At 73.0% G+C, this 56,195-nt stretch carries 48 protein-coding genes and 3 pseudogenes (1 of these 51 only partly in view); 20 read left to right on the top strand and 31 right to left on the bottom strand.

The window, feature by feature from the left end; genetic code table 11:
* The 6 genes from ACWEKM_RS05325 to ACWEKM_RS05300 form a co-directional block, all read right to left on the bottom strand.
* Positions 1-82, bottom strand: the beginning of a protein-coding gene (locus ACWEKM_RS05325) for a Gfo/Idh/MocA family protein (protein WP_451619802.1). 1,139 nt of this gene lie to the left of the window's left edge; 82 of the gene's 1,221 nt are visible here — the first part of the coding sequence; the start codon lies at positions 80-82; its stop codon lies beyond the left edge, outside the window.
* 71 nt (positions 83-153) lie between these two features.
* Positions 154-1,203: a substrate-binding domain-containing protein gene (locus ACWEKM_RS05320; RefSeq protein ID WP_451619801.1), complete on the bottom strand. Its 1,050-nt coding sequence runs from the start codon at positions 1,201-1,203 to the stop codon at positions 154-156.
* A 35-nt stretch (positions 1,204-1,238) separates the two neighbouring features.
* Positions 1,239-2,258, bottom strand: a complete 1,020-nt coding sequence (locus ACWEKM_RS05315; protein WP_451619800.1) for an ABC transporter permease — start codon at positions 2,256-2,258, stop codon at positions 1,239-1,241.
* On the bottom strand, positions 2,255-3,772 hold the full coding sequence (locus ACWEKM_RS05310) for a sugar ABC transporter ATP-binding protein (protein ID WP_451619799.1): 1,518 nt from the start codon (positions 3,770-3,772) through the stop codon (positions 2,255-2,257). The genes ACWEKM_RS05315 and ACWEKM_RS05310 overlap by 4 nt, the downstream gene beginning before the upstream one ends.
* Positions 3,773-3,947: 175 nt before the next feature.
* A complete protein-coding gene (locus ACWEKM_RS05305; protein WP_451619798.1) occupies positions 3,948-5,129 on the bottom strand; it encodes an ROK family protein in 1,182 nt (393 codons plus the stop codon).
* A gap of 454 nt (positions 5,130-5,583) precedes the next feature.
* Positions 5,584-6,531 carry a beta-ketoacyl-ACP synthase III gene (locus ACWEKM_RS05300; RefSeq protein ID WP_451619797.1) on the bottom strand — a complete coding sequence of 316 codons (948 nt, stop codon included), beginning with the start codon at positions 6,529-6,531 and terminating at the stop codon, positions 5,584-5,586.
* Positions 6,532-6,653: 122 nt separating this feature from the next.
* Here ACWEKM_RS05300 and ACWEKM_RS05295 point away from each other — a divergent pair.
* The 4 genes and pseudogenes from ACWEKM_RS05295 to ACWEKM_RS05280 form a co-directional block, all read left to right on the top strand.
* Positions 6,654-6,806 (top strand): annotated as a pseudogene (locus ACWEKM_RS05295) (2Fe-2S iron-sulfur cluster-binding protein); the annotation flags it as partial.
* Between the two features lie 7 nt (positions 6,807-6,813).
* Positions 6,814-7,701: a formate dehydrogenase accessory sulfurtransferase FdhD gene (gene fdhD / locus ACWEKM_RS05290; RefSeq protein WP_451619796.1), complete on the top strand. Its 888-nt coding sequence runs from the start codon at positions 6,814-6,816 to the stop codon at positions 7,699-7,701.
* 166 nt (positions 7,702-7,867) lie between these two features.
* On the top strand, positions 7,868-8,683 hold the full coding sequence (locus ACWEKM_RS05285; RefSeq protein ID WP_451619795.1) for a LysR family transcriptional regulator: 816 nt from the start codon (positions 7,868-7,870) through the stop codon (positions 8,681-8,683).
* Positions 8,684-9,004: 321 nt separating this feature from the next.
* Positions 9,005-10,954 (top strand): exo-alpha-sialidase, encoded by a 1,950-nt coding sequence (locus tag ACWEKM_RS05280; RefSeq protein WP_451619815.1) that lies wholly within the window; start codon positions 9,005-9,007, stop codon positions 10,952-10,954.
* A 15-nt stretch (positions 10,955-10,969) separates the two neighbouring features.
* Here ACWEKM_RS05280 and ACWEKM_RS05275 read toward each other — a convergent pair whose 3' ends face one another.
* Complete coding sequence (locus ACWEKM_RS05275; protein ID WP_451619814.1) at positions 10,970-11,983, bottom strand: bile acid:sodium symporter family protein; 1,014 nt, start codon at positions 11,981-11,983, stop codon at positions 10,970-10,972.
* A gap of 184 nt (positions 11,984-12,167) precedes the next feature.
* Between ACWEKM_RS05275 and ACWEKM_RS05270 the strand changes: the two genes are divergently transcribed.
* The 3 genes from ACWEKM_RS05270 to ACWEKM_RS05260 all read left to right on the top strand — a co-directional run bounded on the left by ACWEKM_RS05270 (position 12,168) and on the right by ACWEKM_RS05260 (position 16,114).
* A complete protein-coding gene (locus tag ACWEKM_RS05270) occupies positions 12,168-13,037 on the top strand; it encodes a LysR substrate-binding domain-containing protein (RefSeq protein ID WP_451619794.1) in 870 nt (289 codons plus the stop codon).
* A 245-nt stretch (positions 13,038-13,282) separates the two neighbouring features.
* Complete coding sequence (locus ACWEKM_RS05265) at positions 13,283-15,109, top strand: AMP-dependent synthetase/ligase (protein ID WP_451619813.1); 1,827 nt, start codon at positions 13,283-13,285, stop codon at positions 15,107-15,109.
* Positions 15,110-15,277: 168 nt separating this feature from the next.
* A complete protein-coding gene (locus ACWEKM_RS05260; protein WP_451619793.1) occupies positions 15,278-16,114 on the top strand; it encodes an aldo/keto reductase in 837 nt (278 codons plus the stop codon).
* 118 nt (positions 16,115-16,232) lie between these two features.
* Here ACWEKM_RS05260 and ACWEKM_RS05255 read toward each other — a convergent pair whose 3' ends face one another.
* Positions 16,233-16,844 carry a hypothetical protein gene (locus tag ACWEKM_RS05255; RefSeq protein WP_451619792.1) on the bottom strand — a complete coding sequence of 204 codons (612 nt, stop codon included), beginning with the start codon at positions 16,842-16,844 and terminating at the stop codon, positions 16,233-16,235.
* 244 nt (positions 16,845-17,088) lie between these two features.
* Here ACWEKM_RS05255 and ACWEKM_RS05250 point away from each other — a divergent pair.
* Positions 17,089-17,786 (top strand): annotated as a pseudogene (locus ACWEKM_RS05250) (glycoside hydrolase family 75 protein).
* Positions 17,787-17,900: 114 nt separating this feature from the next.
* On the opposite strand, the gene ACWEKM_RS05245 reads toward ACWEKM_RS05250, so the two are convergent.
* Together ACWEKM_RS05245 and ACWEKM_RS05240 are read right to left on the bottom strand one after the other, a co-directional pair.
* A complete protein-coding gene (locus tag ACWEKM_RS05245) occupies positions 17,901-18,833 on the bottom strand; it encodes a class I SAM-dependent methyltransferase (RefSeq protein ID WP_451619791.1) in 933 nt (310 codons plus the stop codon).
* A gap of 210 nt (positions 18,834-19,043) precedes the next feature.
* Positions 19,044-19,349 (bottom strand): 4a-hydroxytetrahydrobiopterin dehydratase, encoded by a 306-nt coding sequence (locus ACWEKM_RS05240; RefSeq protein ID WP_451619790.1) that lies wholly within the window; start codon positions 19,347-19,349, stop codon positions 19,044-19,046.
* A 374-nt stretch (positions 19,350-19,723) separates the two neighbouring features.
* On the opposite strand from ACWEKM_RS05240, the gene ACWEKM_RS05235 reads away from it, so the two are divergent.
* A complete protein-coding gene (locus tag ACWEKM_RS05235; RefSeq protein ID WP_451619789.1) occupies positions 19,724-20,584 on the top strand; it encodes a helix-turn-helix domain-containing protein in 861 nt (286 codons plus the stop codon).
* Positions 20,585-20,631: 47 nt separating this feature from the next.
* Here the strand turns inward: ACWEKM_RS05235 and dnaK are convergent, their stop codons facing one another.
* The 4 genes from dnaK to ACWEKM_RS05215 form a co-directional block, all read right to left on the bottom strand.
* A complete protein-coding gene (gene dnaK, locus ACWEKM_RS05230; protein ID WP_451619788.1) occupies positions 20,632-22,494 on the bottom strand; it encodes a molecular chaperone DnaK in 1,863 nt (620 codons plus the stop codon).
* A gap of 134 nt (positions 22,495-22,628) precedes the next feature.
* Positions 22,629-23,054, bottom strand: a complete 426-nt coding sequence (locus tag ACWEKM_RS05225; RefSeq protein ID WP_451619787.1) for an OsmC family protein — start codon at positions 23,052-23,054, stop codon at positions 22,629-22,631.
* 647 nt (positions 23,055-23,701) lie between these two features.
* Positions 23,702-25,783, bottom strand: a complete 2,082-nt coding sequence (locus ACWEKM_RS05220; RefSeq protein ID WP_451619786.1) for a phage holin family protein — start codon at positions 25,781-25,783, stop codon at positions 23,702-23,704.
* A 109-nt stretch (positions 25,784-25,892) separates the two neighbouring features.
* Positions 25,893-26,294, bottom strand: coding sequence for a hypothetical protein (locus ACWEKM_RS05215; protein WP_451619785.1), 402 nt, complete (start codon positions 26,292-26,294; stop codon positions 25,893-25,895).
* A gap of 84 nt (positions 26,295-26,378) precedes the next feature.
* Between ACWEKM_RS05215 and ACWEKM_RS05210 the strand changes: the two genes are divergently transcribed.
* Both ACWEKM_RS05210 and ACWEKM_RS05205 read left to right on the top strand, forming a co-directional pair.
* The gene (locus ACWEKM_RS05210) at positions 26,379-27,152 is read left to right on the top strand and encodes an MBL fold metallo-hydrolase (RefSeq protein WP_451619784.1); all 774 of its coding nucleotides are present in this window, start codon (positions 26,379-26,381) and stop codon (positions 27,150-27,152) included.
* On the top strand, positions 27,149-27,799 hold the full coding sequence (locus ACWEKM_RS05205; RefSeq protein ID WP_451619783.1) for a DedA family protein: 651 nt from the start codon (positions 27,149-27,151) through the stop codon (positions 27,797-27,799). The genes ACWEKM_RS05210 and ACWEKM_RS05205 overlap by 4 nt, the downstream gene beginning before the upstream one ends.
* 258 nt (positions 27,800-28,057) lie before the next feature.
* On the opposite strand, the pseudogene ACWEKM_RS05200 reads toward ACWEKM_RS05205, so the two are convergent.
* The 3 genes and pseudogenes from ACWEKM_RS05200 to ACWEKM_RS05190 all read right to left on the bottom strand — a co-directional run bounded on the left by ACWEKM_RS05200 (position 28,058) and on the right by ACWEKM_RS05190 (position 31,533).
* Positions 28,058-29,136: pseudogene (locus ACWEKM_RS05200) on the bottom strand (MBL fold metallo-hydrolase).
* A complete protein-coding gene (locus tag ACWEKM_RS05195) occupies positions 29,133-30,380 on the bottom strand; it encodes an aminotransferase class I/II-fold pyridoxal phosphate-dependent enzyme (protein WP_451619782.1) in 1,248 nt (415 codons plus the stop codon). Before ACWEKM_RS05195 ends, ACWEKM_RS05200 begins: the two are co-directional and overlap by 4 nt.
* Before the next feature lie 166 nt (positions 30,381-30,546).
* Positions 30,547-31,533 (bottom strand): hypothetical protein, encoded by a 987-nt coding sequence (locus ACWEKM_RS05190; protein ID WP_451619781.1) that lies wholly within the window; start codon positions 31,531-31,533, stop codon positions 30,547-30,549.
* A 252-nt stretch (positions 31,534-31,785) separates the two neighbouring features.
* Between ACWEKM_RS05190 and ACWEKM_RS05185 the strand changes: the two genes are divergently transcribed.
* Entirely contained in the window at positions 31,786-32,169 is a 384-nt protein-coding gene (locus ACWEKM_RS05185; RefSeq protein ID WP_451619780.1) for a DUF2795 domain-containing protein, read from the top strand.
* 48 nt (positions 32,170-32,217) lie between these two features.
* On the opposite strand, the gene ACWEKM_RS05180 is transcribed toward ACWEKM_RS05185, so the two are convergent.
* The 3 genes from ACWEKM_RS05180 to ACWEKM_RS05170 all read right to left on the bottom strand — a co-directional run bounded on the left by ACWEKM_RS05180 (position 32,218) and on the right by ACWEKM_RS05170 (position 35,135).
* Positions 32,218-32,475: a DUF6158 family protein gene (locus ACWEKM_RS05180; protein ID WP_451619779.1), complete on the bottom strand. Its 258-nt coding sequence runs from the start codon at positions 32,473-32,475 to the stop codon at positions 32,218-32,220.
* A 248-nt stretch (positions 32,476-32,723) separates the two neighbouring features.
* Complete coding sequence (locus ACWEKM_RS05175; protein WP_451619778.1) at positions 32,724-34,343, bottom strand: ABC-F family ATP-binding cassette domain-containing protein; 1,620 nt, start codon at positions 34,341-34,343, stop codon at positions 32,724-32,726.
* A gap of 42 nt (positions 34,344-34,385) precedes the next feature.
* Positions 34,386-35,135 carry a histidine phosphatase family protein gene (locus tag ACWEKM_RS05170; protein WP_451619777.1) on the bottom strand — a complete coding sequence of 250 codons (750 nt, stop codon included), beginning with the start codon at positions 35,133-35,135 and terminating at the stop codon, positions 34,386-34,388.
* A gap of 408 nt (positions 35,136-35,543) precedes the next feature.
* Here ACWEKM_RS05170 and ACWEKM_RS05165 point away from each other — a divergent pair, with 408 nt between their 5' ends.
* Positions 35,544-36,374 (top strand): methyltransferase domain-containing protein, encoded by an 831-nt coding sequence (locus ACWEKM_RS05165; RefSeq protein ID WP_451619776.1) that lies wholly within the window; start codon positions 35,544-35,546, stop codon positions 36,372-36,374.
* A gap of 210 nt (positions 36,375-36,584) precedes the next feature.
* Here the strand turns inward: ACWEKM_RS05165 and ACWEKM_RS05160 are convergent, their stop codons facing one another.
* Both ACWEKM_RS05160 and ACWEKM_RS05155 read right to left on the bottom strand, forming a co-directional pair.
* Complete coding sequence (locus ACWEKM_RS05160) at positions 36,585-38,432, bottom strand: transketolase (protein ID WP_451619775.1); 1,848 nt, start codon at positions 38,430-38,432, stop codon at positions 36,585-36,587.
* On the bottom strand, positions 38,429-39,811 hold the full coding sequence (locus ACWEKM_RS05155) for an NAD(P)/FAD-dependent oxidoreductase (RefSeq protein ID WP_451619774.1): 1,383 nt from the start codon (positions 39,809-39,811) through the stop codon (positions 38,429-38,431). Before ACWEKM_RS05155 ends, ACWEKM_RS05160 begins: the two co-directional genes overlap by 4 nt.
* Positions 39,812-40,038: 227 nt before the next feature.
* Between ACWEKM_RS05155 and ACWEKM_RS05150 the strand changes: the two genes are divergently transcribed.
* Complete coding sequence (locus tag ACWEKM_RS05150) at positions 40,039-40,386, top strand: VOC family protein (protein ID WP_451619773.1); 348 nt, start codon at positions 40,039-40,041, stop codon at positions 40,384-40,386.
* Between the two features lie 331 nt (positions 40,387-40,717).
* Here ACWEKM_RS05150 and ACWEKM_RS05145 read toward each other — a convergent pair whose 3' ends face one another.
* Positions 40,718-41,617 (bottom strand): arginase family protein, encoded by a 900-nt coding sequence (locus tag ACWEKM_RS05145; RefSeq protein WP_451619772.1) that lies wholly within the window; start codon positions 41,615-41,617, stop codon positions 40,718-40,720.
* A gap of 125 nt (positions 41,618-41,742) precedes the next feature.
* Between ACWEKM_RS05145 and ACWEKM_RS05140 the strand changes: the two genes are divergently transcribed.
* Entirely contained in the window at positions 41,743-42,090 is a 348-nt protein-coding gene (locus ACWEKM_RS05140) for a DUF6204 family protein (RefSeq protein WP_451619771.1), read from the top strand.
* On the opposite strand, the gene ACWEKM_RS05135 is transcribed toward ACWEKM_RS05140, so the two are convergent.
* Genes ACWEKM_RS05135 through ACWEKM_RS05115 form a run of 5 tightly spaced genes read right to left on the bottom strand, consistent with a single transcriptional unit; the run spans position 42,062 to position 47,672 of the window.
* A complete protein-coding gene (locus tag ACWEKM_RS05135) occupies positions 42,062-42,613 on the bottom strand; it encodes a GNAT family N-acetyltransferase (protein WP_451619770.1) in 552 nt (183 codons plus the stop codon). The genes ACWEKM_RS05140 and ACWEKM_RS05135 overlap by 29 nt on opposite strands.
* 40 nt (positions 42,614-42,653) lie before the next feature.
* A complete protein-coding gene (locus ACWEKM_RS05130; protein ID WP_451619769.1) occupies positions 42,654-43,577 on the bottom strand; it encodes a S66 peptidase family protein in 924 nt (307 codons plus the stop codon).
* Positions 43,574-45,526: an LpqB family beta-propeller domain-containing protein gene (locus ACWEKM_RS05125; protein WP_451619768.1), complete on the bottom strand. Its 1,953-nt coding sequence runs from the start codon at positions 45,524-45,526 to the stop codon at positions 43,574-43,576. The genes ACWEKM_RS05130 and ACWEKM_RS05125 overlap by 4 nt, the downstream gene beginning before the upstream one ends.
* A 15-nt stretch (positions 45,527-45,541) precedes the next feature.
* Positions 45,542-46,846, bottom strand: a complete 1,305-nt coding sequence (locus ACWEKM_RS05120) for a M20/M25/M40 family metallo-hydrolase (protein WP_451619767.1) — start codon at positions 46,844-46,846, stop codon at positions 45,542-45,544.
* Positions 46,839-47,672 (bottom strand): M55 family metallopeptidase, encoded by an 834-nt coding sequence (locus ACWEKM_RS05115; RefSeq protein ID WP_451619766.1) that lies wholly within the window; start codon positions 47,670-47,672, stop codon positions 46,839-46,841. The genes ACWEKM_RS05120 and ACWEKM_RS05115 overlap by 8 nt, the downstream gene beginning before the upstream one ends.
* A gap of 176 nt (positions 47,673-47,848) precedes the next feature.
* Here ACWEKM_RS05115 and ACWEKM_RS05110 point away from each other — a divergent pair, with 176 nt between their 5' ends.
* Positions 47,849-48,097 carry a hypothetical protein gene (locus ACWEKM_RS05110; RefSeq protein WP_451619812.1) on the top strand — a complete coding sequence of 83 codons (249 nt, stop codon included), beginning with the start codon at positions 47,849-47,851 and terminating at the stop codon, positions 48,095-48,097.
* A gap of 327 nt (positions 48,098-48,424) precedes the next feature.
* Here the strand turns inward: ACWEKM_RS05110 and ACWEKM_RS05105 are convergent, their stop codons facing one another.
* Both ACWEKM_RS05105 and ACWEKM_RS05100 read right to left on the bottom strand, forming a co-directional pair.
* On the bottom strand, positions 48,425-50,830 hold the full coding sequence (locus tag ACWEKM_RS05105; protein WP_451619765.1) for an MFS transporter: 2,406 nt from the start codon (positions 50,828-50,830) through the stop codon (positions 48,425-48,427).
* 151 nt (positions 50,831-50,981) lie between these two features.
* Positions 50,982-51,425 (bottom strand): SRPBCC family protein, encoded by a 444-nt coding sequence (locus tag ACWEKM_RS05100; protein WP_451619764.1) that lies wholly within the window; start codon positions 51,423-51,425, stop codon positions 50,982-50,984.
* A 159-nt stretch (positions 51,426-51,584) separates the two neighbouring features.
* On the opposite strand from ACWEKM_RS05100, the gene ACWEKM_RS05095 reads away from it, so the two are divergent.
* From ACWEKM_RS05095 to ACWEKM_RS05080, 4 genes are all read left to right on the top strand, one after another.
* Positions 51,585-52,646 carry an Rv2578c family radical SAM protein gene (locus tag ACWEKM_RS05095; RefSeq protein ID WP_451619763.1) on the top strand — a complete coding sequence of 354 codons (1,062 nt, stop codon included), beginning with the start codon at positions 51,585-51,587 and terminating at the stop codon, positions 52,644-52,646.
* Between the two features lie 135 nt (positions 52,647-52,781).
* Entirely contained in the window at positions 52,782-54,443 is a 1,662-nt protein-coding gene (locus tag ACWEKM_RS05090; RefSeq protein ID WP_451619762.1) for an alpha/beta hydrolase, read from the top strand.
* Between the two features lie 61 nt (positions 54,444-54,504).
* Positions 54,505-54,903 carry a RidA family protein gene (locus tag ACWEKM_RS05085; RefSeq protein ID WP_451619761.1) on the top strand — a complete coding sequence of 133 codons (399 nt, stop codon included), beginning with the start codon at positions 54,505-54,507 and terminating at the stop codon, positions 54,901-54,903.
* Between the two features lie 20 nt (positions 54,904-54,923).
* Positions 54,924-55,424 carry an N-acetyltransferase family protein gene (locus ACWEKM_RS05080; protein ID WP_451619811.1) on the top strand — a complete coding sequence of 167 codons (501 nt, stop codon included), beginning with the start codon at positions 54,924-54,926 and terminating at the stop codon, positions 55,422-55,424.
* Positions 55,425-55,467: 43 nt separating this feature from the next.
* On the opposite strand, the gene ACWEKM_RS05075 is transcribed toward ACWEKM_RS05080, so the two are convergent.
* Positions 55,468-56,043, bottom strand: coding sequence for an adenylosuccinate lyase (locus ACWEKM_RS05075; protein WP_451619760.1), 576 nt, complete (start codon positions 56,041-56,043; stop codon positions 55,468-55,470).
* Positions 56,044-56,195 lie beyond the last annotated feature (152 nt).

Below are 56,195 nucleotides of genomic sequence, written 5' to 3'. Positions count from 1 at the left end.
CCATGAAGGCGTATCCGACCATGCCGACGCGGATCGGTGGCTTTTCTGCCTCCGGGCCGTCCGGCTGCTGCGGCTGTCCCATAAGGAAGTTCTCCTCGTCGTCCTCGTCGTGTCGGCGCCGCGGCGGCGCCGTGGGGAGTGCGGCGGAACCGGTCAGCGGAAGCCCGTGGGCATGTACTGGTCGATGTTGTCCTTGTCGACGACGGCCGAGTACAGCGTGATGGACGACGGGATCTCGTACTCGGCGAGTCCGCCGATGCCCTTGCTCTGCCCGAGGGCGCGCGCCAGGTCGATCGCCGAGGCGGCCATGGTCGGCGGGTAGAGCACGGTCGCCTTCAGTACGCCGTTGTCCTGTTTGATCGCCTGGAAGGCGGAGAGCGCCCCGGCCCCGCCGACCATCAGGAACTCGTCGCGTCCGGCCTGCTCGATGGCGCGCAGCGCGCCCACGCCCTGGTCGTCGTCGTGGTTCCAGACGGCGTCGATCTTCGACTGGGCCTGGAGCAGCTGGGACATCTTGGCCTGTCCCGACTCGACGGTGAATTCGGCCGCCTGGCGGGCGACCTTCTCGATGTTCGGGTAGTTCTTGAGCGCGTCGTCGAAGCCCTGGGTGCGCTGCTTGGTCAGCTCCAGGTTGTCGATGCCGGCCAGTTCGACGACGCGGGCGCCCGACTTGCCCTTGAGTTTCTCGCCGATGTAGCTGCCGGCGTTGAAGCCCATGCCGTAGTTGTCGCCGCCGATCCAGCAGCGGTATGCCTGCGGGGTGTTGAAGATCCGGTCCAGGTTGATCACCGGGATGCCGACCCGCATCGCCTTCAGGCCGACCTGGGTGAGGGCCTTGCCGTCGGCGGGCAGGATCACCAGCACGTCGACCTTCTTGTTGATCAGGGTCTCGATCTGGCCGATCTGCGCGGCGGTGTCGTTGGAGCCCTCGGTGATCTCCAGGGTGACGTCCGAGTACTTCTCGGCGCGGCGCTTGGCGTTGTCGTTGATCGCGTTGAGCCAGCCGTGGTCGGCCTGGGGGCCGGCGAACCCGACGGTGACCTGCTTGCCGGGCTTGTCGTCGGCGGCCGGCCGGTCGTTCGCCGCGGGCTTCTCGTCCTTACCATCGTTGCTGTCGTTGCTTGTGCAAGCGGTGAGCAGGGCGCCGGCGGAGACGGCGGCGGTCCCGAGGAGCAGCCCTCTGCGGCTGGCGAGGTGTGACATATCGGTGAACCCCTTCCTCATCAGGTCGTGCTCGATCAGGTCGTGCTCGCGGTACGGCGCTGGACCAGCACGGCGGCGACGATGATCGCGCCCTTGGCGATCTGCTGGACGTCGCTCTGCAGGTTGTTCAGGGCGAAGATATTGGTGATCGTGGTGAAGACCAGGACACCGAGCACGGAGCCGGTGATGGTGCCGCGGCCCCCGCTGAGCAGGGTTCCGCCGATGATCGCGGCCGCGATGGCGTCGAGTTCGTACAGGTTGCCGTTGGTGTTCTGGCCCGAGCCGGACAGGATGATCAGCAGGAAGGCGGCGATGCCGCAGCACAGTCCGGACAGCAGATAGAGGTAGAGCCGCTGGCGGCGTACGTCGATGCCGGCGAGCCGGGCGGCCTCCGCGTTGCCGCCGACGGCGACCGTGCGGCGGCCGAAGGTGGTCCGGTTGAGCACGAGCCAGCCGATGATCGTCACGACCGCGAACACCAGGACGAGCGGCGGGATGCCGAGCACATAGGAGTCGCGCTCGCCGAGCTTGAGGATGCCGTCGACGGTCACGATCTGTGTCTTGCCGTCGGTGATCTGCAGGGCGAGGCCGCGGGCCGAGGCCAGCATGGCGAGGGTGGCGATGAACGGGACCATGCCGCCGTAGGCGATGAGCACGCCGTTGACCAGTCCGCAGCCCACCCCGACGATCACCGCGGTGAACAGGATGCCGGTGAAGCCGAAGTCCTGGGTGGCCACCGTGGTCGCCCAGACCGAGGCGAGGGCGACGATCGCGCCGACCGACAGATCGATGCCGCCGGAGGTGATGACGAAGGTCATGCCGACCGTGACGACGCCGATCACCGATGCCTGGGTGAGGACCAGTTGGAGGTTTCGGGTGTCGAGGAACTCGTCCGGTTTGGTGATGCCGCCGACCACGACGAGCGCGAGCAGCACGCCGAGCAGCGAGAGGGTACGGACGTCGGCGCGGGCCGCCAGGGAGCGCCAGGCGGGGAGGGGGCCGACCGGCGGCACTTTGTCGGTGCTGCCGCGCGGCGGGGAGGCGTGCTGCGTCATGACGCCGGGCTTCCTTCCATGACGAGGTCGAGTACGCGGTGTTCGTCCAGTTCGCGGGCGGGTGCCTCGTGTACGACGTGGCCCTCGCGCAGCACCAGCACACGGTCCGCGAGACCCAGTACTTCGGGGACCTCGCTGGACACGAGCAGCACCGCGAGCCCTTCGTCGGCCAGTCGGCGCACGACCGCGTACAGCTCGGCGCGGGCGCCGACGTCGACGCCGCGGGTCGGCTCGTCGAGCAGCAGTACGCGGCAGCCGCGCAGCAGCCAGCGGGCCAGGACGGCCTTCTGCTGGTTTCCGCCGGACAGCGTGCGGACGGGTACGGAGGGGTTGTCGGGGCGCAGCGACAGTTCGCGGGTCGCCGCGCGGGCCGCGCCCAGTTCGGCGCGCCGGTCGAGCCAGCCGCCGCGGGAGAAGCGGGAGAGCGTGGCGACGGACACATTCCGGGTGACCGACTCCAGCATGAGCAGGGCCTGCGCCTTGCGTTCCTCCGGGGCGAGGCCGAGTCCGGCGCGGACCGCGGAAGGTACGCTGCCGGGCCGCAACGGGCGGCCGTCCACCAGGACCTGGCCGGTGCTGGGCCTGCGGGCGCCGTAGACGGTCTCCAGCACCTCGGAGCGGCCCGAGCCGACGAGTCCGGCGAGGCCGACGATCTCCCCGGCCCGGACGGTGAGGTCGAGCGGGGCGAACTCGCCCGCCCGGGACAGCCCCCGTACCTGAAGGACCAGGGCGCCGGCGGGCGCCGCGGCCGGTCGCTCGGGGAAGACGTACTCGACGGTGCGCCCGGTCATCAGCGCCACGACATTGCGGGTCGGCGTCGTCTTCGCGGGCAGTCCGCCCGCGACCGCGCGCCCGTCCTTGAGCACCGTCACCCGGTCGCCGATGCGCCGTATCTCCTCCAGGCGGTGCGAGATATAGACGACCGCCACGCCGTCGGCGGTCAGGGAGGCGACGATGCGGAACAGGTTGTCGACCTCGTCCGGGTCGAGCGCGGCGGACGGCTCGTCCATGACGATGAGCCGTACGTCGTGGGAGAGCGCCCGGGCCATGGAGACGATCTGCCGCTGGGCCGCGGACAGTTCCCCGACCAGCCGGGCCGGGTCGACCTCCGGATGCCCCAGCCGCTTGAGGAGCCTGGCGGTGAAGGCGCGTGCGGCCTTCTGGCGTACGACGAATCCGGCGGCCGTCGGTTCATGGCCGAGGTGGACGTTCTCGGCCACCGACAGGTGCTCGACCAGGTCGAGTTCCTGGTAGATGGTGGCGATGCCGAGGCGCATGGCGGCGCTGGGCGAGCGGAGCGTGACAGGCTCGCCGCGCCAGCCGATGGTGCCGCTGTCCGGCTGGTGGGCGCCCGCGAGCACCTTGATCAGGGTGGACTTGCCGGCCCCGTTCTGGCCGAGCAGGCAGTGCACTTCACCGGCCTGGACGTCGAGGTCGACGCCGTCGAGGGCCCGGACGCCGGGGAACGACTTGGTGATGCCGGACATGCTGAGCAGCGGTGGTTCTGGTGCCATGTGGGTTCCCCTCGGCGGGCGTTCGGGGCCGGAGTCAGGGCGATGTCAGCTGCGTGCGCGGGCGCGTTGGAGCAGGGCAGGGCGGTGCAGAACAGGGCAGGGCAAAGCAGGGCAGGGCAGGGCGGAGGGACGCGCTGTGCTGGGTGGTGCGGGGAAGAGGTGGCGCGAGAGTCGGCTACGCGGGTGAGAACAGGTGGTCGCTGATCAGGCGGGCCGCGCCGATGACTCCGGCGTTCTGGCCCAACTCGCCCAGGACGATGGGCAGGTTGCCGGTGGCCAGCGGCAGTGACTGGCGGTAGACCTGGGTGCGGATCGCGGCGAGCAGGGTGTGGCCGAGGCCGGTCACCCCACCGCCGATCACCACCAGGCCGGGGTTGAAGAAGGAGACGAGTCCGGCGATGACCTGACCGACATGGTTGCCGCCCTCGCGGATCAGGCCGAGCGCGATGGCGTCGCCCGCGACGGCCGCGGCGGCGACATCGACGCCCGTCAGGGCGCCGTTCGCCGCGAGTCGCGCCGCGAGTTCCGCCGACAGGCCCTGCTGGGCCGCTTCCAGTGCGTCGCGGGCGAGTGCGGCCCCGCTGAAGTGGGCTTCCAGGCAGCCCCGGTTGCCGCAGGCGCACGGCCGGCCGTCGGGCACCGCCTGGATGTGCCCGATGTCGCCGGCGCTGCCCGTCACCCCGCGGTGGACCTCACCGCCGGCGACGATGCCGCAGCCGATGCCGGTACCGATCTTGACGCAGAGGAAGTCGCCCACGGAACGCGCGACGCCCGCGTGCCGCTCCCCCATCGCCATCAGATTCACATCGTTGTCGACCATGACCGGGCAGCCGAGGTCCTGGCTGAGCGCCTCCCGCACCGGGAAGCCGTCCCAGCCGGGCATGATCGGCGGCGCGACCGGGACGCCCTCGGGGAAGCGGACGGGTCCGGGGACGCCGATACCGGCGCCGTCGAAGCCCTCCGCGAGTCCCGAGGCCCGCAACTTCGCTGCCATGGCGAGGACTTGCTCGAAGACCGCGACGGGTCCCTCGCGTACGTCCATGGGCTGGTTGAGGTGTCCCAGCACCTCCAGTTCGGCGTTGGTGACGGCGACGTCGATCGAGGTCGCGCCGATGTCGACACCGAGGAACCGGAGGTTCGGGGCGAGCCGGATGTTGTGGGACCGGCGTCCGCCGCGGGAGGCGGCGAGGCCGTCGGCGACCGCGAGTCCGGTCTCCAGCAGCCGGTCCACCTCCACGGCCAGCTTGGACCGCGAGAGGTCGATCTGGTCGCCCAGCTGCGCACGGGAGTTGGGTCCCAGGTCGCGCAACAGCTTGAGCAACCTGGCCTGATGGGCGTTCGCGGGTCGTGCGGTCATGCGTCTCACGTGCCCCTCCCCGCCTCAACTCGGCCATCCGGGTGTGTCTTTCGAGGGGAACGTAGCAGTCACCGCCGAAGCTGGGAAGAAACTGTGCACGGATTACCGCGAACTTTCTCCTCTCGCAGGACAAAGAAGCGCCACCCAGCCCGCCGGAAACCAGCCCCGACCACCAAAATCCTCGCAAAACACCGAGCCCCCTGCTCACGGGGCAGGGGGCGAACAGGCAGGGGTGAACGGGCCGGGGGCGAATGGGCCGGGAGCGAATGGGCCGGGCCGACCCCCGGGCGGGGTCAGGCCGTTGTGCGATCGCGGCAGAAGGGGCGGGGGTGGTCTACCGCCTACCGCCTACCGTCTACGGCGTACGGATGCCGGAGATCGCGGAGGTCGACCGTGTCACCTCGACCGGCGGCAGCCGCCCGCACCGGCTCACGGCGCGGCTCAGGGGCACGGCTCAGGGGCACCGCACGACCTGCCCGGCGTACGACAGGTTGCCGCCGAAGCCGAACAGCAGAACCGGGTCGCCGGTAGAGACCTCGCCGCGCTCGACCAGCTTGGACAGGGCCAGCGGGATGCTGGCGGCGGAGGTGTTGCCGGACTCGGTGACATCCCGGGCGACCACGGCACGCGCCGCGCCCAGCTTCTCCGCGAGGGGTTCGATGATGCGCAGATTGGCCTGGTGCAGCACGACCGCGGCAAGCTCCTCCGGGGCGACCCCGGCCTTCGCGCAGGCGCCGCGGGCCAGGGGCGGCAGCTGGGTGGTGGCCCAGCGGTAGACGCTCTGCCCCTCCTGGGCGAACCGCGGCGGCGTACCCTCGATCCGCACGGCGTGCCCCATCTCCGGCACCGAGCCCCACAGCACCGGCCCGATCCCGGGCTCCTCCCCCGGCGCGCATGCCTCGACCACCGCGGCCCCCGCCCCGTCGCCGACGAGAACGCAGGTGGTGCGGTCGGTCCAGTCGGCCACGTCGGACATCTTGTCGGCGCCGATGACCAGCGCCCGGCTCGCGGCGCCCGCACGGACGGTGTGGTCGGCGGTGGCCAGCGCATGGGTGAACCCGGCGCACACGACATTGAGGTCCAGGGCGGCGGGCCGCGGGATGCCGAGCCGGGCGGCGACCCGGGCGGCGGTGTTCGGGGAGCGGTCCACGGCGGTGGAGGTGGCGACCACGACCAGATCGATGGCGTCGGCGGCGAGGCCCGCCGCGGCCAGCGCCTTGGCGGCGGCCTGCGCGGCCAGCTCGTCCACCGGCTCCTCGGGTCCGGCGATATGCCGCGTACGGATGCCCACCCGGGACCGGATCCACTCGTCACTGGTGTCGACCAGGCCCGCCAGGTCCTCATTGGTGAGCACCTTGGCGGGCTGATAGTGGCCGACGGCGGCGATGCGCGAACCGTTCATGTGGGGTCCCCCCTTGTGGGCACGGGTAGCGGGATTCACCAGTGTGTTCAGTGACTCGCGGGTATGTCGGCAGGTAAGGCCACAGGATTCGGGCGCCCGCGTTGTCGGCTTCCGTCAGGCATGCCTGCTGCGGAGCAGGCCGCGACCTCACCGAGCACGTACCGGACCATAATGAGGTCGTGAAGGTCACCTCGCCGCACGACGACCCGGTGACCCACGGCAACCTCCGCATCAGGGGCCGCTTCGGCTACCAGCACCTAGAGAACCGAGGCTGATCAGGACATGGGACGAGTCACGGAACGACGCAAGGTGATCCGGATCCGCGACGGGGCGGTCACCACCCGGCCGGACACGCTCGTCGCCGAGGAGCCGCTGGAGATCAGACTCAACGGCAAGTCCCTCGCCATCACGATGCGCACGCCCGGCGACGACTTCGCGCTGGCCGCCGGGTTCCTGGTCAGCGAGGGCGTCCTGGCCACCGCCGCGGACCTGCGGAACATCGTGTATTGCGCGGGCGCCACGGACGGGGGCACCTCCCTGTCCGAGCAGGGCCGAGGGCTTGAGGGAGGTTCGAACACCTACAACGTGGTGGACGTGCGGACCGCGCCGGGAGTCGTACTGCCCGACATCACGCTGGAGCGCCATGTGTACACGACCTCGTCGTGCGGACTGTGCGGCAAGGCCAGCCTGGACGCGGTGCGTACGACGGCCCGTTGGCCGATGGCCGACGCTCCCCGGGTCCGGGTGGACCCCGAGCTGCTCGCGGGCCTCCCCGACCGGCTGCGCGCCGCCCAGCGAGTGTTCGACCGGACCGGGGGGCTGCACGCGGCGGCCCTGTTCTCCGAGGACGGGGAGCTGCTGGACGTACGGGAGGACGTGGGCCGGCACAACGCGGTCGACAAGCTGATCGGCCGCGCGCTGCAGGACGGGGCCCTGCCGCTGTCCCGTTCGATCCTGCTGGTGTCCGGCCGGGCGTCCTTCGAGCTGGCGCAGAAGGCCGTGATGGCGGGCATCCCGGTGCTGGCGGCGGTCTCGGCGCCGTCGTCGCTGGCGGTGGACCTGGCCGCCGAGACGGGACTGACCCTGGTGGGTTTCCTGCGGGGCAGCTCCATGAACGTGTACGCGGGGGAGGACCGCGTCGTCCTGCGGACCGCGGCCGCCCAGGGCTGACACCGGTTCGCCGCCCAGGGGTGACACAGGTCCGCCGTCGCTGGTCCGGCGGGCCCCGGCCGCCGCCCGCAGGCCCGCGCTGTGCAAGCCCCTGTTCCTCGCGGGCGCACTTCCGGGCGGGGCGATACTCTGAGGGCATCGCCCCCGCGACGGCGGAGGGACGGCCATGGACCTCGACCTGCGGAAGGTCCGCTACTTCACGGCGGTCGCCGAGCAGCTGCACTTCGGGCGGGCCGCCGAGCGCCTGCACATCACCCAGCCCGTGCTGAGCCGCCAGATCCGGGCCCTGGAGAAGGACCTGGACGCCACCCTGTTCGAACGGGACAGTCATGGCGTGACCCTCACCTCGGCGGGCCGTCAACTTCTCGATGACGCACGGCAGTTGCTCGCCGCCGCGGACGCCACCCGGCACCGGGTGCGCAGGGCCGCGCGCGGGCCGCGGCGGCTGGTCGTCGGCTTCCGGGCGGGCGTGGTGGTCATCCCTGTGCTGCGGGCCTTCGGCGCCGCCCACCCCGATGTGGCGGTGCACGCCCGCCGCGTCGAGTGGGACGACCAGGAGCGGCTGATCCTGGACGGCACGGTCGACCTGGCCTATGTGCGCCGCCCGATCCACGAGCGCGGGCTCACCCTGCTGCCGCTGTTCACGGAGGACCGGGTGGCGATGCTGCCCGCGCGGCACCGGCTCGCGGGCAGACGGGACCTCGCCCTCGCCGACCTGGCGGAGGAGCGGTGGCTGCGCCACCGCGACCCGCTCCGCGACGATGTGCCGATCCGCACCGTCGAGGAGAAGTTCGAGTGCGTGGCGGCGGGCACCGGCATCACCCTCGTTCCGGCCTCGGTCGCCGAGCAGTACGCACGGCCCGACCTCACGTATGTGCCGGTGCGCGACGCCGAGCCGGACCAGGTGTTCCTCGCCTGGGCGGCGAGCCATCACTCCCCCCTGATCGCCGAGTTCGCCCGGACGGCACGGGAGCGCGGCTGAGCCGGCCGGGCCGCTTCCAGGGCATGAGTCCGCGAGGACAGGGGTCGTGGTCGTCAGGGGCGCGTCGGGCATCGGGCTCGCGGTCGCCGAGGCCGCCACACGGGGACGCCACACGAGTACAGCGCACGGGGACGGCGCCCCGGCCGTCATGCCGCCGAGAGGCGCCGCGCCCCGGTGGGCGCCCGGGACCCCCCGAATGGACGCACCGTCCTTGTGAGCCGCCGCGGACCCCAACTAACGTCTGGGGCGCGGACGTTGGACGTCGGATGTCCGAATGTTCCGATGCCCGTACGTCTCGACGCCAGGAAGGGCAGGCCGCACATGCCGCCAAGAACCGGGGTACTCCCCCTCGGCCCCCGGCTCCGCCGGAGCCGAGGACATCGGCTGAGCTCCGTCCTGGCCGCCGTGCTCACGGCGGTCCCGCTGCTCCTGCTGCCGCACCTCGCGCACGCCCGGCCGACGCCCACCCTGGCGCCACACGCGCAGGCGGGCCCAAGGACCCCCGGCTTCGCCCAGCAGGTCCTCTTCAAGGCCGCCCAGGACACCGGCTACGCCTGCTTCCGCATCCCGGCGATCGTCCGGACGACCGCCAGCACGCTCCTCGCGTTCGCCGAGGGCCGGGTCCTCAACTGCGGTGACGCCGCGGACATCGACATCGTGCTGAAGCGCTCCACCGACGGCGGCCGCACGTGGGGCCCGCTCCAGGTGATCAACGAGGGCGGGGGCGACACCCACGGCAACCCGGCACCCCTCGTGGACCGCAGGACGGGGCGCATCCTGCTGGCGGAGACGTACAACACGGGCCGCCCGGACTCCGCGAACTGCTCCGTCCCCTGCGACCGCGCCCCGCACCTGCAGTACAGCGACGACGACGGCCGGACCTGGTCGGCACCGCGCGATCTGAGCCCCGAGATCCTGCCGCCCGACTGGAACTCCTGGTACGCCACCGGTCCCGTGCACGGCCTCCAGCTAGACCACGGCCGGTACGCCGGCCGGCTTGTCTTCGGCGTCAACACGGAGACCTGGAAGGGCAGCCGGGTCACCGCCAACCACGCGGCGCTGATCGTCAGCGACGACGGCGGCGGCCACTGGCGGACCGGCGCCACGGACAGCCGGCCGACGGCGCCCGACGGCACGTTCCGGCAGAAGCCGTCCGAGCTGACGCTCGCCGAGCGTGCCGACGGCTCGCTCCTGGTCAGCGGCCGGGAACAGGACGGCACCGACCTCGGCCACCGCACCCAGGCGGTCAGCCACGACGGCGGCGGCAGTTTCAGCACCCCCTTCCAGGACCTCCCGGACCTGTACGCGCCCCAGGTGCAGTGCTCGATGCTGCGGCTCGGCGGCCGGCTCCTGCTGGCCTGCCCCGGCGACCCCGACCGGCGCCGCACCATGATGATCCGCTCCTCCTTCGACGGCGGCCGTACCTGGGACAGCGTGGACCGGGGCACGGTCGTCACCGCGGACTGGTCCGGCTACTCCGACATGGCGCGCCTCGCCGACGACACGGTGGGCCTGCTGTACGAGGGCGGGGCGGTCGACGCCCGCGACGAGATCCGCTTCGCCCGCTTCACCGAGCACTGGCTGCGCCCGCGCCGCGGCCCCGACCCCACCACCCGCGATCTGGCCCCGCGCGCCCCGCACGCGGCGGTGCTGGGGGGCGTCAGGAAGACGGCAGGCGCATCGGGCGGCGCCCTGGAGTTCGACGGGACCGACGACGCCGTACGCCTGCCCTACGACGACCGGCTGCCGCTCGGCACCCGGGACTTCACGGTGTCGCTGTGGTTCCGCACCACCGCGAGGGCCGGGGAGCAGCCGCTGCTCTGGATGGGCGGTATCGGCACCGGTCAGCCGCAGGTGTGGCTGCGCGGCGAGCCCGACCGCGACCGGGTACGCGGGCTGATCACGGTGCGGAAGGGCGCGACGGCGGTCCGGTCGGCGGCGGTCGCCGCGTCCGGCGCCCACAACGACGGCCGCTGGCACCATCTGGTGCTGCGCCGCGGCGGCGGGCGGCTGACGCTCGTCCTCGACGGCGAGGCGTCGTCCGTGGCCGACGTACCGGGCTCGGTCAGCCGGAACTCACCGTTCGGCGTGCACATCGGCCAGCGCATGGACAGCCGGGCGTTCTTCACCGGCGCGATCGACGAGGTACACGTCTGGGACCGGGCGCTGACCGACGCGGAGCTGTCCGACCCGCGGGCGCAGCGCTCCCTGCGGGACACCGTGCTGTGGCTGCCCCTGGACCAGGTGTCCGGCCCCCCGGGGCATCCCTGAACCGGGCGGCGGGCGTCAGCGTGCACGCGTCCTGGGGCCGGCCGCGGCGGGTGCCGCCACGGCCGGCCCGGCCTCGACCGTGACCTCCTCGGGGTCGCGCGCCCGGCGCTTGGCGATGACCGCGCAGACCATCAGCTGCATCTGGTGGAAGAGCATCAGGGGCAGCACGGCCAGGGAGGCGTGCGCGCCGAACAGGACGCTCGCCATGGGCAGCCCGGAGGCGAGGGACTTCTTCGAGCCTGCGAACTGGATCGCGATCCGGTCCGCGCGCGCGAACCGCAGCGCCTTGGCGCCGTACCAGGTCAGGGCGAGCATCACGGCGAGCAGGGCGGCCTCCACGCCGAGCAGGCCGGCCAGCCGTGCGGGGCTGACCTGGTGCCAGATCCCCTGGACCATGCCCTCACTGAACGCGGTGTAGACGACGAGCAGAATGGAACCGCGGTCCACGAGACCGAGCACCTTCTTATACCGGGTGACCCAGCTACCGACCCACCGCCGCAGCAGCTGTCCGGCGAGGAACGGCACCAGCAGCTGGAGCACGATCTTGATCAGTGAGTCGGCGGAGAACCCGCCGCCGCTGTTGCCGAGCAGCGCCGCCGCCAGCAGCGGGGTGAGCACGATGCCGACCAGCGAGGAGAAGGAGCCCGCGCAGATCGCGGCGGGCACATTGCCGCGGGCGATCGAGGTGAACGCGATGGACGACTGGATCGTCGACGGCACCAGGGTGAGGAACAGCAGGCCCTGGTAGAGAGGGTGGGTCAGCAGCACCGGCACCAGGGCGCGGGAGGCCAGGCCGAGCACCGGGAAAAGCACGAAGGTGCAGGCCAGAACGGTGATGTGGAGCCGCCAGTGGCGGAGCCCGTCGAGTGCCTCACGGGTGGACAGACGGGCGCCGTACAGGAAGAAGAGAAAGGCGATCGCGGCCGTCGCGGCGCCGGATGCCACGTCGGCGGCCGTGTCCCGGGCGGGCAGCAGCGCGGCGAGGCCCACCGTCCCGAGCAGGAGCAGGATGTACGGGTCGACCGGCATCCGACTCGGCCAGTGCAGGCGTTTCACGGTGCTCCACTCGCTGTGCTGTGCGTCAGGGCTCGTCCTGCTGGGCGTCCGGGCGGTGCCGGGCCCGCGGGGCCCCTTCATCGTCCCCCTCCGGCCGGTGATCGGGAATCCCGCACACCCCTCTCACTGTCATCATGTCTCCCGATAGCCTGGGGGTGTGTACGAGCCCTCCCAGCTGCGGACGTTTCTCGCCGTGGCCCAGACGCTCAGCTTCACTCGGGCCGCCAGGCGGCTGGGGCTGCGCCAGTCCACCGTCAGCCAGCATGTGCGGCGGCTGGAGGACGCCACGGGCCGCCAGCTGTTCACCCGCGACACCCACTCCGTCGAACTGACCGAGGACGGCGAGGCCATGCTGGGGTTCGCGCGCCGGATCCTGGAGGTGCACGAGCAGGCGACAACGTTCTTCACGGGCACCCGGGTACGCGGCCGGCTGCGCTTCGGCGCCTCGGAGGACTTCGTACTGACCCGGCTGCCGGAGATCCTGGAGGGCTTCCGGTACGACCATCCCGAGGTGGACCTGGAGCTGACGGTCGAGCTGTCCGGCACGCTGCACGAACAGCTGGCCGCGGGGAAGCTGGACCTGGTGCTGGCCAAGCGGCGGCCCGAGGATCCGCGCGGCGAACTGGTCTGGCACGACGACCTGGTGTGGATCGGCGCGGAGCGACTCCGTCTGGACCCGGACCGCCCGGTGCCGCTCATCGTGTTCCCGCCGCCCGGCATCACCCGGGCGCTGGCGTTGGAGGCGCTGGAGCGGCAGGGCCGCCCCTGGCGCATCGTGTGCACCAGCGGCAGCCTCAACGGCCTCATCGCCGCCGCCCGGGCCGGGCTCGGGGTGATGGCGCACTCACGGGGCCTGGTGCCGCCCGGACTGTTCCGGGTCCCCGACCGGGCGGGACTGCCGGAGCTGGGCGAGGTCGACTTCGTCCTGGTGCACGGCCGCCGACCGACCCCGGCCCGGGACACGGCCCGCGCCCTCGCGGCGGCGATCCTCACCGGCGCGGAACGCCTGCACCGCCGCAGCGCGTGACCGCCCGGTGTGGGCCTGCCGAACCGCCGTAGTCGGGTCGTACAGATTCGGTGGAGATTGCGGCGCCGAGCCCTGCTGAACCGTAAGTATTCCTGTCCGACCGTTCCCCATGTGAGCGCATTTTCCGGGCACCGTCCGGACCGAACGGGGGGATTGGCCGGTTTCGCACGCCCGGCCGCCCCTTACCTGGGTGGGGTAGCTTTCACGGCGCTGTGCGGAGCGCCACCGAGGAGCGGGAGCGGGGTTTGCGCGAGTTCACCAACCCTCCGTCGGCGTCGGCGCCACCGGCGGGGGGTCTGGCCGACGTCGTCTTCGAGCGTGCCGTCCGGGACCCGCTGCATATCGCCCTCGGCCGCAAGGACGAGCTGGGCCGGTGGCGGGATGTGACCTCCGCCGAGTTCCGTGACGAGGTCCTCGCCCTCGCCAAGGGCCTGCTCGCCCGCGGCGTCCGCTTCGGCGACCGGGTGGCCATCATGTCCCGCACCCGCTACGAGTGGACGCTTTTCGACTACGCGTTGTGGACCATCGGCGCGCAGGTGGTACCGGTCTACCCCACCTCCTCGGCCGAGCAGTGCTTCTGGATGCTGTACGACGCCGAGGTGTCCGCCGCGGTGGTCGAGCACGAGGACCAGGCGATGACGATCGCCACCGTCATCGACCGGCTGCCGCGGCTGCGCCAGCTGTGGGAGCTGGACGGGGGCGCCGTGCACGAGCTGTGCGACGCCGGAGCGCACCTCGACGACGAGATGGCGCACCGGCACCGCCGCGCGGTCACCCCGGACTCGATCGCCACGATCGTCTACACGTCGGGGACGACCGGCCGGCCCAGGGGCTGTGTGATCACGCACGGCAACTTCATGTTCGAGGCGGACACGGTCATCGAGGGCTGGGAGCCGGTGTTCCGCTCCGGCATGGGCGACGAGGCGGCGACCCTGCTGTTCCTGCCCCTCGCGCATGTCTTCGGACGGATGGTGCAGGTCGCCGCGATCCGCTGCGGGGTGCGCTTCGGGCACCAGCCGCAGCTCAACGCCGCCGCCCTGCTGCCGGATCTGCAGAGTTTCCGGCCGACGTTCATCCTCGCGGTGCCGTACATCTTCGAGAAGGTGCTCGACTCGGCCCGGCGCGAGGCCGAGAGGGAGGGCAGGGCCGGGCCGTTCGAGAGGGCCGTCGAGGTCGCGGTGCGGTACGCGGACGCGATGGAGTCGAAGACCTGGGGCATCGGGCCCGGCCCCTCGGCCGCTCTGCGCATGCAGCACCAGCTCTTCGACAAGGCCGTCTACGCCAAGGTCCGTGCGGCGCTGGGCGGCCGGATCCGCAACGCGATGTCCGGCGGCTCGGCCATGGACCGCAGGCTGGGCCTGTTCTTCGCGGGCGTGGGCGTGCAGATCTACGAGGGCTACGGCCTCACGGAGTCGACGGCCGCCGCCACCGCCAACCCGCCCGAACGCACCCGCTACGGCACCGTCGGGCAGGCCATCCCCGGCGTGAGCGTGCACATCGCGGACGACGGGGAGATCTGGCTGCACGGCGCCAATGTCTTCCAGGGCTACCTCAACAACCGGAAGGCAACCGACGAGACACTGCAGGACGGCTGGCTGGCCACCGGCGACCTGGGTGCCCTGGACGAGGACGGCTATCTGACCATCACGGGTCGCAAGAAGGAGATCCTGGTGACCTCCGGCGGCAAGAGCGTGTCCCCCGGGGTGCTGGAGGAACGCGTTCGTGTCCATCCGCTGGTCAGCCAGTGCATCGCCGTCGGCAACGACCGCCCGTACGTCGCCGCCCTGGTCACCCTCGACCACGAGGCGGTCGAGCACTGGCTGGCCATGCGCGGCAAGCCGCAGCTGACCCCGGCCGAGCTGGTCCGCGACCCCGATCTGGAGAAAGAGGTGCGGCGCGCGGTGGTGGCCGCCAACACCCTGGTCTCGCAGGCGGAGTCGATCCGCACGTTCCGCATCCTGGCCCGGCCGTTCACCGAGGAACACGGCCTGTTGACACCGTCGTTGAAGCTGAAGCGCAAGGCGATCGAGAACGCGTACGCGAAAGAGGTGGAGGCCCTGTACCAGGCGTGACGCCTCGGGTGGGCCCGCCGCGACCCTGCTGAGCGCGAGCGCGGCTCGGCTCAAGGACCTGACCGCCGCATGCGGTTGCCGTGGATTTCGCGGTCCGGAATGCGGGACCGCCCATGAACGTTGACCATGGTGGTACGCACCTGTCGACAACCGAAGGATCAAGAGCTCGTGAGCAGCAAGGTCCCCCCGATCATCCTCAACAACGGCGTCGAGATGCCTCAGCTGGGCTTCGGCGTGTGGCAGGTGCCCGACGACGAGGCCGAGCGGACCGTCGCCACGGCACTGGAAGCCGGGTACCGCAGTATCGACACCGCGTCGTTCTACGGCAACGAAGAGGGCACCGGCAGGGCCGTCGCGGCCTCCGGCCTGCCCCGCGAGGACATCTTCGTCACCACCAAGCTGGGCAACCGCGACCAGGGGTACGACGCGACGCTGCGCGCTTTCGACACCTCGTTGGAGAAGCTGGGCCTGGACTACCTCGACCTGTATCTGATCCACTGGCCGCTGCCGGCCCGCGACACCTACGTCGACACCTACCGGGCCTTCGAGAAGCTGTACGCCGACGGCCGCATCCGGGCCATCGGCGTCTCCAACTTCCTGCCCGAGCACCTGGAGCGGCTGATCGCCGAGACCTCGGTCGTCCCCGCGGTCAACCAGATCGAACTCCACCCGCAGCTGCAACAGCACGCGGCCCGTGAGTACCACGCCGAGCAGGGCATCGCCACGGAGGCATGGTCGCCGATCGGCCAGGGCAGGGGCCTGCTGGAGGTGCCGGCGATCGTCGCCATCGCGCAGAAGCACCAGCGCACTCCGGCCCAGGTGGTGCTGCGCTGGCACGTCCAGCTGGGCACCATCGCGATCCCCAAGTCCGTGACGCCGTCCCGGATCAGGGAGAACATCAAGGTCTTCGACTTCAGCCTGGACACCGAGGATCTCGCGGCGATCAGCGCGCTCAACGAGGACCGCCGACTGGGCCCGGACCCGGCGACGTTCTCTCCTCGCTGACGCCTCCCGCGCACCGCACCAACCGCCCCGAAACACACGCACCTTGGTGCCCCGCGGCGCGGCCGTCCACACATGGCGGGGCGTATGTGTGCCGCGCGGGACGCGCGCCCCGCGGCGGTCAGTCGGGCTGCACGTCCGCGTGCACGACCTCGAACTCCTCCAACGCGGTCACGGTCGCATGTGCCTTGGCCACGCCCTCGTGCCGGGCGACCGCGTGGCCAGCGCGGGACACGGCCAGCGAGTCGCGGTCGACGAAGAGCATGCCGACCATGCCGCGTCCGCGTTCCCGGTCCACGAACAGGGACGCACCGGCGACGCCGCGCGCCGCTTCGAGGCGCGGCAGCACCGACGCCCGGAAGACATCGGCGAGCAGTTCCGTGTCCGCGGGGTCGAACTCCAGCCTGGTGACGCGCAGTCCGCCGCCCACCCGCGGGTGCTGGAGCACATGGAGGGCCGCCACCTCGTAGTTGTCGACCGTCACGGTGCCCGCGAACGGCTCCAGGAGCGCGGCCCGTTTCAAGCGCATGACCTCGTCGCTGTTGTGCCGGTCGGCCGCGGAGGCCCACCAGCTCGCCGAGAGCAGTTTGCCGAGTTCCCGGTCCGCGAAGACGCCCGCTCCGCGGTAGCCGGGGCGGTCCGCGAGCAGCTCCCGCCCCGCCGTGTTGAGCGCGCGGATGGCCGCGTCGATCTTCGTGGGGTCTCCGGTCGCGTACACCGTGCGGACGAACATGACGCCCCACCTCCCCGGAAGTCAGGCACTGCCGCGGGACTATCCGACCCAAGAATCCAGAGATGTTCAGAAATATCCGCTAGTCCCAGTCTTGCCTTCCAGCCCCAGTCTTGTCTTCGCGGGCACCCCCCGCAAATGACCCGGGCGACACACGGTGGCATCCCGAGGCTTGACGGGGCCACATAAAGAGGATCACCTTGCGTCGCACCGGTAAGGAAACTTTCCTAATAGAAGGGTCCCCACAGTGCGTATGCAACCACTGACCCTCGCCGCGGCCTCCGGGGCCGCACTGCTCGCGGCCGATGTGCTCCCCGCGAGCGCCTCGGGCGCCCCCACCGCCCCGGCCTCGGCCCAGGAGGGCACGGTCGGCGCGGCCGATCTGCTCGCCAAGGTGACGTCCTGTCAGCAGATCTCGGACGGCAAGCACCGGACGGACGAAGGGACCCCGGTCACGATCCCCGTGTGCGGCAAGAACGGCGCGGTGTTCTGGAAGGCCGACATGGACATCGACTGCGACGGCCGGCGCACCTCGCACTGCAACGAGGACACCGACCCCTGGTACCAGGACGACACGGCCTTCCACCAGTCCGACGGCAAGCCGCTGAAGGCGGACACGCTGCCCTATGTCGTGGTGCCCGGCTCCAGCGGCATCTGGAACTACGCGAGCGCCGGCATCAAGGGCGGCGGCGTGGTCGCCGTACTCCATGGCAGCCGGTCGAGTACGCGGTCGTCGGCGACACCGGCCCCACGGAGATCATCGGCGAGGCGTCGTACGCCACCGCCAGGGCGCTGGGCATCGACCCCGATCCGGAGACCGGCGGAACCGACTCAGGTGTGACATACATCCTGTTCCAGAACTCCCAGGTGTCCCCCATCGAGGACCACCCGGCCGCGGTCACCCTCGGGGACCGGCTGGCCAAGCGGTTCCTCCAGAACAACTGAGCCCGGCGTCCGGCCTGGCTGTAGCGCCCCAAAGGGGCGCGAGGAACTGCGCGACCAGCCACCACGGCGCCGCAGCCGACCGACGGCACATCACACCCCCACCCAGCGGAGCGCCTAGGCGGGACGCGTGGCCGTGTAGACCGTCTGGGCGGAGAGCAGGAACACATCCGGGCGGCGGTGGACGCTCGCGGGGTCGGACGGGTCGAGGAGGCGGTCGAGGACGGCGCGGTCGTCGGCGTCGATTCCATCGGCGTCGATACCGTCGGGGACGACATCGCGCAGTCGGCCCAGGGTCGCGGCGGCATGGGCGCGGACCTGGTCGGACGCCGGGGCGGGCAGGTCCAGCAGAAAGCTGCGGGTGCGGGTGTGCTTCAGGCCCACGGAGGTGAGCAGGGCCGGCCAGTGCTCGGTCTCGGCGGCGCTGCCCGGCAGGTCGGCCCGCATCCGGGTGAACCACTCCTCCTGCACGGCGTCGAGTCTGGCCTGCAGTCCGGGCCGCCCGATGCCGATGTCCCTGGGCAGGAACCGGCTGGGCAGGCCGCCCTCCAGCAGGGCCAGCGTGCCGCCCGGTGCCAGCCGGGCGGCGAAGGCGGCGAGCGCGGCGCGCTGGTCGCCGAGGTGATGCAGGCTGTGGCCGGCCCACAGCAGATCCGCCGGGTAGGGCAACTCGTCCAGCACGCCGGGCAGTTCACCGGCGAGGGTGTCGAGGCGGTCGGCGACGCCCTGCCGGGCGGCCCGGGCGCGGGCCCGTTCCAGGAGCGGCTCGGAGCCGTCCACCGCCAGCACCCGGGCGCCCGGGAACGCGTCGGCGAACCGGCACGACACGACGCCGGGGCCGCTGCCGGCGTCGACGATCAGCCCGGGCTCGGGGGCCTCCTGGGCGAGCCAGGCCATGGTCTCCTCGTACACGGGCGCGGACAGCTCCGCCTGTGTCTCCAGCATCGAGGCCATCTGGGACCAGTCGATGTCCGCCCCCTGCTGCCCGTGCGCATGGCCGTGGCCGTGACGGTGCTCGTGGGCGTGCTGGTCGTGGTGTCGGTGCGCCATGCTGGTAAACCTCTCGTCCGGATGCGCCCAGCCTGCGCCGACGCACACCACGGGGGCCAGTCCTGTTGCCGGTGCGGCAAAAACGGGACGGCGGCGCGCGGGGAGGTGTGCGTACCGTCGGGCCGGTCCCCGCAGGGAACCGGCCCGACGGGCGGTCCTCGCGTCACGGCAGCGGCGGGCAGCTCAGGTCGCCCCGGTCGAGCACGTACCTCAGCGTGCTCCGTGGCCTGGGGCGAGTTCCTCCACCCGATGGGCGAGTGCGAAGTCCTTCGCGGTGACGGCGCCGCCCGCGCTGTGCGTGTGCACGCTCAGCGACACCGAGTGGTAGCCGAGGGTGAGATCGGAGTGATGGTCCAGCTCGTCCTGGACCTGGGCGATGTGCACGACCATCGCGGCGGCGGCGACATGCGAGCCGAGCCGGTAGGAGCGGGTGATGCGGTCCCCGTGCAGCGACCAGCCCGGCAGCTCGGCCAGCCGGTCCTCGATCTCCTGCTGCGACAGCGCTTCGACGGCCATGGCCCGGCTCCCTTCGTGACGGTCCTACCCGTACCCACCGCTCGATCCGTGGCGGTCCCTCCCGTCCAGCCTGCCACGCCCGCGCCGCGCACTTCGTGCCGTCGATCGCCACGTTCACCACACCCACGGAGCCACGTTCACCACACCCACGCGTTCGCCACACCCTTGGAGCCACGTTCGCCACACGCACGGACCTGACCGTCGTCGAGCCGACGTGGAGACGTTTCTGCCCGCCGCTCCGGCAGCCGCCAAGTACCCGCACTCCCCCGGCGGGTTGACCGGAGTGTGACGCTTGCGTCACGCCCGACCCGTGTGCGGAACGGCATCGCGTGACACACTGCTCGCAGACATCGGCGCACAGGGGAGGACGTGGGGTGAGCGAGCGGCGGCCCGCGCCCACCGTGGGCCAGGTGGTGCTCGGCAAGCGGCTCCAGGAACTGCGGGAGGCGGCCGGGCTGAGTCGGGAGCAGGCCGCCAGGGTGCTACGGGTGGCACCGGCGACCGTGCGGCGGATGGAGACGGCCGAGGTCGCCCTGAAGATCCCCTATGTGCAGATGCTCCTCACCACGTACGGCGTGCCCGAGCAGGAGGCCGCCGCGTTCGTCCAGCTCGCCGAGGAGGCCAACCGGCCGGGCTGGTGGCAGCGGTTCCACGACGTGCTGCCGGACTGGTTCAGCATGTATGTCTCCCTGGAGGGCGCCGCCCAGATCATCCGCTCCTACGAACCGCACTTCGTACCCGGCCTGCTGCAGACCGAGGAGTACGCGCACGCCGTGCTGACGGCCGGGACCCTCGGCCCGACCGGGCCGGACACCATCGAGCGCCATGTCTCGCTGCGCATGGCCCGGCAGCAGTTGCTGGAGCGGGACAACCCTCCCCACCTGTGGGTGATCATGGACGAGACGGTGCTGCGGCGGCCGGTGGGGCGCGCCGAGGTGATGCGCGAGCAGCTGGACAAACTGCTGGAGTACTCCGCCCGGGACCGGGTCACGCTCCAGCTTGCCGAGTTCGCGGCCGGCCCGCACCCGGGGACGTACGCGCCCTTCACGCTGTTCCGGTTCGCCGAGCCCGAACTGCCCGACATGGTGTTCACCGAGTACCTGACCGGAGCCCTCTACCTGGACTCCCGCAAAGAGGTCTCGCTGCACCTGGAGGTCCTCGACCATATGACGGCACACGCCGCGTCCGGCCAGCGCACCGAGAAGATCCTGCGGGAGTACCGCGAGAACCTCTGAGCCGATCCGGCCGTACGCCGTCCACCGCAGCCGGCTTTTTTGGGGAGCTAGGCGGCACCACCCTTGGCGTCCCGTTCCTCGTCGACGATCTCCGCGTCGACCACGTCCTCCTCGTCCGCCGGGGCAGTGGGTCCCGTGCTCTGTGTGCGGGGCTGTTGCCCGGCCTGCGCGTACATCGTCTGGCCCATGCGCTGGCTGACCGAGGCCAGCTTCTCCACTCCGATGCGCAGGGCGGCCGTGTCGGCGTTCTGTTCCAGCAGGGCCTTCAGCTCCGCCGTCGCCGTCCCGACCTCGGCCCTGGTGTCGGCGGGCACCCGGTCCTCGTTGTCCCGGATGAACTTCTCCGTCTGGTAGACGAGCTGTTCGGCCTGGTTACGGGTCTCCGCGGCCTCGCGGCGCCTGCGGTCCTCCTCCGCGTACTGCTCGGCCTCCCGCATCATCCGGTCGATGTCGTCCTTGGGGAGGGCGGAACCGCCTGTCACGGTCATCTTCTGCTCGCGTCCGGTGGCCAGGTCCTTCGCCGACACATGCATGATGCCGTTGGCGTCGATGTCGAAGGCCACCTCGATCTGCGGCACTCCGCGCGGGGCGGGCGGCAGTCCGGTCAGATCGAAGACGCCCAGCTTCTTGTTGTACGCGGCGATCTCCCGCTCGCCCTGGTAGACCTGGATGCCCACCGAGGGCTGGTTGTCGTCGGCCGTGGTGAAGATCTCCGAACGGCGCGTCGGAATGGTCGTGTTGCGTTCGATGAGCTTCGTCATGATGCCGCCCTTGGTCTCGATGCCCAGGGACAGCGGGGTCACATCGAGCAGCAGCACGTCCTTGACGTCGCCGCGGATCACCCCGGCCTGCAAGGTGGCGCCGACCGCCACCACCTCGTCGGGGTTGACGCCCTTGTGCGGGTCCTTGCCGGTGAGTTGCCTGACCAGGTCGGTGACGGCGGGCATCCGGGTGGAGCCGCCGACCAGGATGACGTGGTCGATGGCGGAGAGCTTCACCCCGGCGTCCTTGACGGCCTGGTGGAAGGGGGTCTTGCAGCGGTCGAGCAGATCGGCGGTGAGTTCCTGGAACTGGGCGCGGGTCAGCTTCTCCTCCAGGTGCAGCGGGCCCGCGGCGGACGCCGTGATGTAGGGCAGGTTGATGCTGGTCTCGGAGGAGGACGACAGCTCGATCTTGGCCTTCTCGGCGCCCTCGCGCAGCCGTTGCAGCGCCATCTTGTCGGCGGCGAGGTCGATGCCGTTCTGCCCCTTGAACTTCTTGACCAGGAATTCGACGATCCGCTGGTCCCAGTCGTCGCCGCCGAGGTGGGTATCCCCGTTGGTGGCCTTCACCTCGATGACGCCGTCGCCGATCTCCAGGAGGGAGACGTCGAAGGTGCCGCCGCCGAGGTCGAAGACGAGGACGGTCTGCTCCTCGCCGCGATCGAGGCCGTAGGCGAGGGCGGCGGCCGTCGGCTCGTTGATGATCCGCAGCACCTTCAGGCCGGCGATCTCCCCGGCCTCCTTGGTCGCCTGCCGCTGCGCGTCGTCGAAGTACGCCGGTACGGTGATCACCGCGTCCGTGACGTCCTCGCCGAGATATGCCTCGGCGTCCCGCTTCAGTTTCTGGAGCACCCGCGCCGACAGCTCCTGGGCCCGGTAGCGGGTGCCGTCGACGGAGCCGCTGTCCGGGAAACGCCAGGCCGCGTCGCCCATGTGCCGCTTCACGGAGCGCGCGGTGCGCTCGATGTTCGTCACGGCCTGCCGTTTGGCGACCTCGCCGACCAGCACCTCGCCGTTCTTGGCGAAGGCCACGACCGACGGTGTGGTCCTCGCGCCCTCGGCGTTGGCCATGACGGTGGGCTCACCGCCTTCCAGAACGGCCACCACCGAGTTCGTCGTACCGAGATCGATTCCGACCGCGCGTGCCATCTCCGTCCCCTTCCGCCCGGGCGTGCCCCGAATCCAGCACAAAACCTGAGTGGGCCGTTGTCAATGCCGGGTACCCCGGAAACGGGCGGTGCCGCGCCCCGGCAGAGGGACGCGGCACCGTGGAGCGCGGCGGGTCAGGCCAGCTTCGCCGACAGCGTGATGGTCGTGCCGGCCAGGGCCTGGCTGACGGGGCAGTTCTTCTTGGCGCCCTCGGCGGCTGCGACGAAGGCGTCGTTGTCGAGCCCGGGGACCGTGCCCTCGACGGTCAGGTGGATCCCGGTGATGCCCTCACCCGGCTGGAAGGTCACATCGGCCGAGGTGACCAGCTTGGTGGGCGGGGTGCCGGCGCCGGTCAGGCCGTGCGACAGGGCCATGGAGAAGCAGCTGGAGTGGGCGGCGGCGATCAGCTCCTCCGGGCTGGTCTTGCCGTTCGCCTGCTCGGCGCGCGACGGCCACGACACCGGCTGCTCGCCGATGCCGGAGGAGTCGAAGGTGACGACGCCATTGCCCTCCAGCAGGTTGCCTTCCCAGACAGTGTGTGCGGTGCGCGTGGTAGCCACGATTGTTCCTTTCACGTGTGGTCCCGGTGACGGGCGCCCCCTTCCCGGCGTGGGCCGGGGGAGAGTTCCGGACCCATCCGATCACATCCGCGCTCGGCGCACCTCGAAGACCCCAACCCCGCCGAGCACCCCAACCCCGCCGAGCCACGCCGCGCATTGCGCACTGCGCGCTGCCTTCGCCCATGACCGACCCACTCCGGTCGACGTCGTCACCGACCCCGCCCCGCGCGCCGTCCCGCCGAAGACCACCGCCGGGCAGACGCGGGCGGTGCGGCCGGCCGCCGCCAACGGTCTGCGCTCCCACGGCACCGGCCGCCAAGCGGCGGGGGCAGGGTGGCCGCCGCCTCGGCGGCGGGCACGCCGCCGAGGCGAAGGCCCGCGGGCAGCGTGGACACGCGCCCGTCGCTCCGCCGCCGACCCCCGGGCAGGGTCCGCACATCCGCCCAGGGCGCGCCGCCCCCGTGCTCACCGGCTTCGCGCCGTCCGCGAGCCGGACGGTCGCGACCGGAGGCGTCGGCCGGATGGATCACGTGGCGCGAGCCGACCCGCGCATCGTTTGGCGCCCGGTCACGCGGGTCGTACGGGTCGTGCGCAGGGTGCGGACGCGGGCGCGGGCGCGGACGAACGTCCCGGCACACCGCCGGTGTTCAGGCCACCCGCCGGTCGGGCTCCGTCGCCGGGAGGGGCACCTGGGGGCCGTTGGACTCCTCCAGCCAGCGGCGCAGCACCTGGTGGAGGTGTTCGGCGCCGACCAGGGGGCGTCCGTCGTCGGCCGGCGCGGACAGCGCGACGGGCGACAGCAGGAACGGCCGGGCCTGGGCGCCGCCGAGCCCGCCGTGCGAGCCGATCTGCTCCTCGAAGGCGAGGACTTCGCCGTCGGCCGGATCGTACGCGGAGTTGACCATGATGTCGGCGGTGTGCGGAAAGGAGTGGGTGCGGCGCACGGCGTCGGCGGCGCCGGGCCCGAACCGGGCCAGCGGGCCCGGCTCCTCGTCGAGCCGGTCCAGCGGGATCTCCGCGCCGTACGCGCCGAGGACCACCCCGCCGTGCTCCGCGCTGCGCACCAGCAGGAAGCCGATGCCCGGGTGGTTGGCGAGCGTGCCGAGCAGAGCGGGGTGACGGGCGTCGATCTCCTCCTTGGTCATGCGGTGCGGCACGTCCGGGAAGGAGACCAGGCCGAGATTGCCGGAGGCGAGCACGATCGGCTCGAAGCGGCGCCGCGCGGGCCGGTGCCGCTCGCCGCCCTCCTCGACCGGGCGGCGCAGGGCCGCGCGCACGGCCGCGCGCGCCTCCGCGCCACTGTGGGTACGTTCGGCATGGCGGGGCACGTGCAGCCCGCACCCGGCCCGGACCAGATCGCCGAGGGTGAGGCCGTAGCGGGCGCGGAAGGTCTCGCCGGGGCTCTGACCGTGGTCGGACAGGACGACGATCCGGTAGGTGCGCGGGGCGTGCTCGGCGACCTTCTCGATCAGCGCGAGCGAGCGGTCCAGGCGGTGCAGCACCTTCGCGGCGTCCTGGCTGTGCGGCCCGGAGTGGTGGGCCACCTCGTCGTAGGCGACCAGGTCGGCGTAGACGGCGGTGCGGCCGACGAGCATGTCGCCCACCACCGCGGCGACCACGACGTCCCGCTCGACCACGGTGGCGAAGGCACGCACGAACGGGTAGAGGCCGCCGCGCCCCACGCGTGGCCGCTGCCCGCGGATCCGGGCCCGGCTGGACTGGACGATCTCGCGGCCGGCCTCCGCGCAGAAGGACAGGGCGGTGCGCACGGCGTTGGCCGGGTCGGAGAAGTAGGCGAAGTAGCCGGCCCGGGAGCGGTTCTCGCGGCCGCGGCGGCGGGCCGCGATGGACAGCACCAGGGCCTGTTCGCCGGCGCCGCCGCTGAACAGGTTGCCGCGGCTCGCGCCGTCCACGCCGAGCAGTCCGCGGTCAACGGTGCGTGCGACGGCCCGGCGCTGGAGTTCGGCGGCGCTGGTCGGCCGGTTGCAGACCATCACCTCGCGCCGGTCCTTCTCGTACCAGCGGAAGGCCGGGACGTCGAAGGTGCTGCCGTGCAGGATGCCGAGTTGGCTGGCGCCGGTCTGGCTGGACCAGTCGGTGCGCCAGGGGGTGAGCCGGTGCGTGGGGGCCTGCCCGTCGCCCGCGCCCAGCCAGCGGCCCACGGTCGGCATCAGCCCGTCGCCCACGGCCTCCGTCAGCACGTCGTGGCCGACGCCGTCGAACTGGATGAAGACGGTGCCGGGGGAGGCCGCGCACGGCGGCCGGGAGCGGCGGCGGCGGTCGGCGAGCCGGTAGAGGCGGCGGCGGTAGGCGTCGTCGTCCCGGACGGCCAGCGCGGCTCCGGTGGCGGAGGCGACGGCGGACATCACGGCGGCCACGATGACGGCGGTCTCGGGGGCCACCGCGCCCCGGCCGGTCGGGTTGATGCGCAGCGCGACCAGCAGGAGCGAACCGTTGAGGAAGAAGACGAGCAGCCCGAGCACGAGCGCGGGCACGAGCAGCAGCAGTCGGACGAGGGCGGGCCAGACGACCGCCGACAGCACGCCGAAGGCGCCCGCGCCGAGCGCGGCGGTGACGGCGATGCGGGTGGCGCTGTCGCCGTCGGCGGACTGGAGCTGGAAGTCGGGCAGGATCCCGGCGAGCACCAGCATGGTGAGCGTGGAGACCGCCCACACCGTGACGCTCCGCCCGACCTGACTGGCTATTCGCCGCCACTGCCCGCCACGCACTCCCCGTACACCTCACGTCCCGGCCCGCCGCCGGCGCGGGCCTGTCCGCCCCACCTTGTCACACGGCCCGGCCGGACGGCGTGCGGCCGGGTCCGGCGCGACGGGGCGGCTACCGTCCGTCGTACCCGGCGGTGGGCATGGACAGCCTTCGGTGCACCCGGGCCTTCATCTGCGCGTCGTACCGCGGTTCCGCCCGGCCCACGGTCTCGACCCGCACCTCGCGCCGCGCGCACTCCGCGGTGAACTGCTCGACCGAGGACAGCGCGCTCTCCAGCACCCGGCGGCTCGGCGCCACGAACAGGTCCACCCCGGGCCGCACCCCGTCCCACAGCACGTCGTGGTCGGGCCTGAGCCCGCACACCAGCAGTTCCCGGGCGACGACGTAACCGTGCTCAGCGGCCCAGCGCGCGCACATCGCGTGCTGGCTGCGGGAGTCCACGAGGAAGGGATCGTCCTCCAGTTCCTCCAGCGGCGTCAGACTCGCGATCGCCGTGACCCGAACCGGTCCCATGGAGCCCCCCTCACCTCCGGGTTTCCCCGCCGACCCTACTCCTGCCCGTAGGCTTCGGGGAGTCGCGCGAAGGAGGCGAAGAAGGTGCCGGTGGAGGTCACCTGGTGGGGTCACGCCACCTGCACGATCGAGGATTCGGGCATGCGTGTGCTCACCGATCCCCTGTTCGCGCGGCGGCTCGCGCACCTGCGGCGGCGCCGGGGCGCGCTGCCGCCGCCGGACGCCCACCGCGCGGACGTGGTGCTCGTCTCGCATCTGCACGCCGACCATCTGCACCTCCCCTCGCTGTCCCGGCTCGCCCCGGGCACGCACCTGCTCGTGCCCCGCGGCGCGCCACGCGCGGTTCCCGGACTGCGCCGGCTCGGCGGGCTGCGGGTCACCGAACTGGCGCCCGGTGACGAGATCGCGGTCGGCGACCTCGTCGTGCGCGCGGTGCCCGCGCGGCACGACGGCCGCCGGCTGCCGGTCGGCCCGCGCCGCTCCCCCGCGCTCGGATATGTCGTCGAGGGCGAGGCCCGCACCTACTTCGCCGGGGACACCGGCCTGTTCGACTCGATGGCCGAGGAGGTCGGACCGGTGGACGTGGCCCTGCTGCCGGTGGGCGGCTGGGGACCGTACCTCGGCGAGGGGCATCTGGACGCCGGGCGGGCCGCGCGGGCGCTCGCCGCTCTCGCGCCGCGCAGCGCGGTGCCGGTGCACTACGGGACGTACTGGCCCATCGGCATGGATGCCGTGCGCCCCCATGAGTTCCATGCGCCGGGCGACGAGTTCGTGCGCCTCGCCGCCGCGGCCGCGCCGGGCGTGGCGGTGCACAGGCTCCGGCACGGGGAGGGCGTACGGCTGGAGGTCGCGAGGTGAACTGGCTCGCCGCCGCGACGACGAACGCGCCGCCGGAGTCCACCCAGCAGGCGATCGGTTATCCGACGCTGTTCCTGCTGGTGCTGATCGGTGCGCTGGTGCCGGTGGTGCCGACCGGGGCGCTGGTGAGTTCGGCGGCCGTGGTGGCCTTCCACCAGACGGCGCCGTTCGCGCCGGCACTGGTGCTGGTGACGGCGTCGCTGGCCGCGTTCCTGGGGGACGTGGCGTTGTACTGGCTGGGGCGGCGCGGAATGGGTTCGAAGAACGGCTCGCGCTGGCTGGAGGCGATCCGGGCGCGGGCCCCCGAGGACCGGCTGGCCCAGGCGCAGGACAAGCTGGCCGGCCACGGGGTGACGGTGCTCGTGCTGTCCCGGCTGGTCCCGGCGGGCCGCATACCGGTGATGCTGGCCTGTCTGCTGGCGAAGTGGCCGCTGCGCCGCTTCGCCCGCGGCAATGCGCCGGCCTGTCTGGCCTGGGCGGTGACGTATCAACTGATCGGCATCGTCGGCGGTTCGCTGTTCAGCGAGCCCTGGGAGGGTGTGGTCGCGGCGGTCGCGTTGACCGTGGCGATCGGCGCGACGCCGAACGTGTGGCGCCGGGTGCGCGGGACGACCCGCTCCCAGGCGGACACCCGCGGCCCCGTCTGAGCCGACGGGCCGACACCGAGGTCCGCGAGGTCTGCGGCGGTCCGACCGCCCCCACCCCACGCACACAGGGACGCAAGCCGGGGCCGTATCGGCGTACGACTCCGCCGCGGTCGGGATCTCCCCGGCCAGGGACGCGGCCGAGAGCCTGGGGGCGGCCGCCGGCCATGAGGCCGTCGCGGACGACGACGACACGGCGCGGTCCGTCCGGCGCGGCCCGTCCTGGGGGCACGGCACGGCGTGGCCCGTCCGGCGGGGCACTCAGACGAGCACCCGGGAGCCGCCCACCGGCAGGTCCCACAGGTCCTCGCGGTCCAGGCCCGCCCGCTGCCACTCCGCGCGTACCCGGGTGAGCGGTTCGAGGACGGGCTCGGCGGAGAGGACGAACGTGCCCCAGTGCATGGGGGCCATGCGGCGGGCGCCCAGGTCCCGGGCGGCGCGCACCGCCTCCTCCGGGTCGCAGTGCACATCGCTGAGCCACCAGCGCGGGTCATAGGCGCCGATGGGCAGCAGGGCGAGGTCGATGCCCGGGTAGCGGCGGCCGATCCGGGAGAACCAGTGGCCGTAGCCGGTGTCGCCCGCGAAGTAGATCCGCTGTCCGTCCGGGTCGGTGAGCACCCAACCGCCCCACAGGGTGCGGCAGGTGTCGGTCAGGCTGCGCTTGGACCAGTGGTGGGCGGGCACGAAGTCGAAGCGGACACCGGACAGTTCCGCCGCCTCCCACCAGTCCAGCTCGGTCACGGTGGTGAACCGGCGGCGCCGGAACCAGCCACCGAGCCCCGCGGGCACGAACACCGGGGTATCGCGCGGGAGTCGGCGCAGCGTCGGGGCGTCCAGGTGGTCGTAGTGGTTGTGACTGATCACCACGGCGTCGACCCGCGGCAGCGCGTTCCAGGCGAGGCCCACCGGGGTGATGCGGGCCGGGGTGCCGAGGATGCGGCGGGACCACACGGGGTCGGTGAGGACGGTCAGGCCGCCGATCCGGACCACCCAACTGGCGTGCCCGGCCCAGCTGATGGCGACCGTGCGGGTGTCGACGCGGGGCAGCGGGCCCGGTTCGCAGGGCAGCCGCGAGATGTCCGTCAGGCCCTCGGGCGCGGGCCGTACGAGCCCTCGCGGGCGAAGCGGGCGAGGGCTTTGAGGCCGGGCAGGGGCGCGGTGAGCCGGTCGTGGAAGGTGCGTGGCCAGAACCGGCGTTCGCGCAGCGGACGGGGTCCGGCGAGCGGCGGGCACGGGGGCGCGAAGGCGGCCGGGGCGGAGGCGGCCGGGGCGGAGGCGCCGGCTTTCCTGGTCGTCGTGGTCGTGGCGGCTGACCCGGAGTGCGGCGTCTGCTGCGTCATCGAGGAGGCTCCCATCGCTGAGCGTCGTCGCGGAGATCGTCGAAGACCGACCTCAAGGAGATCAACGCGCGTTGCACGTGTGGCAGTTCCCATGGCTCGGGGGACGTGAGGCATTCCGCGCGTTCCTCGTCCGTGCCGTCCAGCAGCGGCCCGGTGGACAGCCGTACCCGCAGCGCCCCGAGGTCGTCGCCGAACCGGTGGCCGCCGGGCGCGGGCATGCCGAGCCGGGCGGTGAGGAAGTCCTCCAACTCCTGTGCGTCGCCGACGCCGTGCGCGCCCAGCGCGGGGCGCAGCGGGCCGAGGTCGACATACAGGTGGCGTCCGGCCTGCGGCGGGCGGGCCACGGCGCCCGCCGCGACCACGGCGGCGTGCGCGGCCGCGGCCACGCGCGCGTGCAGGCGCACGGCGGTGTCACGGCGTACGGCGACCGGCTCGGGCTCGTCGAGCGCGTATGCGGCGGCGGCCGCGACCGGGCCGGCGACGGTGGCGCCCAGCGCGGTCAGCACGTCGAGCACGCGCGCGTGCAGCGCTTGCCCCGCCGGGCCCTCCGGGAAGCGGGCGACGGCGGCGGGCCAGCCCGGCGGCAGCAGGGCGCCCGCGAGGTCGGTGACGACGGTGACCCGGTCCGGCAGCATCTCGGCCGGGCTGAGCAGCACGGTCTCGCGCGGGGCGTGCAGCGTGTCCCGCCAGGTCTCGTCGCTGATCAGGTGCAGCCCCTCGCCCTGTGCCGCCTCGACCGTTTCATGCACCAGTTCGGGCGGGGCGACGGTGGCGGTCGGGTCGTCGGCGACGGAGAGCACGAGCAGCCGCGGGTCCCCGCCCTCGGCGCGGACCCGGCGGACCGTCTCCAGCAGCGCGGCCGAGTCCGGGACGCCGCCGCACTCGGCCGGCGTCGCCACATGGAACGCGGGCCGGCCCAGCAGGCGCGCGTACGGCGCCCACCAGGCGGCGCAGGGCCGCGGCACCAGCACGTCGCCGCCGAGCACGGCGGTCAGCGCGAGCAGCAGGGACGGCGCCCCGGGGGCGGCGGCGACGCGGTCACGGCCGGCCGGCAGGCCGCGCCGCGCCCAGTAGCCGCCGGCCGCGTCGAGAAGCCCGGCGGTGCCGCCGACCGGCTCGGCCCCGGCGTGGCGGGCCTGGGCGGCGAGCACGTCGGCGAGCGCGGGCAGGACGGGCAGCCCGTCGCCGGGCAGGGTCGGCCCGTACCGGACGGGGCCGTGGCCCTCGGGGTCCGTCCGCCGCATCTCCGCCTCCGCGCAGTCCGTGGTGCCGTGTCGGGTCCGTATACGGTCCGGTCCGTCCTCCTCGCCCACGTGCCCCGCCGTTCGCCTCCGCCCGCCCGTCTTCGTCGCCTCTGCTTCGTCCTCTGCGTCCTCTCCGTCCGTCGTCGAGTCGGTGTTGAACCCGGCGTCAGTCGTCCATGTCGTGCCTGCGGCGCCACAGCCGGTGCACGGCGGCGCCGAACGCACCCGCGATCAGCACCCCGCCGGCGACCAGGGCCGGGACGGAATCGTTGAACGTACCTCCTTCCCCCGCGTTCACGCCGTAGTCGGCGTCGGCCGGGTCGCAGGAGGACCCGCCCCGCGGTTCGGTGCAGGTGCGCCCGTCACCGCACGGCTCGGCGGCCCCGCACGCGTGCGTGCCGCCGTCGTACGAACCTGCGTCGTGCGAACCCGCGTCGGGAGGGTCGACGGCGTGCGTGCCGCCCCCGTGGGTGTCCGTGCCGTGACCGTCCGTGCCGGGCGCGTCCGAGTGGGGCGTGTCGTTGTACGGCGGGTCTGCGCCGGGCCGGTCCGTGTACGGCGTGTCCGTCCCGCGCGCGTCGGGCCGATCCGTGTACGGCGTGTCCGTGCCACGCGCGTCGGGCCGATCCGTGCCGGGGATCCCCGGCACGGGCGGGTCCGTGCCGGGGATTCCGGCGTCGGGGACGCCTGCCTCGTCCCTGCCGGTGCCGGTGCCGGCGGTCCCGTCCGTGCCGGTCCCGTCCCTGCCGGTGGCCTCGCCGGTGTCGGGCGGGCGGACCTCGCTCTCCCGGGGCACGCCGGACCCGGTCCCCGGCGCCCGCTCCGGCGTGCCGGTCCCGTCCGGGCAGTCCGCGCCGGGCGCCCCCGGGGCATCCGGCCCGGCCGCGCCGGGATCGGTTTCGGCGCGCAGGCCGGTCGTGAGGGGCGCGCTGTCGCGGGTGCCGGGAGTGGCGGGGGTGCCGGAGGTGCCGGGAGTGTCCGGGGCGGTCCCACCGCTGGAGGCGGGGCACGGCACCGACACGGTGATCGTGCCGTCGGGCCGGACGGGACCCGGGGCGGCCTCGGCGGCCAGTGCCGCGGACGTGGCAGAGGCGGTGCCCGCGGCCAAGCCGGTCAGGGCGGCCACGGCGAGGGCACGGGCGGTGCGGCGCATGAGCGGGCTCCTTGGAAGCGACGGCTGCGGGAGCACGGCGGCCGTGTCCCGGCGGGCGGAGCACGGTGGTCGTGCCCCGCAGCCATCACAGCCCGCCGGGCCGCGCGCCGCGCGCGGCCGGACCCCATTAGCGGGAAGCGAGCGTCCGCCCGGGTGATCCGGCCGCCCGGCGCCGGTTCACCGCCGAAACCGTGTGTCGGCCGCCCGTCACCGGGTACACGGTGCGCACCCTTGGAAGATCTGGAGGGAGACATGCAGCGAGGCAGTGACCGGCTCAGCGTCCACCGGGACGACGAGATGAAGCACGAGCTGAAGGACCTGCTCAGGTCCGGGCACCCGACCCGCACCGAGGAGTGGTACGACCCGGAGCCCGCCGCCGAGGACGACCCGGAGATCTGGCGCCGCCGGGTGGCGCCGGGAAGCGGCGGCAGGACCTCGCTGGAATCGGTGCGGCTGGAGCTGGCCCGGCTCCTGGGGCGCGGTCTGTTCCCGGCCGGTCCGGGCGAGCTGTCGAACGTCCTGCGCCACGGGCGCGCGCCCGACGACCTGATCCAGGCGGTACGACGGCTGCCGCGGTCGGCGCGTTACGCCAACGTCCAGGAGCTGGCCGAGGCGATGACCGTCGAACGACGCTGACGGGTCGTCACCGTACGCGAGGCGGCTCCGCCGGGTTCCGCGCGCCGCTCAGCCGGCGGGGGTGCCGGGGGTCACGGTGCCCCCGCAGCCCCGCTCCCGCGCGCCCTCGCGGGTGCGGCCCGAGGCGATGAGCCGACGCGGGTTGCGGCGCAGATACTCCCCTTCGAGTTGCGCCATGCGCTCGTTGTGGGCGCGCAGCGCGTCGTTCGATCCGTACAGCAGCGTGTCGTGCCGCGTGCGGTGGATCGTCTCCAGCTCCTTCATGAGCTGCTGGTCGTCCAGCCGGTCCGGGTCGACTCCGGTCATGGTGTGCCCCGCTCGTCGGTGTCTCACATTCCTGAGTCCACTGTACGAACATCCAGCGGAGCCGCTAGGCCAGGCCGACCAGCGCCCCCAAAGGGGCGCGGGGCTGTATCGATATGCGGCTCCGCCGCGGTGGGGGTCCCCCCTGTTCGAGCGAAGCCGAGAACTTGGGGGAGCGACCAGCCACGAAGCCGCCGCAGACGAAAGACACCAGAAGCCAAACGGCGCCCCACGGCCCATCCGGCGGAGCCTCAACGTGGGCGTTCCACCCGCCGTTCGTCCCAGACCGGCTCCGGGGTCTCGCGCACCCGGCCGTCGCTGCCGAAGACCAGGTAGCGGTCGAAGGTGCGGGCGAACCAGCGGTCGTGGGTCACCGCCAGGACGCTGCCCTCGAATGCCTCCAGGCCCTCCTGGAGCGCCTCGGCGGACTCCAGGTCGAGGTTGTCGGTGGGCTCGTCCAGCAGCAGCGCGGTGGCACCGGCCAGCTCCAGCAGAAGGATCTGGAACCGGGCCTGCTGGCCGCCGGAGAGCCGGTCGAAGGACTGCTCGGCCTGGTTCGTCAGCTCGTAGCGGCGCAGCCGGGACATGGCGGCGCCCCGGTCCTGGGAGTGTTCCTTCCACAGGATGTCTAGCAGGGTGCGGCCGGCCAGCTCGGGGTGCGCGTGGGTCTGCGCGAAGTGGCCGGGTACGACCCGTGCGCCCAGCTTCCATGCCCCGGTGTGCGCCACCTCGTCGCCGGCGAGCAGGCGCAGGAAGTGCGACTTGCCGGATCCGTTGGAGCCGAGGACGGCGACCCGTTCGCCGTAGAAGACCTCCAGGTCGAAGGGTTTCATCAGGCCGGTCAGCTCAAGTCCCGCGCAGGTCACGGCCCGTACGCCGGTGCGGCCGCCCTTCAGCCGCATCCGGATGTCCTGCTCGCGCGGCGGCTCGGGCGGCGGTCCGGCCTCCTCGAACTTGCGCAGCCGGGTCTGGGCGGCCTGGTAGCGGGAGGCCAACTCATGGCTGATGCTGGCCGCCTGACGAAGGTTCAGCACCAGTTTCTTCAGCTGTGCGTGCTTCTCGTCCCAGCGCCTGCGCAACTCCTCGAAGCGGGCGAAGCGTTCGCGCCGGGCCTCGTGGTAGGTGGCGAAGCCGCCGCCGTGCACCCAGGCGTCGGCGCCCGCGGGACCGGGCTCTACGGAGACGATCTTCTCGGCGGCGCGGGCGAGGAGTTCACGGTCGTGGGAGACGAACAGGACCGTCTTGCGGGTCTCCCGCAGCCGTTCCTCCAGCCAGCGCTTGCCGGGCACGTCGAGATAGTTGTCGGGCTCGTCCAGCAGCAGCACCTCGTCGGTGCCGCGCAGCAGCGCCTCCAGCACGAGCCGCTTCTGCTCGCCGCCGGAGAGGGTGCGCACCTGCCGCCACTGGGCGCGCTCGTAGGGCACGCCGAGGGCGGCCGTGGTGCACATGTCCCACAGCGTCTCGGCCTCGTAGCCGCGCGCCTCCGCCCAGTCGGCGAGGGCCTGCGCATACCGGAGCTGGGCGGCCTCGTCGTCCACGGTCATGAGGGCGTGCTCGGCCTCGTCGACGGCCCGCGCCGCCTCGCGGATGCGCGGCGGGGCGACGGACACCAGCAGGTCGCGTACGGTCGTCTCGTCCCGTACGGACCCCACGAACTGGCGCATCACGCCGAGGCCGCCGGTCACCGTGACGGTGCCCGCGTGCGGTTTCAGCTCGCCGGAGATCAGCCGGAGCAGGGTGGTCTTGCCCGCGCCGTTGGGGCCGACCAGGGCGACGGCGGCGCCCTCGCCCACCCGGAAGGACACGTCGCCGAGCAGGGCCCTCCCGTCGGGGAGGTGGTATTCGAGGTGCGCGGCTTCCAGATGTCCCATGGGGAGGCATTCTGCGGGGCGCCCCCGACCTGCGGCAAACCCTTATCCCGCGGAGTCCGCGTCGGCGGGGTCGTCCGGCCCGGCGGCCCCGGGGCGCACCAGTCCCGCGTCGGCGGGGTCGTCCGGCCCGGCGGCTCCGGGGCGCACCGGCCGCGGCTCGCCGGTCGGGCCGCTCGCCCCGGCGGGCAGCACCAGGGCGCCCTCCCAGGACAGCGCCTTCCAGCCGTCGGCCGGTGTGCCCTCCAGGACCACCACGCCGGTGTTCTCCAGCGGGTGGGCGGCGACGAAGGGCACGTCGACGTTGTGCGCGCGGGCCGCGGTCCAGATGCGGATCGCCGCGCCGTGGCTGACCATGACGACGGTTCCGGCGCCGTCGGCGGCGGCTTCCGCGACCACCGCGTCGAACCGGGCCAGCGCCGCGGCGCCGGTCTCCGCGCCGGGCATGCGCAGCTCGGTGTCGCCGCCCGCCCAGGCGAACACCGTGGTCATGTACTCAAGACCCCGTTCGCTGTCGCCGGGGAGCATCTCCAGGTCGCCGGCGGACAGCTCGCGGATGCCGTCCCGGACCAGGACGTCGAGGCCACGGGCGGCGGCCAGCGGGGCGGCCGTCAGCTGGGCGCGGACCAGGGTGGAGGCGTAGACGGCCGCGATGTCCTCGTCGGCGAGCGCCTCGGGCAGGGCGGCGGCCTGCCGCTGTCCGAGGGGGGTGAGCCCCGGACCCGGCACGGTGGTGTCGAGCAGTCCCCCGATGTTGGAGGGGGTCTGGCCGTGCCGGATCAGGAGCAGCCGCATGCGGGGTTCCTCTCGCTCGATCGCCCCGTCGGCGGGCGGGAAACGACCGGTTCAGGGTACCCGCACCCGCAGGAGCCCAGATGTCGACCTCACCGCCCCGAGGCCGGGCCGACCCACCGAGCGGGCCTTTGCTGTTCGCCGCCTCCCTCGCCAGGCCGCTGACCCGCTCCCGGTGGAGAAGCTCCCGCGGGCGTTGGCCGCCCAGGGCGCTGCCGCCGATCGCCCCGCCCGTCCGCCTCATCCGCACCCTCCACATCTCCGCGTCGCCCAAACCGTCCGCGTCGCCGTCCGCATGATGAAACGCGGATCTCATTATTCGGTTGGCGCGCGTACGGTGATGCGTACCGCAGACCGGGGTCGCGGACACCGGTGTGCCGCTGCGGAGCGACGACGCGAAGGGGTAGAGCCATGCCGAAACCAGGAGAGACCGCCGTCTACACCCACGGGCACCACGAGTCGGTGCTGCGTTCGCACACCTGGCGGACCGCGGCCAACTCCGCTGCCTATCTGCTCGGTTCGATCAAGCCCCATATGAAGATCCTGGACATCGGCTGCGGTCCGGGGACGATCACCGCCGACCTGGCGGCACTGGTCCCCGAGGGGCATGTCACCGGTGTCGACCGGGCGCCGGACGTGCTGGACCTGGCCCGGGCCACGGCCGCCGAACGCGGTCTGGCCAACATCGACTTCACGGTGGCCGATGTCCACGCGCTGGACTTCCCGGACGACACGTTCTGCGTGGTCCACGCCCACCAGGTGCTCCAGCACGTCGGCGACCCGGTGCGGGCGCTGCGCGAGATGCACCGGGTCACCGCGCCCGGTGGGTTCATCGCCGTCCGCGACTCGGACTACGCGACGATGACCTGGTATCCGGCGCTGCCGGGCCTGGACTACTGGCTGGACCTGTACCACCGGGTGGCCCGCGCCAACGGCGGCGAACCGGACGCCGGGCGGCGCCTGAAGTCCTGGGCGCTGGCCGCGGGGCTGCGGGACATCACGGCTACGTCCGCCGGCTGGACGTTCGCCACGCCGCAGGAGCGGGCGTGGTGGAGCGGGCTGTGGGCGGAGCGGACCGTCGCCTCGTCGTACGCCGAGCGGGCCGTCCAGGGCGGTCACGCGACGGACGCGCAACTGCACGCCGTGGCCGAGGCATGGCGGGACTGGGGAGCGCGCGAGGACGGCTGGTTCGCGGTGCTGCACGGCGAGATCCTGTGCCGCAAGCAGGCCCGACCCGCCTGACCGGGGATTGCCCGCAGCGTTCCCCGGCGTACGGGCGCGGCCCGTCAGGCACGGTCGGGGCGCCACGGGGCCGGGCCCGATGCCCGCCCCCACGCGTTCCTGGCCCGCCCCCGCCCCTCCGCCCCGTACGCGTGCCTCATGTCCGGCTGACCCGGCCCGCCCTCGCCGCCGACCCGGACACATGGCTCACACACCGGCCGTCCGCAGCGCTCACCCCCCGGCCGTCTCCTGCGCCAGCAGTCGGCCTGCCGCCGCGATCGTCTGGGCGTCGATGCCGGCGGCGTGCAGTTGCTCGTCGGGCGCGGCCGACCCCGGCATCGTCCGCACCGCCAGTCGGACCAGCCGGGGCACCGTCCTGCCGTCGACGAACGCGTCGAGCACGGCGTCCCCGATGCCGCCCTCCTCGTGGTGGTCCTCCACCGTGAGCAGACAGCCGGTCTCCTCGGCGGCCCGGTGCAGGGTGTGCCGGTCGACGGGCTTGACCGAGTACAGGTCGACGACCCGGACCGCAACGCCCTCGTCCGCCAGCAGATCGGCGGCGGTCAGGGCCTCGGGCACGGTGACCCCGGCGGCCACCACGGTCAACTGGTCCTCGCCGGATGAGCGCAGCACCTTGCTGCCGCCGACCGGGAACTCCTCGTCCGGGCCGTAGAGGACCGGGCCGCCGCCGCGCGTGGTCCGCAGATAGCGGACGCCGTGCAGGTCGGCCATGGTGGCGACGAGCTTCGCGGTCTGGTTGGCGTCGCACGGGTACAGCACGGTCGAGCCGTACACGCTCCGGAACATCGCCAGGTCCTCCAGACCCATCTGGGAAGGCCCGTCCTGGCCGATCGAGACGCCCGCGTGCGAGCCGACCAGGTTGATGCCGGAGCCGCTGATCGACGCCATGCGCACGAAATCGAACGCGCGCGTGAAGAAGGCCGCGAACGTCGAGGCGTAGGGCACCCAGCCGCGCGCCGCCATGCCCACCGCGGCGGCGACCAGCTGTTGTTCGGCGATGTAGCACTCGAAGAACCGGTCGTGGTGCTCCTTGGCGAAGAACTCGGTACGGGTGGAGTCGCCGACCTCCCCGTCGAGGGCGACGATGTCCCCGCGGGCGGTGCCGAGCGCGGCGAGCGCCTTGCCGAACGCGTCCCGGGTGGCCGCCTTGTCCCCCCGCTCGTAGCGGGGCAGCTCCAGTGCCTGAGTCGGCACGGAGCGCAGGGTCCGGGCGGCGCGCGGCTCCCGCACCCGTACCCGCAGCTCGCGCGCGCCGCCCAGCTCGGCGATGGCCTCCTGCGGGTCGGGCAGCGGCTTGCCGTGCAGGCCCTCGCGGTCCTGGACGGAGGCGACACCCTTGCCCTTGAGGGTGCGGGCGAGGATCACGGTGGGTTGTCCGCTGGTGGTCTCGGCCTCGGTGTAGGCGCGGTCGACGGCCGCGACGTCATGGCCGTCGACCTCCACCGTGTGCCAGCCGAAGGCGTGGAACCGGCGGGCGTAGGCGTCGAGGTCGTGGCCGTGCCGGGTCGGGCCGCGCTGGCCGAGCCGGTTGACGTCCACGATCAGTGTGAGGTTGTCCAGGTGCTCGTACGCCGCGTGTTCGGCGGCCTCCCAGATCGAGCCCTCGGCCAGTTCGCTGTCGCCGCACAGCACCCAGACCCGGTAGCCGGTGCGGTCGAGCCGCTTGCCGGCCAGCGCGATACCGACACCGACGGGCAGTCCCTGGCCGAGCGAGCCGGTGGCCGTCTCCACCCAGGGCAGCCGCCGCGGGGTCGGGTGGCCCTCCAGTCGGCTGCCGAGCGAGCGGAAGGTCATCAGTTCGGCGTCGTCGACGGCGCCGGCCGCCTTGTAGGCGGCGTACAGCAGGGGCGAGGCGTGTCCCTTGGAGAGGACGAAGCGGTCGTTGGCGGGGTGGGCGGGGCGCTCGAAGTCGTAGTGCAGATGACGGTCGAGCAGCACCGCCATCAGCTCCGCGGCGGACATCGAGGAGGTGGGGTGCCCGGACTCGGCCGCGGCGGAGGCGCGCACGCTGTCCACGCGCAACTGCTGGGCGAGGTCGTTGAGTTCGTCGGTTTTCATGGGTCTCCTTCCGCGGGGATGTCGGTGCGCCGGACGGGGCCGGGGGCGGGCTGGCCATCGGTGTGCGCTCCGGGTCCGCCCGGTACCCGGGCCAGTTCGGGGGATGCGGTGTCCAGCGGCACCGACCAGGAGCGCACCAGCCCCAACTGGACGGCCTGGGGCGGCAGTACGGTGTCCAGCAGCCAGTCGGCGGCGACCCGGACCCGGTTGCCGGGCATCGCCGCCAGGTGGTAGCCGCGGGTGAGGGCCCCGGCCAGGAGGCCGGAGAGCGGGATGCCGAGCGGGTCGGCGGCGGCCCGGGCGCCGCCGAGGTCCACGACGAAGCCCAGGTCGCGATGGCGGTAGGGGCGGCCCTCCCCGGCGCCGAGCGAGGCGGCCACGTTGACCGCCACGGCCGCGCCCTGCCGCCAGGCGTGCTGGGCCGTCATCGGCGTCAGGCTGCCGGGGTGCTCCAGGTCAGGCACCGCCGCCGCGTCGCCGCACGCGAACACCCCGGGCTGCCCGGGCACTTGGAGAAAGGGGTCGACGATCAGCCGGCCACGCTCCAGTGGACGGCCGATGTCCTCGACGAGCGGATCGGGCCGGACGCCGACGCACCACACCAGCGTGCGGGTCGCGACGAACTCGCCGTCGCTGAGCCGCACCCCGTCGTGGGTGGCCTCCTGCACCGAGGTGCCCATACGGACCTCGACGCCCCGGTGTCGCAGCACGCGGTCGGCGGTGCGCGAGAGGTGTTCGCCCAGCTCGGGCAGGACGCGCGGGGCGATGTCCAGCAGCAGCCAGCGCGGCCGCACCCCGCCCGGCAGCACCCGCCTGCGCGCCGCCTCGGCGGTGGACCGCTGCATGTGCGCGGCCACCTCGGTGCCGGTGTAGCCAGCGCCGACCACGACGAAGGTGCAGCGCGCGGCGGCGTCGCGCGGATCGTCGTCGGCGGCGGCCAGCTCCAGCTGCCGGGTCACATGATCGCGCAGGTAGAGGGCCTCGGGCAGGCCGCGGAAGCCGTGCGCGTACTCGGCCACGCCGGGTACCGGCAGCAGTTTGTTGACGCTGCCGACGGCGAGCACGAGCCGGTCGTAGCCGAGGGTGCCCGTCCGCCCCTCGGGGTCGGTGTAGTGCACGGCCCGCCCGTCGAGGTCGACGCGGTCCGCGACGCCGAGCACCGGGCGCACATCGCGCAGCGTGCCGGCCAGCGAGACGGTGACGCGACGCGGCTCCAGGGTGCCCGCGGCCACCTGGGGCAGCAGGGGCAGGTACAGGAAGTAGTCGGTCGCGTTCAGCAGGGTGATCTCGGCCCGCCCCCGGGCGTGCCGGGACAGGGCACGGGCCGCGCGGTACCCGGCGAAGCCGGCTCCGACGATCACGATGCGGGGTCGCCTCACGATGGCCCTCCGGCGGTACGACGGCTTGGAACCCTCCGCGTCCCCCTGCGCGCCCGGCTCAAACCCGCGAGTCCCGCACCGGCGCGCCGGTGACCGTGGTGTGCCGGGTGGTACGGAGGGCCGTTTGCGCTGTCCGACGGGCGCCCGTGCGAAGGGCGTGGCCGGGTACGGTGAGTGATCGGGGGAAGCGATCTCCTCGGCCCGGCGGCCCAACTAGGCTCGTGGGCATGGAGATTCTGGGCGCCTCACTGCGCATCTGCGTCGACGACCTCGATACCGCGGTCCCCTTCTACGAACGCCTGGCGGGCGGCAGGGCGGTGCGGTCCGAACGCGGTGGTGTGCGGGTCGCCGCGGTCGGCTCCTTTCTGCTGATGAGCGGCCCCAAGGACGAGCTGGATCTGCTGCGCAAGGTGACCGCGACCATCGCGGTCAAGGATGTGGACGAGGCTCACCGGCTGCTCACGGACCTCGGCGCGCACGTTCTGGCCGGCCCCGTGGCCACACCGGCGGGCCGCAATCTGCTCGCGATGCACCCGGACGGGGCGCTGTTCGAGTACGTGGACCACCGAAGCTGACCCGAGCACGGTCCGACGGCGGCATCCCCAGTCCCGCCCGCCCCCGGCATCACGTGCCCACCCGCGGCATCACCCGGTGGCACGGGCGTGACGAGCCCATCCCGGCGCACCGTGCCACGGCTCAGGTCGTGGCCGGCCGCACGGTCGTGACCGGCCGCACGCGGAAGTCGAGCGGGCGGGCCGCATGCCGCGCAGCGGCGCGTAGCCGATCCGCCGGACCGATCCACCGGGCCGTGCCGCGGGGCATGTCGTCGCGGTCCCGGCCCTCGATGCGGGGCCGCTCATCGAGCGGTGCGCGGCGGGGCAGCGGGGTGTCCAGGGGTGCCGCCGGTCAGGACGGCGCAAAGGCGGCGACCACGGCGTCGGCGAGCAGGGCGCCGGCCGTACCGTCGGGGTCCAGGTCGGGGTCGTAGATGGTGACGTTGAAGCCGACGCACCGCGGGGAGGCGAGCAACGGGCGGAGCAGCGCGACGAGTTCGTCGGGCAGCAGCCCGTCGGGGTCGGGGCTGTCGACGGCGGGCATCACGGAGGGGTCGAGAACATCGGCGTCCAAGTGCACCCAGAAGCCGTCGAGTTGCGGTGCCTCGAAGCTCTGTGCGGTGGTCCGGGCGACGGTGTCGGCGCCCCACTCGCGCAGCTCGCCGACGGTGACCGCGGGGATCTTCAGGGCGGCCAGTTCGGCGCGGTCCTCCTCGAAGTAGTCGCGGATCCCGACGAACCGTACATCCTCGTCGCGCAGGTAGGGCCGCAGGCCCTCCAGGTCGGTGAGGTCCCGCTGGCCGCGTCCGGTGCCCAGGGCGACCTCCTCACCGCCGGCCGCGCCGATCCGGTCGGAGTTGCCCGGGTGCCGGAAGTCCGGCGAAGCGTCGACGGCGACCAGCCCGTACCGACCGAGGCGGCGCAGCGCGAGGGACGCGCCGAGCTGGATGGAGCAGTCGCCGCCGAGGACGACGGGGAAGTCACCGGCGCGGACATGCCGTTCGACGCGGTCGGCGAGCTTGACGGTGTACCCGGCGAGGGCCACCGCGTTGAAGACGCCGTCGCCCTCCTGCCAGTCGCCGCGGTCGTAGCGCGGCGGGACCACGACCCCGCCCTCACGAGCACCCAGCCGCTGCACGATGCCCTGCTCGCGCAGGGCTCCGGCGAGTTTGCAGCAGCCGGGCACGGTGCCGGGGGCAGGGGGGCGCAGGCCCAGGTTGGAGGGGGCGTCGAGCACCACGAAATTCCGCATGCGGTCGATCCTCGCCGACGTAGAGTCGGTCGTCCATCGGATTGAGTTCGGGTCGAGATCGGGTCGAGCGGGTCGAATGTGAATCGACCGGGTCGAGTTCGGATCGAGTGAGGACGGAACGGCATATGAGCGAGCGGCACACCTACCGGGTCATCGTCCGGGGCACCTGGGCGCGGCTGACCGAGCAGGCCCGGGACCGGCTGCTGGCCGAGGCCGCCGAGCACGGGATGACGAGCATGCGGTTCACCGAGGAGGGCTCGCTGTCGTACGAGGCGCGGCCGTTGAAGCACTTCTCGATGCGGTACGTGGTGGTGTCGGACGCGGCCGACGGGGAGGAGATGGCGGCGGCGCTCGCGGAGGAGCGGGCTCAGGCCCATCTGACCGGTCTCGGCTACGGGTTCACGGAGCTGAAGTCGACCGTGACGGACCTGGACACCATGAAGATCAACCGGAAGCCCGCATCTCGGCGGTGATCGCCCAGCGCTCGTGGTCCCGCCAGGCCCCGTCCATGAAGATCATGTTCGGTGAGAAGCCCTCCAGCCGGAACCCGGCGCCACGGGCGAGGGCGATGGAGGGGGCGTTGCCCGGCTGGACGTTGATCTCCAGCCGGTGCAGCCGCAGCGGCCCGAACGCGTACCCGATCACCAGATCGAGCCCCTCGCGCATCAGCCCGCGCCCGGCCGCGTGCGCGAAGGCGCCATAGCCGAGGACGCCGCACCAAAAGCCGCCCCCGACCATGTTGTTGATGTTGATGAACCCGGCGATGGCCCCGCCGTCCTTCTCGCAGACCAGGAACCCGACCTTCGTCGGATCCTCGATCAGCCGGCCCGCGTACCCGGCGTAGGCGGCCTCATCGAGCGGCGGGAACAGCCATGGCTGGTGCAGGTCCTTGCTCTCCCGGGCCCGGGCGGTGAACTCCGGACCGTCCCCGCGGGTGAAGTGCCGTATGCCCACCCGGGGCCCCTCGGCGAGATGGCGAGACTGGCTGTGCGGCATCCCGCCACCTTACGCCGGTCCGGCCACCCCACCACCGCGATCAGCGCAGGGCCGGCTCGTCCAGGGTCAGGGTGCCCGCGATCGCGTCCAACTCGGCCGTCACACCGAACGGGACCGTCAGCGCCTCGTCGCAGTGGCCGAACCCGACCTCTTCCAGGACGGGTACGCCGAGGCCGCCGAGGCGGTCGGCGAAGACCGCGCGCAGTTCCTCGTACGGACCGCAGCCGGCCCAGGACCCGAGCCCGATCCCCGCCACACCGTCCAGCCGTCCGGAGCGCAGGAGCTGGGTCAGCAGCCGGTCGACGCGGTACGCGGGCTCGCCCACGTCCTCCAGGAGCAGCAGCCCGCCCCGGGCGACCGGTGGGGTGAGCGGTGTGCCCAGGTCGGCGGCGAGCAGGCTCAGACATCCGCCGAGGGTGACCCCGCGGGCCCGGCCCGGCACCAGCGCGGGGCCGCCCGCGGCGATCGTGCGGACCGTCTCCGGGGCGAACAGGGTCGCCCGGAGATGCTCCTGCGTCCGCGTGTTCTTGATGAAGTCGACGCCCGCCGCCGCGGGCCCGTACAGCGTGGCCAGGCCGAGCCGGGCGGCGAATGCCTGGTGCAGCACGGTGACATCGCTGAAGCCGACGAGCACCTTGGGGCCGGCCGCCCGCAGCGCCTCCCAGTCGAGGAGGTCGACCATGCGCTGCGCGCCGTAGCCGCCGCGGGCGCACAGCACCGCGGCCACATCCGGATCGCACCAGGCCCGCTGGAGGTCGGCGGCCCGGTCGGCGTCGGTGCCGGCCAGGTAGCCCAGCTCGCCGTGTCGGTCCAGCACATGGGGTCGCACGACCGGGTCGAGGTCCCAGCCGCGCAGGATGTCGAGGCCCGCCGCCAGGCCGTCCTCGGTCACCGGCCCGCTCGGCGCGACCACCGCGACCCGCGCCCCGGGGGCGAGCCGCGGCGGCCGCAGGAGTTCTCTCACGTCATCAGCTCCAGCTTCTGGATCCCGGGCATATCCAGCCCGAACACCTGGGCGTACAGGGAGAGTTCGGCCTCCAGGGCGCGCACCATGGTGTCGGCCCTGCGGAAGCCGTGCCCCTCCCCCTCGAAGGCGAGATAGGCGTGCGGCACCCCGCGCCCCCTGATCCGGCCCAGGAAGCGTTCGCACTGCACGGGCGGGCAGATCACGTCGTCCAGGCCCTGCAACAGCAGGAACGGCGCCGAGATCCGGTCGGCGTGCTCGGCCGGGGACCGCTCCGCGTACCGCTCGGGGACCTCGGCGAGCGGCCCGACCAGGCCCTCCAGGTACCGCGACTCGAAGTCGTGGGTCTCCCCCGTGCTCCAGCCGGTGAGGTCGAGGATCGGATAGACGATGGTGCCGCAGGCGTAGATGTCGGTGCTCGTCAGGGAGGCCGCGCTGGTCCAGCCGCCCGCGCTGCCGCCGCGGATCGCGAGCCGGTCGCGGTCGGCGGTGCCCTCCTCGGCGAGGGCGAGCGCGACGGCGGCGCAGTCCTCGACGTCGACGACGCCCCACTGCTCGCGCAGCCGGTCCCGGTACTCGCGGCCGTACCCGGTCGAACCGCCGTAGTTGACCTGGGCGACCCCGATGCCCCGGGAGGTGAAGTAGGCGATCTCCAGGTCCAGCGTCAGCGGGGCGCGGCCGGTGGGGCCGCCGTGCACCCAGACGACGTAGGGCGCGGGTTCGCCGTGCGGTGCCGTGATGCCCGGATGGTGCGGCGGGTACACGTGGGCGTGCACCTCGCGTCCGCCGGGGCCGGTGAAGGCGCGCACCCGTGGCTCGGGGTACAGGGCCGGGTCGACCGGGTCGGTGTGCCGGGCGCCGATCACCCGGGCCCGGCCGGTCCCGGTGTCCAGTTCGACGACCTCGTACCCGCTGTGCGGGCCCGCGCCGACGGCGACGACCCGGTCGCCGTGCGCCGCGAGCGTCGACTCGAACTCGGACCAGGGCCCGGCCGTGTCGGCGATCTCACCGGTCCTCGGATCGAGGATGCCGAGGGCCTTCCCGCCGCGGCCGTGCAGAACCGCGATCAACCCGCTGTCCAGCGGGGCGAACCAGCGGTGCCCCAGCTTCCACAGCGGCCCGCCGAACTCCTCCTCGCGCGGGCACAGCGGGGTGCCGTCGCGGTACAGGTTCCACCAGCCGCTGCGGTCGCTCGCGTACAGCAGGCTCCCGTCGGCCGCCCAGTCGGCCTGGGCGACGGACTCCGCCGGTCCCCCGGCGACCGTCCGCGCCCCGCGCAGGGTGCCGTCGGCGGTGACGTCCGCGACGATCAGCTCGGTCCCGTCCCAGGGCATGCGCGGATGGTCCCAGGCGAGCCAGGCGGCGCGGCGGCCGTCCGGCGAGAGCCGCGGCCCGGTGACGAACTGGTGCCGTTCAGCGGCGAGTTCGCGCACGGCGTCACGGTCCTCGGCGGCCGAGCCGTCCAGCGGTACGGCCGCCGCGACGCGCCGCAGGTCGCCGGGCCCCTCGCCGGTGAACTCCTCCAGCACACACCACACTTCGCCGCGTTCCAGGTCGAGCCGCGGCTCGGCCCAGCGCAGTCCGCCGCCGACCTGCGAGACGGGCGTGAGCGGGCGCGGCTCGCCGCCCGGCTCGTACCGGTACAGCCGCTGGTCGGCGAAGTGCACGAACACGACGAGCGGCCGGCCCTCGCGCACCGCACCGGCCCAGGGGTGACCGCCGTACTCGATGACGCGGCTGCGCACGTTCCACGGCGCGGGCAGCAGCGATTCCTCGGTCCGGTCCGCGCGGCGCCGCACGAGGGTCCGGCGTCCGCCCTCTTCCGGCCGCGGCTCGGTCCACCAGATCTCGTCGCCGACGAGGCCCAGCCACTCCGGATGGCCGTCGTGCGCGGCGGCCAGGGCCGCGTCGATGGGCGAGGGCCAGGAGCCGTACGCCATGGTCCGCATGGGATCCCCCATCGTCTAGGCCGTCTGCAGGAAGCGGTCGAGGACGCGGACGCCGAAGTGCAGCGCCTCGGTCGGCACCCGCTCGTCGACCCCGTGGAACATGGCCCCGTAGTCGTAGCCCTCGGGGAGCCTGAGCGGGGTGAAGCCGTAGCCGGTGATGCCGAGCCGGGAGAACTGCTTGGCGTCCGTGCCGCCCGACATGCAGAACGGCACCACATGCCCCTCGGGCGCGAACTCCTCGACGGCGGCCCGCATCCCGGCGAACGTAGGCGAGTCCACCGGCGATTGGAGGGCGACCTCCCGGTGGTGGAACTCCCAGTCGACGTCCGGTCCGGTCAGCCGGTCGAGGGTGGCGCGGAACTCGTCCTCGCCGCCCGGCAGATACCGTCCGTCGACGAAGGCGACGGCCTGCCCCGGAATCACATTGACCTTGTAACCGGCCTCCAGCATGGTCGGGTTGGCGCTGTTGCGGACGGTCGCGGCCACCAGTTCGGCGGCCGGGCCGAGCTTCAGCAGCAGCCCGTCCACGTCGTCCAGGTCCGCGTCGATGCCGTACAGGGCGGCGAGTTCGGTCAGCGCGGCGCGCACCGTCGGGGTGAGCCGCGACGGCCACTGGTGCCCGCCGATCCTGGTGACGGCGGCGGCCAGCCGGGTCACCGCGTTCTCCCGGTTGACCTTGGACCCGTGCCCCGCCCGGCCGCGCGCGGTGAGCTTGAGCCAGCCCGTGCCGCGCTCACCGGCGGCGATCGGATAGATCTGGCGTCCGGCGCCGTCGTGGAAGGTGTAGGCGCCCGACTCGCTGACGCCCTCGGTGCACCCCTCGAAGAGGTGCGCGTGCCGGTCGGCGAGGAATCCCGAGCCGTCCTCGGCGCTGGCCTCCTCGTCGGCGGTGAAGGCGACGACCACGTCGCGCCGCGGGCGTACACCCGCGCGGGCCCAGGCCCGCACCACGGCGAGGATCATCGCGTCCATGTTCTTCATGTCGACGGCGCCCCGGCCCCAGACGACCCCGTCGCGGATCTCGCCGGAGAAGGGGTGCACGCTCCACTCGTCGGCCCGCGCCGGGACGACGTCCAGATGACCGTGGACGAGCAGGGCCGGGGCCGACGGGTCGGTGCCCTCGATGCGGGCTACTACGTTCGTCCGGCCCGGGGTGCGTTCCAGGAGGGTGGGTTCGAGGCCCGCGCCCGCCAGTTGCTCGGCCGCGTACTCGGCGGCGGGCCGCTCCCGGCAGTCGCCCCCGCCACGGTTGGTGGTGTCGATCCGGATCAGCTCGGAGGTGAACCGGACGACCTCGTCCAGCGCGCGTTCGTCAGCCATACTGCTCCTCCACCGCGGCCGAGGCGATGGTGGTGACCGCCTTGAAGCTGCGGATTCCCTCGTACATGGTGTCGCTGCTGTACGTCACCTTGCGCTCCCCGGTCCGCTCGACGCCCGGCACGACGGTGACGGCCTGCGCCAGGTGCTCGGCGTCGAACTCCAGGGCGATGGTGAACGGGCCGCCGTGGACCGGCTCGTGGCGTACCGCCAGCGCGGCGGCCTCCTTGGCGGCGGCGTGGATGTCGGCGGCGGTCCTGGCCGGTGTGCGGCACACGGCCGCGTACCGCGACACATGGTCCTTCACCGCGACCTTGAACGCCTCGGGCGCATACCCGAGCGCGTCCTCGCAGGCCACGTCGTCCCCGGTGACGAGGACGACGGGCACCCCGTACTCGGCGACGACATGGGCGTTGAGGAGTCCCTCGCTGGCCCGTACGCCGTTCAGCCACACCCCGGTGATCGAGTTGGCGAGATAGGTGTGCGCGAGGACGCCCTCCATGCCGGCGCCCGCGTGGTAGCCGACGAAGGCGATGCCGTCCACGTCCCCGTGCTGCACGCCCTCCACCATGGACAGGGACTTGTGCCGCCCGGTGAGCATCTGCGTCCGCTCGTCGAGCCGCTCCAGGAGCAGATTGCGCATCGACCAGTGGGCCTCGTTGACGAGGACCTCGTCGGCTCCGCCGTCCAGGAAGCCGCGCACCGCGGCGTCGACATCGGAGGTGAACAGTGACCGGCACCGCTCCCACTGCGGTGTCCCCGGCAGCACGTCGGCCGGCCAGGTGACGCCGGTCGCGCCCTCCATGTCCGCACTGATGAGGATCTTCATGCCGCGCCACGTTACGCGGTACGGAGCCGACCGGCCACGATCGAGCGGCGGAAAGCTCCGCACGGGCGGGAACATTCCGGGCGCGCCCGGCGCTCTCTGGTCCATAGCCCATCGGGTGGGCCAGGCGGGACGCAGGCGGGAACCCTCGGGGACGGGCCAGGAAGGGCGTGGGAGTGATGACAGGTCAGGAGCGGCCGGGCACGGCCGAGAGCGCGTCCTTCGTGACGTCCTGCGGCCGGCGGATCGCGGTGAAGTGCCTGCGGCTGGCCTCACCGGAGAAGCCGATCAGCCGGGTCACGCTGGACGTGGGACAGGACCGGGGCGGCGAGCCGGGCACCTGGGCGGCGCTGACCGCGGACGAGGCCCGCGACCTGGCCCGCCTCCTGCTCACCCAGGCGTCCCTCGCGGACCACCCCGACCGATGAGCCACCCCGACCGATGAGCCACCCCGACGATCCGGTGAGCCGCCCCGACGATCCGGTGAGCCGCCCCGGCCGCCCGGTGCCACCACCCGCTCGGCCGGACCGGCCGGACCTGGCGGTGCCACGCGGGACGTACGCGGTGTGATGCGCGGGCGTGGCCGCGCGCAGCCGGGCGTGGTGTGCGCCCGCAGGGGTCCGCCCGCCCTTACCGTACGGCTCCGGCCGGTCGCGTTGGGTATCAACGCCGGAATCGGCGTCACTTGATCGCTCCGGCGCACGGGGCCGCACCCTCGGGGGCGCACGAGTGGGTTCGCGCCCCCGGGTGCCGGGTCAGTCCTCGTGGCCGAGCTGCAGGTCACGCTCGGTGCGTCCGCCGCCCGCGACCTGGAGGACGGTGGCCACCGGGGGGTAACCGGCCGCGATGACGGTGTACTCGCCGGAGGAGAGATCCACGAACCGGAACGTTCCGTCGGGGCCCGTGGTGAGCGTGTCCACGACGTTGCCGGCCGCGTCGAGGAGGGTCACGCGCGCGTCCTCGACGGGCCGTCCGCCACCGGCCCGCACGGTGCCGCGCAGCACGGCGCCGCCCGCCAGTTCGACGTCCTGCCGGGTCTCCCGGGCCGCCTGCACGCTGACCGGGAGCGCGGCGGGCCGGAAGGCGGGCGCGCTGGCGGCGAGGGTGTACTCCCCGGCGACCAGTTCGGTGATGACGTAGCCGCCCTCGCGACCGCTGCGGGTGGTGGCGACCACCTCGCCGTGCACATTGGTGAGCGTGACCGTGGCGTCCCGCACCGGGGCGCCGTCCGCGGTGAGGACGGAGCCGGCCAGGCGGCCCGCGCCGCCGAGAACGACGTCCAGTTCGACCGGCCGCTCGCCGACGGTCACGGAGACGGCCTGCGGCTGGTGGCCGCCCGCGGCGGCGATCAGGACGTACGCCCCGGAACCCGGTGTGGACAGCGCGTACCGCCCGTCGTTGCCGCTCGCGCCCCGGCCGATCTGCTGCCCGGTCACATCGATCAGGGTGAGCGCCGCGCGGGGCACCACGGTGCCGTCGGGGTGCTGCACCGTGCCGCAGACGGGGATCCCCGCGGCGTGGGACGAACGGGCCTGCGGGATGGAGGCGTGCATCTGCGCGGTCTCCGGGTCGGTGGCGGGGGCGTTGTGGGACACCAGGGGTTTCTCCTTGAGGAAGAAGGCGATGAGCAGACCGAGCACGAGCACCGGAACGAGGTAGAGGAAGATCCGGGGCATCGCGTCGGCGTAGGCGTGGATATAGGCGTCGCGCAGCGCCGGGGGCAGGGCGTGGACCGTCTGCGGGGTGATCGACTCGGGGTCCGGCAGCCGGGCACCGGCCCGCGCCGGGAGGCGTGCGCTCAGGGCGTCGGTGAGCCGGCCGGCGAACAGGGTGCCGAAGACGGCGGCGCCGACGCTGCCGCCGATCTGCCGGAAGTAGTTGTTGGCGCTGGTCGCGGTGCCGAGGTCGGCGGGGCGCACGGAGTTCTGCACGGCCAGGATGAGGACGGGCATCACCATGCCGATGCCGGCGCCGAGGACGGCCATCCAGATGCTGTAGTGCAGCCGGGGCGTGTCGATCTCCAGCCGGGACAGCAGCCACATCCCGGCCACCGAGAGGGCCCCGCCCAGGACGGGGTAGATCCGGTAGCGGCCGGTGTGGCTGATGAGTTGTCCGGAGATGATCGACGCGACGACGATGCCGCCCATCATGGGCAGCATCAGCAGGCCCGACTCGGTGGCCGTGGCCCCGTCGACCATCTGGAGGAAGGTCGGCAGATAGCTGGCGGCGCCGAACAGGGCGACGCCGATGACCAGGCCGACCAGGCCGGTGACGTTGAACACCGAGTCCCTGAACAGCCTGAGCGGGATGAGGGGTTCGGCGGCGAAGTGCTCGGCGACCAGGAACAGGACGGTGGCCGCCACCGCGCCCGCGCCGAGCCCGAGGATCTGGCGCGAGCCCCAGTCGTACTCGGTGCCGCCCCAACTGGTCAGCAGCACCAGGCAGGTGGAGGCGGCGGCGAGCAGCAGCGCGCCGAGGACGTCGAGCCGGGCGCGCACGCGCTGCTTGGGGAGTTTGAGCACGACGCTGATGACGGCCAGGGTGACAAGGCCGAAGGGCACGTTGATGTAGAAGCACCAGCGCCAGGTGAGGTGGTCGGTGAAGTAGCCGCCGAGCAGCGGTCCGGCGACGGAGGCGAGGCCGAAGGCGGCGCCGATCAGCCCCATGAACCGGCCGCGTTCCCGGGGCGGCACGATGTCCGCGATGATCGCCTGCACCCCGATCATCAGCCCGCCCGCGCCGACGCCCTGGACGGCCCGGAAGGCGATCAACTGGTCCATGCTCTGCGCCCGTCCGGCCAGCGCGGAGCCGATGACGAAGACGAGGATGGCAAACTGGAAGACGGCCTTGCGGCCGAAGAGGTCGCCCAGCTTGCCGTAGATCGGCAGTCCCACGGTGGCCGTGAGCAGGTATGCGGTGATCGCCCAGGACATCTTGTCCAGGCCGTGCAGCTCACCGACGATCTTGGGCAGCGCGGTGGCGACGATCATCTGCTCCAGCGCGGCGAGGAGCAGGGCGAGCATCAGCCCGACGAAGACCAGCCGGACCCCGCTCCGGCTCAGTTCGGGGGCGGCGGCGGGCGGCGGCAGCGGCACCTTCGAAGGTGCCACGACCGGCTCGTGCTCCACCGGCTCGTGCTCCACCAGAGTCGTCCCGCCCACGTATCGCTCCCCTCGTCGCGCCGCTGCACAATTCCCGCGCACGGCGACAACTGCGAGCGGGCGCGACGAGTTACGGATGCATGCCGGGCGCCCCGGAGATCCACTCGAACCGGTGAGGGGTCCAACACCCCTTCACCACCGGCTTCTTGGGCTACTTCTCGATCTCTGCGGCGAACTTGGCGAGCAGCGCGTCGTAGATCCGGCCGAGCCCCTTGGGCGCGAAGGTCCGCTCGAAGAAGCCGCCGATGCCGCCGGCCCCGGTCCAGGTGCTGGTGACGACGACGCGGGACGCGCCCTCGCCCGCCGGGGTGACCCGCCAGACGGTGACCATGGAGGAGTTGCGGTCCTTCTCGACCAGTTCGCCGTCGGTGGGCTCGGTGACCTCCAGGAGGCAGTCCCGGACGCGCTTGCTGGTGGCCTGGAGCCGCCAGTGGACGAGGGTGCCCTCTCCGTCGCCGCCCTCGCGCACCTCGTACTCGCTGAACTGCTCGGGCAGCACCTTCGCGCGTGTACCGCGGTAGTCGGCGAGGGCGTCGAACACCTTCTCCGCGTCCGCCGCGACGACCCGCTCCGTAGTGGCCTCGACCTGCGCCATTGGCTTCCTCCAGGACCTGAGTTCTCGGGGTTGGGGCCACCCAATCACCCCGGCCCCCGGCCGCCAAATCGGGGTGCCGGAAGCGACGCCCGGAACCATCCTCGCACGATCATGCGAACGAGTGTTCTATTCTGTGGGCAGCGCTACCGAGGAGGCGTCATGCGCTGGGAGAACCTCACAGTGGAGTCGGCACCGCCGGAGCACGGCCGGGTCGACGCGGCCCTGTTCGGCGCCGACGCGGTGACCACCCGCACCTTCGACACGCCCGAGTTCCACGGGATCACCTTCCATGAGATCCGAGCCCGCTCGATCATCAACCGGGTGCCGGGCGCCTCGCGCATGCCCTTCGAGTGGACCGTCAACCCGTACCGCGGTTGCTCGCACGCATGCGTCTACTGTTTTGCCCGCAAGACCCACAGCTACCTGGACCTGGACACGGGGATCGACTTCGACACCCAGATCGTGGTCAAGGTGAACGCGCCCGAACTGCTGCGCCGTCAACTCGGCTCCGCGCGCTGGCGGAGCGAGCACATCGCGATGGGCACGAACGTCGACTGCTACCAGCGCGCCGAGGGCCGCTACCGGCTGATGCCGGGCATCATCGCCGCGCTGCGCGACCACGCGAACCCCTTCTCGATCCTGACCAAGGGCACGCTGATCCTGCGCGACCTGGACCTGCTCAAACAGGCGTCGGAGGTGACGGACGTCGGCATCTCCGTCTCCGTCGGCTTCACCGACCCCGGCCTGTGGCGCACCGTGGAGCCGGGCACACCCGCGCCCGAACGCCGCCTCGACGTGGTGCGGACCCTCGGCGAGCACGGCATCGGCTGCGGTGTGCTGATGGCCCCGGTGGTCCCCTTCCTGAGCGACCACCCGGCCCAGCTGAGGACCACCGTGCGGGCGATCGCGGCCGCCGGGGCGACCTCCGTCACCCCGCTGGTGCTGCATCTGCGGCCCGGGGCCCGCGAGTGGTTCATGGCCTGGCTCGGACAGCACCACCCTCATCTGGTGCGCCGCTACGAGCGGCTGTACGCGGAGGGCGCCTACGCGCCGAAGTGGTACCAGCGCCGGATCACCCGTCAGGTGCACGAGCTGGCCCGGGAGTACGGCATCGGCCCCGCGAGCACGGGGATGCCGCGCCGCATCCGGCCGCCCGAGCCGGTGCCGCCGCCGGTCCACGGACCAAGGGCGGCCGAGCCGGTTCAACTCACGTTGATCTGAGAGCGTTCGAGCGCATCCCGCGACCCAATTGGGTCAAGTATCCCCACAACAGGTTCTTCCGGGCGCCCACTCCGGGACGATGCGGCGAGGACCGCGACCCTCGCGGTCCCGCCCCCTCCGTCCTGGGAGGACGCAATGAGAACACGCGCTGCCGTGCTGTGCGGTGCCGCCGCCGTCGTGGCCGGGTCGCTCACGGCCGTCCCCGCCGGCGCGAACCCGCGGCACGCCGCGACGGACGCCCCGGCCACCCCCTCCGCCTCCGCCGCCTCCGCCGCTTCGTCCGGACCCTCCGCCGCTTCGTCCGGGCCTTCCGCGGCTGCCGCCGCGGCCGCGAAGCTCACCTGGAAGAAGTGCGGCACCACCGACTATCCGGCGCTCCAGTGCGCGTCCCTCAAGGTGCCCCTCGACCACACCCGCCCGCAGGGGAAGCAGATCACCCTCGCGCTCTCGCGCGTCCCGCACACCGCCCGGACCTCCCAGGGCCCGCTGCTGGTCAACCCGGGCGGACCCGGCGGCAGCGGTCTGACGCTCGCCGGTTTCGTCGCGTCCGCGCTGCCCAAGACGGTGGCGGCCCAGTACGACGTCATCGGCTTCGACCCGCGCGGCGTCGGCAGGAGCACGCCCGCCCTGGACTGCCGGCCCGGCCACTTCGACGCGGTGCGGCCCGACTCGGTGCCGAGCACGCCCGCGGTCGAGCAGGCCAACCTCGCCCGCGCGCGGGCGTTCGCCGCGGACTGCGGCAAGAAGTACGCGGACGTGCTGCCGTACATCGACACCGTGAGCGCCGCGCGGGACCTGGACAAGATCCGGCAGGCCCTCGGCGCGCAGCGCGTCAACTACCTCGGCTACTCGTACGGGACCTACCTGGGCGCCGTCTACGCGAAGTTGTATCCGGAGCGGGTGCGCCGCCTGGTGCTGGACTCGATCGTGAACCCGACCGGCGTCTGGTACGAGGACAACCTCACCCAGGACCACGCCTTCGACGACCGCCACCGCGCCCTGATGGCCTGGATCGCCCGGCACGACTCCGCATACCGGCTCGGCAGGGACCCGGCGGCGGTCGAGGCCAAGTGGTACGCGATGCGGGCGGCGCTGGCCGCGAAGCCGGCGGGCGGCAGGGTCGGCGCCGCCGAACTGGAGGACACCTTCATGCCGGGCGGCTACTACAACGGCTACTGGCCCCATCTCGCCGAGGCGTTCGCGGCGTACGTGAACGACAGGAAGACCGGGCCGCTGGTGGCGGCGTACGAGAACTTCGGCGCCGTCGACGAGTCCGGCGACAACGGCTTCAGCGTCTACTCGGCGGTGCAGTGCCGTGACGCCGCCTGGCCGCGCGACTGGAACCGCTGGCACCGGGACACCTGGGCGGTGTACGAGAAGGCTCCGTTCATGGCCTGGAACAACGCCTGGTACAACGCGTCGTGTGCCTTCTGGCCCACCGGCACCCTGCGGCCGGTGAACATCGCCAACGGCAAGCTGCCGCCGGCGCTGCTGTTCCAGGCGACGAACGACGCGGCCACCCCGTACGAGGGCGGCGTCACGGTCCATCGCCTGCTCGGCGGTTCCAGCCTGGTGGTCGAGCGGGGCGGCGGGAACCACGGCGTCACACTGAGCGGGAACGCCTGCCTCGACGAGCATCTGGCCCGCTATCTGACCGACGGCACGGTGCCGCGCGGCGACGGCACGGCCGACGCGGTGTGCGAGCGGACGCCCGACCCCAAGCCGCTCGGCACCAAGGAGGCGTCCACCGCGTCCCGCGGCTCGGCCCTGCACGGACTGCTCGGCTTCCGCGGCTGAGCACCGCACGATCCCGCGGCCCCGCGGGGGCGTTGTCACACCCCTGGTCCACCATGGACGCATGAGTGAGCCGATCAGGATTCCCGCCCCCGACGGGGTCGCCCCCGCCGCCCAGTACACCCATGTCGTAGCCGCCACCGGCCGCTTCGTCGCCGTCTCCGGCCAGCTCGCCCTGGACGGGGACGGCGAACTCGTCGGCGCGGGCGACCCGGCGGCCCAGGCCCGCCAGGTCTTCGAGAACCTGCGGCGCTGTCTGGCCGCCGCCGGAGCGGACTTCGCGGACGTCGTCAAACTCACCTACTTCGTCACGGACATGGCCCATATGCCCGCGATCCGCGCCGCCCGCGCGGCGCACATACCCGACGACCGGCTCCCGGCGGCATCCGCCGTGCAGGTCGCCGGGCTGGTCCGCCCGGGGTTCCTGATGGAGATCGAGGCGTTCGCGGTGGTGGCCGAGTGACCGTGCCGCTGGTGCGGCCCATGACGCTCGCCGACTGCGACCGCGTCGCCGAGATCCGCGTCCACGGTTGGCAGAACGCCTACCGGGGCCTCATCCCGCAGGCCCATCTCGACGCGCTCAGCGTGCCGGCGGACGCCGAGCGGCGACGCGCACACTTCGGCGACGGCACGGGCCCGGTGCTGAACCTGGTGGCCGAGCTGGACGGCGAGATCGTCGGCTGGGCGGCGCACGGGCCGTACCTGGACGGCGACACGCACACCGCCGACGCCGAGTTGTACGCGCTGTACGTCGACCCCGGGCGCCTGGGCAGCGGCATCGGGCGGGCGCTGCTGACGGAGTCGGTCCGGCAGCGCGCGGTCGCGGGCCATCCACGGATGCTCCTGTGGGTGCTGAAGGAGAACGCGCGCGCCCGGCGCTGCTACGAGCGGGCCGGGTTCCGGGCCGACGGCGCAGAGGAACCCTTCGACGTGGACGGCGTACCGGTGCCCGAAGTGCGGTACGCGCGGACACTGGTGGGCTGACAGGGCGTCACCTTCGCGCGGACACTGGTGGGCTGATGGGACGTCACCTTTGCGCGGGGAGCCGGGCCAGGGCGTGCACCGCGGACTCGGCGAGCGCCGGATGGGCCAGGGCCTCGTTGAGGACGGTCCTGGCGCGGGGGTCCCCGAGCGCGCCGAGGCCCTCCACACAGGCGAGGGCCACCCGCCGGTAGGGGTCGTGCGGGCGCAGCCGCCGCTCCAGGGTGGTGATCAGCGCGGGCACGGACTCGGGGGCGCGCAGCTCCACCAGGAGCCGGACCGGGAACAGGGCGTAGGCGACGCGCAGTTCGTTGGTGGCGAGGGCGGCGGCGGCGCGGGCCGTACGCGGATCGCGGAGCCGGGCGAGGGCATGGGCGGCGGCGGCACAGCGCGGCGGGTCGCGATGGTTGAGCAGCAGCACCAGGGCTTCAAAGGAACGCCGGTCGCCCGCCACGCCCAGCCGGAACGCGACCAGTTCCCTGGCCCACAGCGGCTGCCCGGCCGCGACGAGCTCCTCCGCCAGTTCATCGAGATCGTCCGTCGCGAGCAGCCGCCGATACGCCGCCGTTCCGCCCGACTCCTGCCGTAAGCGCTCCGTGAGCGACCGCAACTCTTCGTCCACGCATCCCAGACTAGGGGCGCCGCACGGCGCCCGGGGCCCGGGCCCCCCACACGGGGGCGGGGCAGTGCGGGCCCGCCACCACCCCGCCCCCCCCGCCGCCCGACGCACCCCCCAAGCCCCCAAACAACACAACCCCCCCCCCCCCCCCGCAC

The organism is Streptomyces sp. NPDC004752 (genome assembly GCF_053601275.1).
This window is presented reverse-complemented; position numbering and strand designations above follow the sequence as displayed.

Excerpts from the sequence above, each read along its gene's own strand:
- ACWEKM_RS05125 (WP_451619768.1), bottom strand. The coding sequence starts at position 45,526 with ATGCGGACCATGGCGTACGGCTCCTGGCCCTCGCCCATCGACGCGGCC.
- ACWEKM_RS05255 (WP_451619792.1), bottom strand. The coding sequence starts at position 16,844 with ATGTTCGTCCGCACGGTGTACGCGACCGGAGACCCCACGAAGATCGAC.
- ACWEKM_RS05180 (WP_451619779.1), bottom strand. The coding sequence starts at position 32,475 with ATGACCGGAGTCGACCCGGACCGGCTGGACGACCAGCAGCTCATGAAG.
- ACWEKM_RS05080 (WP_451619811.1), top strand. The coding sequence starts at position 54,924 with ATGACGCTCGCCGACTGCGACCGCGTCGCCGAGATCCGCGTCCACGGT.
- ACWEKM_RS05215 (WP_451619785.1), bottom strand. The coding sequence starts at position 26,294 with ATGGGACCGGTTCGGGTCACGGCGATCGCGAGTCTGACGCCGCTGGAG.
- ACWEKM_RS05150 (WP_451619773.1), top strand. The coding sequence starts at position 40,039 with ATGGAGATTCTGGGCGCCTCACTGCGCATCTGCGTCGACGACCTCGAT.
- ACWEKM_RS05275 (WP_451619814.1), bottom strand. The coding sequence starts at position 11,983 with ATGCCGGTCGACCCGTACATCCTGCTCCTGCTCGGGACGGTGGGCCTC.
- ACWEKM_RS05095 (WP_451619763.1), top strand. The coding sequence starts at position 51,585 with ATGCGCTGGGAGAACCTCACAGTGGAGTCGGCACCGCCGGAGCACGGC.
- ACWEKM_RS05140 (WP_451619771.1), top strand. The coding sequence starts at position 41,743 with ATGAGCGAGCGGCACACCTACCGGGTCATCGTCCGGGGCACCTGGGCG.
- dnaK (WP_451619788.1), bottom strand. The coding sequence starts at position 22,494 with ATGGCACGCGCGGTCGGAATCGATCTCGGTACGACGAACTCGGTGGTG.
- ACWEKM_RS05090 (WP_451619762.1), top strand. The coding sequence starts at position 52,782 with ATGAGAACACGCGCTGCCGTGCTGTGCGGTGCCGCCGCCGTCGTGGCC.
- ACWEKM_RS05160 (WP_451619775.1), bottom strand. The coding sequence starts at position 38,432 with ATGAAAACCGACGAACTCAACGACCTCGCCCAGCAGTTGCGCGTGGAC.
- ACWEKM_RS05100 (WP_451619764.1), bottom strand. The coding sequence starts at position 51,425 with ATGGCGCAGGTCGAGGCCACTACGGAGCGGGTCGTCGCGGCGGACGCG.
- fdhD (WP_451619796.1), top strand. The coding sequence starts at position 6,814 with ATGGGACGAGTCACGGAACGACGCAAGGTGATCCGGATCCGCGACGGG.
- ACWEKM_RS05320 (WP_451619801.1), bottom strand. The coding sequence starts at position 1,203 with ATGTCACACCTCGCCAGCCGCAGAGGGCTGCTCCTCGGGACCGCCGCC.
- ACWEKM_RS05245 (WP_451619791.1), bottom strand. The coding sequence starts at position 18,833 with ATGGCGCACCGACACCACGACCAGCACGCCCACGAGCACCGTCACGGC.
- ACWEKM_RS05185 (WP_451619780.1), top strand. The coding sequence starts at position 31,786 with ATGCAGCGAGGCAGTGACCGGCTCAGCGTCCACCGGGACGACGAGATG.
- ACWEKM_RS05280 (WP_451619815.1), top strand. The coding sequence starts at position 9,005 with ATGCCGCCAAGAACCGGGGTACTCCCCCTCGGCCCCCGGCTCCGCCGG.
- ACWEKM_RS05165 (WP_451619776.1), top strand. The coding sequence starts at position 35,544 with ATGCCGAAACCAGGAGAGACCGCCGTCTACACCCACGGGCACCACGAG.
- ACWEKM_RS05145 (WP_451619772.1), bottom strand. The coding sequence starts at position 41,617 with ATGCGGAATTTCGTGGTGCTCGACGCCCCCTCCAACCTGGGCCTGCGC.
- ACWEKM_RS05300 (WP_451619797.1), bottom strand. The coding sequence starts at position 6,531 with ATGAACGGTTCGCGCATCGCCGCCGTCGGCCACTATCAGCCCGCCAAG.
- ACWEKM_RS05305 (WP_451619798.1), bottom strand. The coding sequence starts at position 5,129 with ATGACCGCACGACCCGCGAACGCCCATCAGGCCAGGTTGCTCAAGCTG.
- ACWEKM_RS05085 (WP_451619761.1), top strand. The coding sequence starts at position 54,505 with ATGAGTGAGCCGATCAGGATTCCCGCCCCCGACGGGGTCGCCCCCGCC.
- ACWEKM_RS05170 (WP_451619777.1), bottom strand. The coding sequence starts at position 35,135 with ATGCGGCTGCTCCTGATCCGGCACGGCCAGACCCCCTCCAACATCGGG.
- ACWEKM_RS05120 (WP_451619767.1), bottom strand. The coding sequence starts at position 46,846 with ATGGCTGACGAACGCGCGCTGGACGAGGTCGTCCGGTTCACCTCCGAG.
- ACWEKM_RS05195 (WP_451619782.1), bottom strand. The coding sequence starts at position 30,380 with ATGCGGCGGACGGACCCCGAGGGCCACGGCCCCGTCCGGTACGGGCCG.
- ACWEKM_RS05315 (WP_451619800.1), bottom strand. The coding sequence starts at position 2,258 with ATGACGCAGCACGCCTCCCCGCCGCGCGGCAGCACCGACAAAGTGCCG.
- ACWEKM_RS05190 (WP_451619781.1), bottom strand. The coding sequence starts at position 31,533 with ATGCGCCGCACCGCCCGTGCCCTCGCCGTGGCCGCCCTGACCGGCTTG.
- ACWEKM_RS05135 (WP_451619770.1), bottom strand. The coding sequence starts at position 42,613 with ATGCCGCACAGCCAGTCTCGCCATCTCGCCGAGGGGCCCCGGGTGGGC.
- ACWEKM_RS05175 (WP_451619778.1), bottom strand. The coding sequence starts at position 34,343 with ATGGGACATCTGGAAGCCGCGCACCTCGAATACCACCTCCCCGACGGG.
- ACWEKM_RS05110 (WP_451619812.1), top strand. The coding sequence starts at position 47,849 with ATGACAGGTCAGGAGCGGCCGGGCACGGCCGAGAGCGCGTCCTTCGTG.
- ACWEKM_RS05240 (WP_451619790.1), bottom strand. The coding sequence starts at position 19,349 with ATGGCCGTCGAAGCGCTGTCGCAGCAGGAGATCGAGGACCGGCTGGCC.
- ACWEKM_RS05115 (WP_451619766.1), bottom strand. The coding sequence starts at position 47,672 with ATGAAGATCCTCATCAGTGCGGACATGGAGGGCGCGACCGGCGTCACC.
- ACWEKM_RS05285 (WP_451619795.1), top strand. The coding sequence starts at position 7,868 with ATGGACCTCGACCTGCGGAAGGTCCGCTACTTCACGGCGGTCGCCGAG.
- ACWEKM_RS05310 (WP_451619799.1), bottom strand. The coding sequence starts at position 3,772 with ATGGCACCAGAACCACCGCTGCTCAGCATGTCCGGCATCACCAAGTCG.